At 71.5% G+C, this 57671-nt stretch carries 46 protein-coding genes and 1 pseudogene (2 of these 47 running past the window's edge); 12 read left to right on the plus strand and 35 right to left on the minus strand.

The genetic code is table 11. The features are described 5' to 3' along the window. Nucleotides 1-676: the 3' portion of a type I methionyl aminopeptidase gene (gene map, locus ACZ60Q_RS04965; protein WP_469628516.1), read on the plus strand. Its footprint begins 92 nt before the window's first position; the window shows 676 of its 768 coding nt (coding positions 93-768); its start codon lies off the left edge, out of view; the stop codon is at nt 674-676. Nucleotides 677-752: 76 nt separating this feature from the next. On the opposite strand, the gene ACZ60Q_RS04970 is transcribed toward map, so the two are convergent. Both ACZ60Q_RS04970 and ggt read right to left on the minus strand, forming a co-directional pair. Next, a complete protein-coding gene (locus ACZ60Q_RS04970; RefSeq protein ID WP_469628519.1) occupies nt 753-1487 on the minus strand; it encodes a glycoside hydrolase family 75 protein in 735 nt (244 codons plus the stop codon). A 172-nt stretch (nt 1488-1659) separates the two neighbouring features. Beyond that, nucleotides 1660-3477, minus strand: a complete 1818-nt coding sequence (gene ggt, locus ACZ60Q_RS04975; protein WP_469628521.1) for a gamma-glutamyltransferase — start codon at nt 3475-3477, stop codon at nt 1660-1662. Between the two features lie 106 nt (nt 3478-3583). Between ggt and ACZ60Q_RS04980 the strand changes: the two genes are divergently transcribed. Further along, nucleotides 3584-4327, plus strand: a complete 744-nt coding sequence (locus ACZ60Q_RS04980) for a hypothetical protein (RefSeq protein WP_469628523.1) — start codon at nt 3584-3586, stop codon at nt 4325-4327. A 4-nt stretch (nt 4328-4331) separates the two neighbouring features. Here ACZ60Q_RS04980 and ACZ60Q_RS04985 read toward each other — a convergent pair. Next, nucleotides 4332-4691 (minus strand): annotated as a pseudogene (locus ACZ60Q_RS04985) (lipid II flippase MurJ); the annotation flags it as partial. Nucleotides 4692-4837: 146 nt separating this feature from the next. Here ACZ60Q_RS04985 and ACZ60Q_RS04990 point away from each other — a divergent pair. Both ACZ60Q_RS04990 and ACZ60Q_RS04995 read left to right on the plus strand, forming a co-directional pair. Then, a complete protein-coding gene (locus tag ACZ60Q_RS04990; protein ID WP_469628526.1) occupies nt 4838-6046 on the plus strand; it encodes a L,D-transpeptidase in 1209 nt (402 codons plus the stop codon). A gap of 257 nt (nt 6047-6303) precedes the next feature. Further along, nucleotides 6304-7896, plus strand: a complete 1593-nt coding sequence (locus ACZ60Q_RS04995) for a CocE/NonD family hydrolase (RefSeq protein WP_469628529.1) — start codon at nt 6304-6306, stop codon at nt 7894-7896. A gap of 32 nt (nt 7897-7928) precedes the next feature. Here the strand turns inward: ACZ60Q_RS04995 and ACZ60Q_RS05000 are convergent, their stop codons facing one another. The 5 genes from ACZ60Q_RS05000 to ACZ60Q_RS05020 all read right to left on the minus strand — a co-directional run bounded on the left by ACZ60Q_RS05000 (nt 7929) and on the right by ACZ60Q_RS05020 (nt 11745). Beyond that, nucleotides 7929-8816, minus strand: coding sequence for an amino acid ABC transporter permease (locus ACZ60Q_RS05000; protein ID WP_469628532.1), 888 nt, complete (start codon nt 8814-8816; stop codon nt 7929-7931). Further along, complete coding sequence (locus ACZ60Q_RS05005) at nt 8813-9457, minus strand: amino acid ABC transporter permease (protein ID WP_469628535.1); 645 nt, start codon at nt 9455-9457, stop codon at nt 8813-8815. The genes ACZ60Q_RS05000 and ACZ60Q_RS05005 overlap by 4 nt, the downstream gene beginning before the upstream one ends. 16 nt (nt 9458-9473) lie before the next feature. Continuing rightward, the gene (locus ACZ60Q_RS05010) at nt 9474-10403 is read right to left on the minus strand and encodes a glutamate ABC transporter substrate-binding protein (protein ID WP_469628538.1); all 930 of its coding nucleotides are present in this window, start codon (nt 10401-10403) and stop codon (nt 9474-9476) included. A 12-nt stretch (nt 10404-10415) separates the two neighbouring features. Continuing rightward, nucleotides 10416-11159 carry an amino acid ABC transporter ATP-binding protein gene (locus ACZ60Q_RS05015; protein ID WP_469628541.1) on the minus strand — a complete coding sequence of 248 codons (744 nt, stop codon included), beginning with the start codon at nt 11157-11159 and terminating at the stop codon, nt 10416-10418. A gap of 145 nt (nt 11160-11304) precedes the next feature. Then, complete coding sequence (locus ACZ60Q_RS05020) at nt 11305-11745, minus strand: DUF6278 family protein (RefSeq protein ID WP_469628543.1); 441 nt, start codon at nt 11743-11745, stop codon at nt 11305-11307. Nucleotides 11746-11854: 109 nt separating this feature from the next. On the opposite strand from ACZ60Q_RS05020, the gene ACZ60Q_RS05025 reads away from it, so the two are divergent. Continuing rightward, nucleotides 11855-12634: an SDR family NAD(P)-dependent oxidoreductase gene (locus ACZ60Q_RS05025; RefSeq protein ID WP_469628546.1), complete on the plus strand. Its 780-nt coding sequence runs from the start codon at nt 11855-11857 to the stop codon at nt 12632-12634. Between the two features lie 30 nt (nt 12635-12664). On the opposite strand, the gene ACZ60Q_RS05030 is transcribed toward ACZ60Q_RS05025, so the two are convergent. From ACZ60Q_RS05030 to ACZ60Q_RS05050, 5 genes are all read right to left on the minus strand, one after another. Next, the gene (locus tag ACZ60Q_RS05030; RefSeq protein ID WP_469628549.1) at nt 12665-13411 is read right to left on the minus strand and encodes a Clp protease N-terminal domain-containing protein; all 747 of its coding nucleotides are present in this window, start codon (nt 13409-13411) and stop codon (nt 12665-12667) included. Between the two features lie 82 nt (nt 13412-13493). Continuing rightward, nucleotides 13494-14273 (minus strand): exodeoxyribonuclease III, encoded by a 780-nt coding sequence (locus ACZ60Q_RS05035; RefSeq protein ID WP_469628551.1) that lies wholly within the window; start codon nt 14271-14273, stop codon nt 13494-13496. Nucleotides 14274-14315: 42 nt separating this feature from the next. Beyond that, entirely contained in the window at nt 14316-14969 is a 654-nt protein-coding gene (locus tag ACZ60Q_RS05040; RefSeq protein ID WP_469628554.1) for an MBL fold metallo-hydrolase, read from the minus strand. Between the two features lie 12 nt (nt 14970-14981). Continuing rightward, nucleotides 14982-16247: a bifunctional 3-oxoadipate enol-lactonase/4-carboxymuconolactone decarboxylase PcaDC gene (gene pcaDC / locus ACZ60Q_RS05045; RefSeq protein WP_469629518.1), complete on the minus strand. Its 1266-nt coding sequence runs from the start codon at nt 16245-16247 to the stop codon at nt 14982-14984. A gap of 330 nt (nt 16248-16577) precedes the next feature. After that, nucleotides 16578-17282 (minus strand): site-specific integrase, encoded by a 705-nt coding sequence (locus ACZ60Q_RS05050; protein WP_469628556.1) that lies wholly within the window; start codon nt 17280-17282, stop codon nt 16578-16580. A 127-nt stretch (nt 17283-17409) separates the two neighbouring features. Between ACZ60Q_RS05050 and ACZ60Q_RS05055 the strand changes: the two genes are divergently transcribed. Next, complete coding sequence (locus tag ACZ60Q_RS05055) at nt 17410-17958, plus strand: NADPH-dependent FMN reductase (protein ID WP_469628559.1); 549 nt, start codon at nt 17410-17412, stop codon at nt 17956-17958. A gap of 60 nt (nt 17959-18018) precedes the next feature. On the opposite strand, the gene ACZ60Q_RS05060 is transcribed toward ACZ60Q_RS05055, so the two are convergent. From ACZ60Q_RS05060 to ACZ60Q_RS05095, 8 genes are all read right to left on the minus strand, one after another. Then, complete coding sequence (locus ACZ60Q_RS05060) at nt 18019-19263, minus strand: cytochrome P450 family protein (RefSeq protein ID WP_469628562.1); 1245 nt, start codon at nt 19261-19263, stop codon at nt 18019-18021. Nucleotides 19264-19385: 122 nt separating this feature from the next. Next, a complete protein-coding gene (locus tag ACZ60Q_RS05065) occupies nt 19386-19730 on the minus strand; it encodes an acyl carrier protein (RefSeq protein WP_469628565.1) in 345 nt (114 codons plus the stop codon). A 57-nt stretch (nt 19731-19787) separates the two neighbouring features. Continuing rightward, entirely contained in the window at nt 19788-21635 is a 1848-nt protein-coding gene (locus ACZ60Q_RS05070) for an acyl-CoA dehydrogenase (RefSeq protein ID WP_469628568.1), read from the minus strand. Continuing rightward, a complete protein-coding gene (locus ACZ60Q_RS05075; protein WP_469628571.1) occupies nt 21632-23404 on the minus strand; it encodes an acyl-CoA dehydrogenase in 1773 nt (590 codons plus the stop codon). The genes ACZ60Q_RS05070 and ACZ60Q_RS05075 overlap by 4 nt, the downstream gene beginning before the upstream one ends. After that, nucleotides 23401-25155 carry a fatty acyl-AMP ligase gene (locus ACZ60Q_RS05080; RefSeq protein ID WP_469628574.1) on the minus strand — a complete coding sequence of 585 codons (1755 nt, stop codon included), beginning with the start codon at nt 25153-25155 and terminating at the stop codon, nt 23401-23403. Before ACZ60Q_RS05080 ends, ACZ60Q_RS05075 begins: the two co-directional genes overlap by 4 nt. Further along, nucleotides 25152-26864, minus strand: coding sequence for a thioester reductase domain-containing protein (locus tag ACZ60Q_RS05085; RefSeq protein ID WP_469628577.1), 1713 nt, complete (start codon nt 26862-26864; stop codon nt 25152-25154). The genes ACZ60Q_RS05080 and ACZ60Q_RS05085 overlap by 4 nt, the downstream gene beginning before the upstream one ends. Then, nucleotides 26861-34090, minus strand: coding sequence for an amino acid adenylation domain-containing protein (locus tag ACZ60Q_RS05090; RefSeq protein ID WP_469628580.1), 7230 nt, complete (start codon nt 34088-34090; stop codon nt 26861-26863). Before ACZ60Q_RS05090 ends, ACZ60Q_RS05085 begins: the two co-directional genes overlap by 4 nt. Before the next feature lie 747 nt (nt 34091-34837). After that, nucleotides 34838-36067, minus strand: coding sequence for an MFS transporter (locus ACZ60Q_RS05095; protein WP_469628582.1), 1230 nt, complete (start codon nt 36065-36067; stop codon nt 34838-34840). Between the two features lie 447 nt (nt 36068-36514). Between ACZ60Q_RS05095 and ACZ60Q_RS05100 the strand changes: the two genes are divergently transcribed. Next, nucleotides 36515-37171: a TetR family transcriptional regulator gene (locus ACZ60Q_RS05100; protein WP_469628585.1), complete on the plus strand. Its 657-nt coding sequence runs from the start codon at nt 36515-36517 to the stop codon at nt 37169-37171. A 132-nt stretch (nt 37172-37303) separates the two neighbouring features. On the opposite strand, the gene ACZ60Q_RS05105 is transcribed toward ACZ60Q_RS05100, so the two are convergent. Next, a complete protein-coding gene (locus ACZ60Q_RS05105; RefSeq protein WP_469628588.1) occupies nt 37304-37849 on the minus strand; it encodes a nucleotidyltransferase domain-containing protein in 546 nt (181 codons plus the stop codon). Between the two features lie 423 nt (nt 37850-38272). On the opposite strand from ACZ60Q_RS05105, the gene ACZ60Q_RS05110 reads away from it, so the two are divergent. Together ACZ60Q_RS05110 and ACZ60Q_RS05115 are read left to right on the plus strand one after the other, a co-directional pair. Further along, on the plus strand, nt 38273-39925 hold the full coding sequence (locus tag ACZ60Q_RS05110) for a SpoIIE family protein phosphatase (protein WP_469628591.1): 1653 nt from the start codon (nt 38273-38275) through the stop codon (nt 39923-39925). Nucleotides 39926-40014: 89 nt separating this feature from the next. Next, nucleotides 40015-40824 carry an SAM-dependent methyltransferase gene (locus ACZ60Q_RS05115; RefSeq protein ID WP_469628594.1) on the plus strand — a complete coding sequence of 270 codons (810 nt, stop codon included), beginning with the start codon at nt 40015-40017 and terminating at the stop codon, nt 40822-40824. A 117-nt stretch (nt 40825-40941) separates the two neighbouring features. On the opposite strand, the gene ACZ60Q_RS05120 is transcribed toward ACZ60Q_RS05115, so the two are convergent. From ACZ60Q_RS05120 to ACZ60Q_RS05160, 9 genes are all read right to left on the minus strand, one after another. Beyond that, the gene (locus tag ACZ60Q_RS05120; protein ID WP_469628596.1) at nt 40942-41820 is read right to left on the minus strand and encodes a geranyl diphosphate 2-C-methyltransferase; all 879 of its coding nucleotides are present in this window, start codon (nt 41818-41820) and stop codon (nt 40942-40944) included. Nucleotides 41821-41853: 33 nt separating this feature from the next. Continuing rightward, nucleotides 41854-43167 carry a family 2 encapsulin nanocompartment cargo protein terpene cyclase gene (locus ACZ60Q_RS05125; protein ID WP_469628598.1) on the minus strand — a complete coding sequence of 438 codons (1314 nt, stop codon included), beginning with the start codon at nt 43165-43167 and terminating at the stop codon, nt 41854-41856. A gap of 80 nt (nt 43168-43247) precedes the next feature. Beyond that, nucleotides 43248-44660, minus strand: a complete 1413-nt coding sequence (locus ACZ60Q_RS05130) for a family 2B encapsulin nanocompartment shell protein (RefSeq protein ID WP_469628600.1) — start codon at nt 44658-44660, stop codon at nt 43248-43250. A 564-nt stretch (nt 44661-45224) separates the two neighbouring features. After that, nucleotides 45225-45821, minus strand: a complete 597-nt coding sequence (locus ACZ60Q_RS05135) for a hypothetical protein (RefSeq protein ID WP_469628603.1) — start codon at nt 45819-45821, stop codon at nt 45225-45227. Between the two features lie 71 nt (nt 45822-45892). After that, complete coding sequence (locus tag ACZ60Q_RS05140) at nt 45893-47059, minus strand: ROK family glucokinase (RefSeq protein WP_469628606.1); 1167 nt, start codon at nt 47057-47059, stop codon at nt 45893-45895. Nucleotides 47060-47192: 133 nt separating this feature from the next. Then, entirely contained in the window at nt 47193-48038 is an 846-nt protein-coding gene (locus tag ACZ60Q_RS05145) for an ATP-binding cassette domain-containing protein (protein WP_469628609.1), read from the minus strand. Continuing rightward, the gene (locus tag ACZ60Q_RS05150; protein ID WP_469628611.1) at nt 48035-49090 is read right to left on the minus strand and encodes an ABC transporter permease; all 1056 of its coding nucleotides are present in this window, start codon (nt 49088-49090) and stop codon (nt 48035-48037) included. Before ACZ60Q_RS05150 ends, ACZ60Q_RS05145 begins: the two co-directional genes overlap by 4 nt. Further along, on the minus strand, nt 49087-50097 hold the full coding sequence (locus ACZ60Q_RS05155; RefSeq protein WP_469628614.1) for a sugar ABC transporter substrate-binding protein: 1011 nt from the start codon (nt 50095-50097) through the stop codon (nt 49087-49089). Before ACZ60Q_RS05155 ends, ACZ60Q_RS05150 begins: the two co-directional genes overlap by 4 nt. Before the next feature lie 278 nt (nt 50098-50375). Continuing rightward, entirely contained in the window at nt 50376-51140 is a 765-nt protein-coding gene (locus ACZ60Q_RS05160; RefSeq protein ID WP_469628617.1) for a GntR family transcriptional regulator, read from the minus strand. Between the two features lie 148 nt (nt 51141-51288). Between ACZ60Q_RS05160 and ACZ60Q_RS05165 the strand changes: the two genes are divergently transcribed. Next, nucleotides 51289-52308 (plus strand): Gfo/Idh/MocA family protein, encoded by a 1020-nt coding sequence (locus ACZ60Q_RS05165; protein ID WP_469628619.1) that lies wholly within the window; start codon nt 51289-51291, stop codon nt 52306-52308. A gap of 30 nt (nt 52309-52338) precedes the next feature. On the opposite strand, the gene ACZ60Q_RS05170 is transcribed toward ACZ60Q_RS05165, so the two are convergent. From ACZ60Q_RS05170 to ACZ60Q_RS05185, 4 genes are all read right to left on the minus strand, one after another. After that, a complete protein-coding gene (locus ACZ60Q_RS05170) occupies nt 52339-53535 on the minus strand; it encodes a cytochrome P450 family protein (protein WP_469628621.1) in 1197 nt (398 codons plus the stop codon). Nucleotides 53536-53596: 61 nt separating this feature from the next. Further along, nucleotides 53597-54766, minus strand: a complete 1170-nt coding sequence (locus tag ACZ60Q_RS05175; protein ID WP_469628624.1) for a cytochrome P450 family protein — start codon at nt 54764-54766, stop codon at nt 53597-53599. A 36-nt stretch (nt 54767-54802) separates the two neighbouring features. After that, nucleotides 54803-55543: a response regulator transcription factor gene (locus ACZ60Q_RS05180; RefSeq protein ID WP_469628627.1), complete on the minus strand. Its 741-nt coding sequence runs from the start codon at nt 55541-55543 to the stop codon at nt 54803-54805. Between the two features lie 154 nt (nt 55544-55697). Beyond that, nucleotides 55698-56918, minus strand: a complete 1221-nt coding sequence (locus tag ACZ60Q_RS05185; protein WP_469628630.1) for a sensor histidine kinase — start codon at nt 56916-56918, stop codon at nt 55698-55700. 145 nt (nt 56919-57063) lie between these two features. Here ACZ60Q_RS05185 and ACZ60Q_RS05190 point away from each other — a divergent pair, with 145 nt between their 5' ends. Together ACZ60Q_RS05190 and ACZ60Q_RS05195 are read left to right on the plus strand one after the other, a co-directional pair. Further along, nucleotides 57064-57267 (plus strand): hypothetical protein, encoded by a 204-nt coding sequence (locus ACZ60Q_RS05190; protein ID WP_469628632.1) that lies wholly within the window; start codon nt 57064-57066, stop codon nt 57265-57267. Between the two features lie 300 nt (nt 57268-57567). Next, nucleotides 57568-57671, plus strand: the start of a protein-coding gene (locus ACZ60Q_RS05195) for a TetR/AcrR family transcriptional regulator (RefSeq protein WP_469628635.1). Its footprint extends 538 nt past the window's final position; 104 of the gene's 642 nt are visible here — the first part of the coding sequence; it begins with the start codon at nt 57568-57570; the stop codon falls past the right edge of the window.

The raw sequence follows: 57671 nt of genomic DNA on the forward strand, positions 1-57671 counted from the left end.
GGCGGTCGGCGTGACCCCCCGCCAACTGGACGCGGCGGCCCGCGAGGTGCTGAGCAAGGCCGGCGCCTCCTCGCCCTTCCTGAACTACCGGCCGCACTTCGCGCCCACCCCCTTCCCGGCCGTCATCTGCGTCTCGGTCAATGACGCGATCGTGCACGGCATCCCCTCGTCCGAGCCGCTGCGTGACGGGGACGTGGTCAGCGTGGACGCCGGGGCCCTCCTGGGCGGCTGGGCCGGTGACTCGGCGATCAGCTTCACCGTGGGCGAGGCCCGCCCCGCCGACACCCGGCTCATCGACACCGCGAGCGAGGCCCTGGCGGCCGGGATCGGCGCGGCCGTGGTCGGCAACCGGATCGGCGACATAGCCCACGCGATCGGCACGGTCTGCCGGAAGGCGGGCTACGGCATCCTGGAGGGCTACGGCGGCCACGGGATCGGCCGGACCATGCACGAGGACCCGTCCGTGCCGAACGAGGGACGCCCGGGGCGCGGCATGCCGCTGCGGCACGGCATGGTCCTGGCGATCGAGCCCATGCTGATCGGCGGTGGCGGCGACGAGTTCCGCCACGACGAGGACGGCTGGACGCTGCGGACGACCGACGGCAGCCGGGCCTCGCACGCCGAACACACGGTCGCCATCACGGACGACGGCCCACGCGTCCTCACCGCGCTGTAGGCGCCGTCCCCACCGCGCTCACCGCGCGGTGAGCGCCCGGACCGCCTTCCTGTTCCTCCTGTTCCTCCTGTTCCTCCTAGCGCCCGACGAACTCCCTGGCCAGCGCCGCTCCCCGGCTCCGCGCCCGCGCGCGGCTCTCGATCGGGGAGACGCGGGAGTTCTTGAACACGATGTAGGTGACGCCGGACGCGGCTCCTCCGGTCGACGGGTCGGGATCGATGCCCAGGGTCTTCGCCATGGCGTACGACGCCTCCCCGATGATGCTCGTGGGGCCGGTGTCACCGATCACGCCGTACCCCACCCGGTTCCGGTACACGACCGCCACGACGCTGCCGCCGGTGAGCCCCGCCTTCCGGTAGTCCCACACCTTGCCGGGGCCCGGTACGACCACATAGGGGAGCGCTGCCGAGTCCAGGGGTTCGCCGCGGGAGGTCTGGAACGCGGTCTCCGGCAGGAAGTGCGGGTCGGTCTTCCGGTTGCAGACCTTGGTCCTGCGGCCGTCGCAGTCGATGTCCATATCCGCCTTCCAGAAGACGGCGTCCTTGGTGCCGCAGACGGGAACTGTCGCCTTGGATCTGCCGCTGTCCGTGCGGTAGGCGCCTTTCGAGATCCGGGCGCAGGCGCGGACCTCGGCCAGCAGCTCGGCGGCGGTCGCGGCGGTCGCGTCCACTGCGGCGGCGTCCGCTTCGGCCGCTTCCGGCTCCAGGCCGGGACCGGTCCCGGGGCCGGTGGCGGAAGCGGGAAGCGCCGCCGCTCCGAGGAGCGCGGCGCCGCAGACGGCGGACGTCAGGGCGAGCGTGCGGGTACGCATCGTGCGGAGAGACCCTTCCCGTGGACGAGGGACCCATACGGGTCCCCTGGACGGCGCCCCCTCCCCGCCCGTGCGACTTTCGCCGGTCGGGCGCGCGCCAAGGCCTCGGGGCCGGCACCGCGCGTTGTGTCGCGTGATACCGGCCCCGGGGCCCCTGCTCCGTCCGGCCGGCTCAGTGACCGCCGCCCGGATGCACCACCATGGCCGAGCCGCCGCCCCGGCGCACCTTTTCCGCCGCCGCGAGCCAGCGGCCGTCGGGCAGCCGCTGGACCCCGGTGGCGGCCCCGATCTCCGGGTTCTGCTTGAAGGCGTGGCCGAGCTTCTCCAGCTCCGCGCGGATCGGGCTGTTCCACAGGTCCGGCTCGATGTCGGTCGTCGGCGCGTTGCGCTGGCTGGCGCGCGGCGCGGCGATCGCGTCGACCAGCGGGAGCCCCCGGTCCAGGTGTCCGGTGAGTGACTGGAGCACGGTCGTGATGATCGTGGCCCCGCCCGGCGAGCCGAGGGCGAGCACCGGCTTGCCGTGCTTCAGCACGATGGTCGGAGAGATCGACGAGCGCGGCCGCTTGCCCGGTCCCGGGAGATTCGGGTCGTGCACCGCCGGATTGGCGGGCGCGAAGGAGAAGTCGGTCAGTTCGTTGTTGAGCAGGAAGCCCCGGCCGGGCACGGTGATGGCGCTGCCCCCGGTGGACTCGATGGTCAGGGTGTAGGCGACGACGTTGCCCCACTTGTCGGCCGTCGTCAGGTGCGTGGTGTTCTCGCCCTCGAACGTGGTGGGCGCGGCCGTGCCGCTGCTGCCGCACCGCTCGGGGTCGCGCGGGTCGCCCGGCGCCAGCGGGCTGGTCAGCGCCTTGTCGTCCCGGATCAGGCACTCCCGTGCGTCGGCGAACCGCTGGCTCAGCAGTTCCTTCGTGGGGACGTCCTCGAACGCGGGGTCGCCGACCCAGCGCCCCCGGTCGGCGAACGCGATCCGGCTCGCCTCGATCAGGCGGTGCAGGTACTGCACCCGATCGGCGCGCGAAAGGTCGGTGGACTCCAGGATGTTGAGCGCCTCACCGACGCTGGTGCCGCCGGACGAGGAGGGGGCCATGCCGTAGACGTCCAGGCCCCGGTAGTTCACCTTCGTCGGGTCCTTGCGCAGGGTCCGGTAGGCGGCGAGGTCCTCGCGGGTCAGATCGCCGGGCCGCACCACCCGGGTGGCGTTCGGGTCGACGGGCGGCCTGCGCACCGTACGGACGATGTCGTCGGCCAACTCGCCGCGGTACAGCTCCCCAACGCCCTTGCGACCGAGCTTCTCGTAGGTACGGGCCAGATCGGGGTTCTTGAACACGGAGCCGACAGACGGGAGTTGACCGCCCGGAAGGAACAGCTCGGCGGAGGCCGGGAAGTCGGCGAACCAGGCCTGGTTGGAGGCCGTCTGCGAACGGAAGGTGCCGTCCACGACGAAGCCTTCCCGGGCCAGGCGTTCGGCCGGTTCCAGCAGCGTCCGAAGGGACTTGCTGCCCCACGCGTCCAGAGCCCGTTCCCAGGTGGCCGGGGTGCCGGGCGTGCCGACACCGAGGCCGCTGGTCATCCCCTCCTCGAAGGGGATCGGTTTGCCGTTCTCCAGGAAGAGGGAGGCGTCCGCGGTGCGCGGTGCGGTCTCGCGGCCGTCGATCGTCCGCACGGTGCGCTTCTTCGCGTCGTAGTGGACGAAGTAGCCACCACCGCCGATGCCCGCCGAGTACGGCTCGGTCACGCCGAGCGCTGCGGCTGTGGCCACCGCCGCGTCCACCGCGTTGCCGCCTTTGCGCAGCACCTCGATCCCGGCGGCCGACGCGTCCGGGTCGACGCTCGCCACCGCTCCCCCGTGACCCACCGCCACCGGGGACTTGGGTGGTGCGGGACGGGGGGCGGCGGACGGTGCCGAGGCCACCGGGGCGGCGGCTCCCACCGACGCGACCACGGCGAGGACGGCCAACAGCGACGTGTTCCGGCCGACGGAACGGCGCATACGTACCTCCAGTCAACGGATCTTCCGCCGCAGGGTAGCCCCGGGGGAGCCGGATCGTCACGACCGCCTCGAACGGCTACCCGCATGACCGATACCATGCGCGCCCATGACGGACGACGTGCGCAACATCGTGCTGGGCGTGATAGCCGCCGGGATCAGCGCTTCGCTGGGCTGGCTCGCCCGGACCTATCTCTGGCGGCGGGGACTCCGCCGCAAACAGACCTTCTTCGGGCTGCCGGCGAACTCCGAATGCCTGCTCGTCGTCAACCGCTACGCGGGCGCCGAAGGGTCGGTGCACCGCCACGACGCCTTCGCCCTGCTCGAACTCTCCGCGCTCATCAAGGACTGCGCGGCACACGCGCAGATCGTCACGCACGACTCGGCCCAGCAGGGGTTCGGGGAGCGTACGGAATTCTGCGTCGGCGGCCCGACGTCCAACCAGCGGATGGCCGCACATCTGCGGACCCTGCTGCCCGGGGTGCGGATCAACGTCGAGCGGGACCCGGGACCGGACCGGGTGGCGTTCCGGATCGGTTCGGAGCGCTACCGGTTGGAGCCGGGAACCTCCGAGTACGTCCTGCTCGCTCGCTTGACAGGCAGTCAGGAGGCCCGTCCCGTGTTCCTTTTCTGTGGACAGCGGGCCATCACCAACCAGGCGGCGACCCGCTACGCCGCGCGCAACCACGAGATGCTGCGCCGCAAGTACGGTGCCAAGTCGTTCTGCCTGCTGTTGCGGGTCGTCAACTCCGGTGCGTACGGCCCCGATGTGGTCGAGTTGGTCGGCGATGTGACGCGCGAGGCCCAGGCCCCCGTGCCCAGCACGCCCGCCTCCCACCGGGCCGGCGGCTGACCGGACCCACCGTCAGCGGCAAAGTCGCGCACGGTACGAGGAGGCCGACGGTGCACAGGGTTAAGCAGCCGGTCGGTGTACGCGGCTCCCCCGTCGGCGTGTTCCTTGGCCGCCCGGACCAGCTCGGGGACGAAGACCGCGTTGAGCGCGCCGCCGATGAGCAGGATGGAGGAGATGTTGGGCATGGTGTTGGCGACCCTGTAGCCGTCGGCGGTCAGGCTGGTGCCGAGTGCGACGACGACGGCCGAGCGGACGAAGCCGTGGCGCGCGAGACGATGGAGCCGGCCGCCATCACCGCCCCGCTGCGCAGCACCGATGCGGTCCGGGCCGGGGGGCCGGTGGTGCCATCGACGGTCGCGCTCACTGGTGGTCTCCCGTGCTCCGAGGTGCCGGCCGACGGTGGAGCGTACTCCGGACCGAGCAGTGAGGTTTCTCCGGGAAAAGGAAGGAACCCGACATGGGGGAAATGACTCTCCCCTGGTGAGCACCCCTGCCCTGGAGGTTTTTCCGTTGAGTTCCGCACGTCCGCGCATCCGTCGTTCCGCCCCGGCCGGCCGGAGGGCCCGGCTCGCCCTGACCGGGCCCGCGGCGCTGCTCGCCGCCGCGCTCACCGCATGCTCGGGCGGCCCCTCGGGCTCCGCCGAGATGGGCGGGGACGACAAGAGGCCCGACACCAGCGTCTCGGTGAACCTCAAGGGCAGGACGGCGGTCCCCGGCGGGCCGGTGAAGGTGACACTGGCTCACGGAAAGCTGAAGGCGGTGTCGGTGACGGCGGGCGAGGGCGGCGCGCTGGCCGGGAAGATATCAGCGGACGGCCGGACCTGGACCTCCGATCGGGTCTCCGCGCCGGGCACCGCGTACACGGTCGAGGCGAAGGACGCGGACGGTGGCAGCGACCGGGCCACGTTCGCCACCGCCGAGGCCGAGAAGGTCAACAAGCTTCTCCTCGCGCCGGGCAAGGGCACGACCGTGGGCATCGCACAGCCGCTGTCTGTCGTCTTCGACCACCCCGTGAAGGATAAGGCGGCCGTCGAGAAGGCCCTGAAGGTCTCCACGTCCAACGACACCGAGGGCTCCTGGGGCTGGCTCCAGGACCACTCGGGCAAGGACCGCGTCGACTGGCGCCCCAAGGAGTACTGGAAGCCCGGCACAAAGGTCACCCTGGACGCGCGGCTGAACGGGGTCGACACGGGTGCGGACGGCGGCTGGTTCGTCCGCGACTACACGACGACGTTCACGATCGGCGCGGCCCAGGTGGTCAAGGTCGACCTCAACCGGTCCCGTCTCGCCCTGCACCGGGACGGGAAGCAGGTGCTGGACATCCCGATGTCGGCAGGCACCCCGGGCGGCGAGAAGGCCTCCTGGCGGGGGACGGCGGTCCTGATGTCGAAGGAGGGCACGATCAACATGCGCTCCGAGACGGTGGGCCTCGGCGACGCCTACGACAAGATGGTCGACTACTCGATGCGGCTGACCTGGTCCGGGATGTACGTGCACGCGGCCCCGTGGAACGCGGGCTATTTCGGCCAGGCCAACCGGAGTTCGGGCTGCGTCGGGATGAGCGACGCGGACGCCGCTGCCCTGTACGGACAGGTGCGGGTGGGTGACCCGTTCGAGATGACCGGCTCACAGGCCAAGGGCACGGTCGCCGAGGGCAACGGCTACGGCGCGTGGAACCTCTCGTGGGAGGACTGGGCTGCGAAGAGTGCCCTGAAGTGACCCGGCAGCGCCTGTTCCGGGCCCGGAGCGCCACTGAAGCGTTCCGGGCCCGGAGCGCCACTGAAGCGTTCCGGGCCCGGAGCGCCACTGAAGCGTTCCGGGCCCGGAGCACTGCTGACGCGTTCCGGGCCCGGGGCACTGCTGACGCCACGTCCAACAATCGTTACCCTCACGCAACGCACCCGGTAGTTACCAGAGGTAAACAATCGGGGTTACCGTCGGGTCACTTTGTACTGGCACGCGTGAGGAGTGACCCCGTGGCACGTCCGGAACAGGCACTACGCACCACCGCTTCGATCACCACCGCTGTCGTCCTGCTCGCCGGGGCCGCACTCGCCGCCCCGGCCGCGACGGCAGCCCCCCGCACCGCACCCGCGGGCACGACCGCACAGGGCCTGACGTTCCACGACATCCCCGGCTCCGGGGGCATCACCCTGAAGGGCAACGTCTTCACGCCCGCCGGGGCGGCGGCCGGGGCGAGGCATCCGCTGATCGTCTTCCCCACGAGCTGGGCCATGCCGCAGATCGAGTATCTGGCCCAAGCTCAGAAGCTCGCCGACTCCGGTTACGTCGTGGTGAGTTACACCTCGCGCGGCTTCTGGCTGTCGGGCGGGAAGATCGAGGTGGCGGGACCGCCGGACATCGCGGACGCGTCCGCCGTCATCGACTGGGCGCTGGAGCACACCTCCGCCGACCCGGACCGCATCGGCATGGGCGGCGTCTCCTACGGGGCCGGCATCAGCCTGCTGGCGGCCGGGCACGACCCCCGCGTCAAGGCGGTGGCCGCGCTCAGCGGCTGGGCCGATCTGATCGACTCGATCTACAGCGGGCGCACCCAGCACCTCCAGGCCGCCGCCCTGCTCGGCGGAGCGGGCCTGGTCACCGGCCGCCCCGGTGACGAACTGACCCGGACCCTGAAGGACTTCCTCGGCTCCAACCTGGAGAAGGAGCCGGAGATGATCGCCTGGGGGAAGAAGCGCTCCCCCGCGACGTATCTCGACCGGATCAACACCAACGGCGCGGCGATCATGATGGGCAACGCCTGGGGCGACACCATCTTCCCGCCCAACCAGTACGCCTCGTTCTACGACAGGCTCACCGGCCCCAAGCGGCTGGAGTTCCGCCCCGGCGACCACGCCACCGCCGAGGCCACCGGCCTGCTCGGGCTGCCGAACGACACCTGGACGAGCACCCGCCGCTGGTTCGACCGCTATCTCCAGGGCGAGCGCAACGGCATCGACACCGAGCTTCCCGTCCAGCTCAAGTCCCGTACCGACAAGGGCTACGAGGGCTATCCGGACTGGAAGTCCGTGGGCGCGGTGAAGAACCGGATCCCGCTGGACGGCACCAAGAAGGTGTGGGCGGGCGTCGACTCGGGCGCCAACGGCGGCATCGCGATCCTGTCCAACGCGCTGGATCAGTTCCTGAAGCTGCCGCCGACGGTCTCCGTGCCCCTGCTGCCGCGCACTTTCGCGAGCGTGTGGCAGTCGGAGCGGTACGCCACCGCACAGCGGATCCGGGGCACGTCCGCGCTGCACACCACGGTCACGTCCACGAAGTCGAGCGGCACCCTCGTCGCGTATCTCTACGACGTGGGGCCGCTCGGCATCGGCAAACTGGTCAGCAACGCTCCGTACACCTTCCACGGGCAGACGCCGGGCCGGCCGTTCCCCGTCGACCTGGAGCTGTACTCCACGGCCTACGACGTCCCGGCCGGTCACCGGCTCGCCCTGGTGATCGACACCGTCGATCCGTTGTACATCGAGCACAACCCGACCGGCGCGCAGCTGACCTTCTCCTCGCCCTCCACGGACCCGAGTCATCTCTCGGTCCCGCTGCGCGAGAAGTGATCACCGACTGCTGCCGGGCGGGCAGGGCCCGGCTACTGCCCTCCCGGCAGCAGCGTCCCCGGTTCGGCCGGGGCCACCCCCACCGCCTCCGTCCTCGGATTGCGCCGCTGACGACGGGCCACCCAGGTGGCGAACCACGAGAGCAGCATGCACATCCCGATGTAGATCGGAGAGATCACCATCACGACGGGGATGAAGGGAAGATCGTAGTCGAGATTCGACGCGATCAGCTTTCCGGCGTGGAGGAATTCCTCGTAGGTGATCAGATAGCCCAGTGAGGTGTCCTTGAGCGCGACCACCAGCTGACTGATGATGGTCGGCAGCATCGCGCGTACGGCCTGGGGGGCCAGGACGAACGTGGTGACCTGCGTCTTGCGCATGCCGAGCGCGTACGCGGCCTCGCGCTGGCCCCGGTCCACGGAGTTGATCCCGGTGCGGAAGACCTCCGCGAGGACGGAGCCGTTGTAGAGCGTCAGCCCGGCGACCAGGGCGGGCAGCGGCTGGACCTTCAGCGCCACGAAGATGAAGAAGATCATCACCAGCACCGGCATGGCCCGGAAGAACTCGACGAGCAGGGTGGAGATCCAGCGCAGCACCCGGTGTTCGGAGAGCCGGCCGACCGCGAGGACCGCGCCCAGGACGAGCGAGAGGACCGCGGCGTACGCGAACGCCTTGAGGGTGTTGCCGAGTCCGCGCAGCAGCAGTTCCTGGATGCCCTTGTACTCGAAGGGCGCCCACTTCTCGGCGGTGAACTGGCCGGTGTCGAAGAGCAGATAGACGATCCAGCCGAACAGCGCGAGGATCACGACCGTCGAGGCGATCCCGTACATCAGGTGCCGTTTGCGGGTCACCGGGCCGGGGATGTCGTAGAGCGCGGTGGCCGAGGGCGGCGAGGGCCTGCGGGTGAGGGTCTTGGTCATCGTGCCACTCCCCAGCGCTTCTCCATCACGTTGAACACCGCGCTGATGGTCAGGGTGATGATCAGGTAGCCGACGGCGATCCAGACGAAGGACCAGATGATGCTGTAGCCCAGCTCGTTGAGCGTCTTGTAGGTGCCGAGGAGTTCGGTGACGCTGAACGCCCCGGCGATCGCCGAGTTCTTCGCCAGCGCGATCAGTGTCGAGCCGACCGGCGGGATCACCGACCGGAACGCCTGCGGCAGCACCACCGTGCTCAGGGTCTGGCCGAAGTTCATGCCGAGGCTGCGGGCGGCCTCGCCCTGCCCTCTGGGCACGGTGTTGATGCCGGAGCGCAGCACCTCGCAGATGAAGGCCGAGGTGTAGCAGCCGAGCGCCAGCACCGCGAAGACCTGGAAGGGCAGGACGAGCCCGAAGCGGGGCAGGCCGAGCAGGACCGCGAAGAACAGCAGCGTCAGCGGAGTGTTACGGAGCACGGTGACCCAGACCGTGCCCAGCACCCGGAAGGAGCCGACGGGCGCGACCCGGAAGGACGCCATCAGGAAGCCGAGGACGAGTGCCAGCGCGGAGGCGTAGACGGTCAGCTCGACGGTGCCGAGGAAGCCCTTGCCGTAGAGGGAGAAGTTCTCTGTCAGTACGTCCATGGGTGGGGCCGTCCCCTCAGTTCGCCGGGTAGCGGTCGATGGGCGGCGGGGTCGGCGCGGGCGCTCCGGAGAGCCCCAGCGTCGCTTCGTACGCCTTCTTCCAGTTGCCGTCCTTCTCGTTGGCCTCCAGTGCGTTGTTGAGCGCGTCGCGCAGCGCGTTGTCGTCCCGCGGCACTCCGATGCCGTAGGGCTCCTTGGAGAAGGGCTTGCCGACGACCTTCATCTCGTCGGGCGCCTTGGCCGCGAAGCCCAGCAGGATCGCGTCGTCGGTGGTGACGGCGTCGACCTGGAAGGTGAGGAGGTTGTCGACGCAGATCGAGTACGTGTCGTACGCGACGAGCGTCGCCTTCGGGTAGTCGGCGGCGATGCGCTGGTAGGGCGTGGAGCCGGCCGCCGAGCAGACGGTCCTGCCCGCCAGGTCCTGGGGCCCGTGGATGTCGTTCTCGTCGGTACGCACCAGCAGGCTCTGGCCCGCCATGTAGTACGGGCCGGCGAAGCCGACGAGCTTCTTGCGCATGTCGTTGATGGTGTAGGTGCCGACGTAGTAGTCGATCTGGCCGTTCTGCAGGGCCGTCTCGCGGTTGGCCGAGGCGATCGTGCGGAAGCGGATCGTCTTCGGTTCGAAGCCGAGCGAGGCCGCCATCATCCGGGCGATCTCGATGTCGAACCCGGAGTAGACCCCGCTCGCCGGGTCCTTCTCCCCCAGATACGGCTGGTCCTCCTTGGCGCCGACCACCAGATAGCCGCGCTTCTTCGCCTTGGTCCAGGTGCGGGAGTCGGGCAGTTCGAAGCCGGTGTCGACGTGGTACACCGGCAGCGCCTCGGCCTTGGGGCCCTTGACCGGCGGGCTGCCGTCCTTGCCGCAGCCCGCGGCGAGTGCGGCGAGCAGGAGACCGGCCACGAGGGCGGCGGCCCTGCCCGTAGGCGTGTTCCTCGTGCGCAACATGGAAGCCTCCCCTCAGTGCTTGAGGATCTTGGACAGGAAGTCCTTGGCGCGGTCGCTCGACGGGGACGTGAAGAAGTCCTCCGGGGTGCGGTCCTCGACGACACAGCCGTCGGACATGAACACCACGCGGTTGGCCGCGGAGCGGGCGAAGCCCATCTCGTGGGTGACCACGACCATGGTCATGCCGTCCCGGGCGAGCTGCTGCATGACCTCCAGAACCTCGTTGATCATCTCCGGGTCGAGCGCCGAGGTGGGCTCGTCGAAGAGGAGCGCCTTGGGATCCATGGCCAGGGCGCGGGCGATGGCCACGCGCTGCTGCTGGCCACCGGAGAGCTGGGCGGGGAACTTGTCGGCGTGGGCGGCCAGGCCGACCCGCTCCAGGAGTTCGCGGGAGCGCCGGTCGGCCTCCTCCTTCTTGCGCTTGCGGACCTTGAGCTGTGCCAGCGACACGTTGTCCAGCACGGTCTTGTGGGCGAAGAGGTTGAACGACTGGAAGACCATGCCGACTTCGGCGCGGAGCCGGGCCAGCCCCTTGCCCTCCTCGGGGAGGGGCATGCCGTCGATCCTGATGCTGCCGGACTCGATCGTCTCCAGCCGGTTGATCGCCCGGCACAGGGTGGATTTCCCTGAGCCGGAGGGGCCGATGACCACCACCACCTCCCCGCGGCCGACGGTGAGATTGATGTCCTGAAGTACGTGCAACTCTCCGAAGTGTTTGTTGACGTCCCTCAGTTCGATCAACGGATCGACGGCCATGCGCTGCCCTACCCACTTGTCGCTGTGTCGAGGTCAGCGCAAACTATCCATCGCGAAAAGGGACTTCGCACCCGACACGCGTAAATGGCACAAAAGGCTTTTTATCTAGATTAGGCGAGGCGAGCGGGTTCCGGTCGGCTCCCGATCAGTTCTCGGCGGACTCCGCGTACACCTGGGAGAGCTCCGGGCTACCCGCCATCGCCCAGTCGAGTCCGGCCGCGACGACGTCGATCTCCCGCCCGGACTCCAGCCGCACCACGGGCCGACCACCCGGCCAGACGTCCCACACCGCACCGGGGACGGTCCGCACGATCACGGTGCCGAGGTAGAGCCCGGCATCGTTGCCGAGCCAGGGAAGCTCCTCGGGGTCATCGCGCCAGCGGGGCGGCAACTGGTCGAGCGCGGCCAACGAGGCGGGTGTGTCGTCGAGTTCGAGTCCGTGGTGCCCCGCCCGGACGCGCAGCAGTTCGCATTCGGCGAGCAGTTCGGCCACACCGTCGGGGTCTGCCTCGACGGCGGCGGCGAGTGCGCCCACATGCGTACCACCCTGACGCTTACGCCAGTTGTCCAAGAAAGGGATGTTCATACCACTAGGGTCCCACCCCGGCCAGGTTCCGCACCACAGGGCGCGCGGCGTTCACCGATCTCCCACCCCGCCCCGGCCGGGGATCCGAGCAGATATCTAAAGTACGCACATGAGTGCACACACCTACCTTGCGGAACTGTTCTCCCTGGAGGGCCGGGTGGCGGTGGTCACCGGCGGCAGCTCCGGCATCGGCCGGGCGATCACCGGCGCGCTGGCCCGGGCCGGCGCGGGCGTCGTCGTGGTGGCCCGCCGGGAGGCCGAGCTGAGCGCGACCGTGGACGAGCTGATCGCCGAGGGCTGCCGGGCCGCCCGGGTGAGCGCCGATCTGAGCACCGCCGAGGGGGTGCGCGCGGGGGCGGATGAGGCCGTGCGGGCGTTCGGGGAGCCGGACATCCTGGTGAACTGCGCCGGGATCAATCTGCGCCCGCCGATGACCGAGCTCGGCGAGGACGTCTGGGACACCACGATGGCGGTCAACCTGAAGGCGCCGTTCCTGCTGGGGCAGCGCTTCGGACCCGGCATGGCCGAGCGCGGCTACGGACGTATCATCCACGTCACCTCGCAGCAGGCGCACCGGGCGTTCGTGAACAGCGGTGCGTACGGGGTGTCCAAGGGCGGCCTGGAGTCCCTGGCCCGCTCCCAGGCCGAGGCGTGGTCCCCGCGCGGCGTCACCGTGAACACCCTGGTGCCCGGGTTCGTGCTGACGCCGCTGAACGAGCGCCTCTCCTCGGACCCGGAGAAGGTGGCGTCGCTCGCCGCGCGGACCCTGGTCGGCCGCAACGGCCTCGCGGAGGACTTCGCGGGGGCCGCGGTGTTCCTGGCAGGGCGCTCATCGGCGTACGTCACCGGGCAGTCGGTGTTCGTGGACGGCGGGTTCTCGGTGCACTGAGAACCCGCCGCCCGCCCCCGGGGTGTCCGGTCAGGAGTTCTGCTGCCAGAGGGCTGCCGCCGCCTCGGTCACCGCGGCGTCCACGGCCGCCGAGGCGGCTTCCTTCTCCACGCCGACGCCGCTCAGCACACCGGAGCCGCCCTCGAACTCCAGCAGGGCCAGCAGGATGTGCTCGGTGCCGACGTAGTTGTGCCCGAGCCGGAGCGCCTCACGGAAGGTCAGTTCCAGGACCTTGCGGGAGTCCGCGTCGTACGGGATCAGCTCGGGCACCTCGTCGGCGGCGGCCGGCAGCGCGGCGGTCGCCGCCGCACGGACGGCCTCCGGGGTGACCTCCTGGCCGACGAGGACCCCGACCGCGATGGATTCGGGCTCGGCCAGCAGGCCGAGCACCAGGTGGGCCGGGAGGATCTCGGCGTGCCGGGCGGCCTGGGCCTCGTTGTTGGCGGCCATGACGACGTTGCGGGCGCGCTGGGTGAAGCGGCCGAAGCCCTGGCTCGGGTCCAGGTCGGAGGTTCCGTCGCCCTTCTTGGGGACAAAGCGCTTCTGGGCCGCCTGGCGGGTGACCCCCATGCTCCGGCCGATGTCCGTCCAGGAGGCGCCGGAGCGGCGCGCCTGGTCCACGAAGTGGCCGATCAGATGGTCGGCCACATCGCCGAGGTGGTCGGCGGCGATGACCGCGCCGGAGAGCTGCTCCAGGGCATCGGTGTTGGACTTCTTGATGGCCTCGATCAGGTCGTCGAGGCGCACGGACGGTGTGGCGGGAAGTGGCTGCGTCATGCGTCAACCCTAAGTTGACACCCGCATGGTGTCAACCTTGGGTTGTCAACACGGCGCGGCCTCCGCTCCCGTGCATCCCGGCTCAGAGATCGAGGTCGACGACCACCGGAGCATGGTCCGACGCCCCCTTGCCCTTGCGCTCCTCGCGGTCGACGTAGCTGTCCTTGACGGCGGCGGTGAACGGGGCGTTGCCGAAGGTGAGGTCGATCCGCATGCCCTTGTTCTTGGGGAACCTCAGCTCGCGGTAGTCCCAGAAGGTGTAAGCGCGGTCGTACTTGAGGGGGCGGGGCAGGACCTCGCTCAGGCCCTCCGCCTCCAGGGCCGCGAGGGCGGCGCGCTCGGCGGGCGTCACATGCGTGGCGCCGACGAATTGCGCCGGGTCCCAGACGTCCTCGTCGGTCGGGGCCACGTTGAAGTCGCCGAGGACCGCGAACGGCAGGGCCCCCGCGGCGTCCGCCGCCGCGGCCTCGCGCAGGGCCTCCAGCCAGCGCAGCTTGTACGCGTAGTGCTCGTGCTCGACCTCGCGACCGTTGGGCACATACACCGACCAGAGACGCAGCGGGCCGCAGGTCGCCGAGATCGCGCGGGGCTCCCGCACCCCGTCGTAGTCCGGGCCCTCGGGCAGCCCGGTGACGACGTCGGAGAGACCGACACGGGAAACCAGCGCGACCCCGTTCCACCGGCCGGTGGCGTTGACCGCGGACTCGTACCCCAGCTCGGCGAGGGCGGCGGTGGGGAACTGCTCGGCCGTGCACTTGGTCTCCTGGATGCACAGCACATCGGTGCCGCTGCTCTCCAGCCAGGCCAGGAGCCTCGGCAGCCGGGCGGTGATCGAATTGACGTTCCAGGTGGCGATGCGCATGGCAGCCAACCTAGCGGCTCCCACTGACAGCCGCCGGGGGGCTCACAGCTCGGTCACGCCGCCCGGGGCCAGCCGGCCGTGCTCCGCGCCACCCAGGGCCCCGATCTGGTTGTCGTAGATCGGCCGCGCCAGATCGGTCAGCAGGGCGTCGTGGACGTCGATGGCGCGCCGCGGCTTCACCTCGCGCACGTAGTCGATGACCTCGGAGATCTTGCTCCAGGGAGCCATCACCGGCAGCAGCAGCGTGTCCACGGGGCGCTCGGGAACGGTGAGCGCGTCACCGGGGTGGAAGACCGAACCGTCGACGAGGAAGCCGACGTTGGTGATCCTCGGGATGTCCGGGTGGATCACCGCGTGCAGCTCGCCGTGCACGGTGACGTCGAATCCGGCGACGGAGAACGCGTCCCCGTCGCCCACGGTGTGCACCCGCCCGGGGAAAGCGGCCGAGAGCTGCTCGGCCACGCTGCGCAGCGTCCAGATCTCGGCTGCCGGATTCGCCTCCAGGCCCGCCCGCAGCCTCGCCTCGTTGAAGTGGTCCGGGTGCTCGTGCGTCACCAGGACGACATCGGCGCCGAGCGCCGCGTCGTCCTCGGAGAAGCCCCCGGGATCGATGACCAGGACCCGCCCCTCCTTCTCGATGCGGACGCAGGAGTGGGTCTTCTTGGTGAGGGTGAGTGCCCGAGGCGATGCGTTCATGGCTCCATCCTGCTATGCGGGCGGCGTGGTTTCCTCCTGAATCACCGTCTGCGCGACGGCGAAGGCTGCTCCGGCGGCCGGGAGTCCGCAGTAGACGGCGGTCTGGAGCAGAACTTCCTTGATCTCGGCGGGCGTCAGGCCGTTGCGCAGGGCGGCACGGGTGTGCGCGGCCAGGCCCTCCAGATGGCCGGAGGCGACGAGCGCGGTGAGCGTGATGCAGCTGCGGGTACGGCGGTCGAGGCCGTCCCGGCTCCAGACCTCACCCCAGGCGTAACGGGTGACCAGCTCCTGGAACTCCTCGGTGAATCCGTCGGACGAGGCGTTCACCGCGTCGACATGGGCGTCTCCCAGCACCTCACGACGTACCTTCGTACCCTGCTCGTGCCGGTCGTCCGGCGTCGGCGCGGAGGCCTCGGGCATCGGGGCGGCCGGGGCGATCTCGGCCACCGGGGCGAACGACGCGGCGGGCTTCGCGGGCCCGGGGACGAGCGGCAGCACGGGGATCGCCGCCGAGGTGTCCTGCTGCCAGGCGGTGGAGAAGTGCATCAGCAGCAGGTCGCTGACGGCTGCCGGCTGCTCGACCGGCGCGAGGTGCGAGGCCCCGGGGACCAGAGCCAGGCGCGCGTCCGGTATCCCGGCGACCAGCGTGCGGGCCTCGGCAGGCCCGGTGACCTGGTCCTCCGCCCCGACCAGCACCAGGGTGGGAACACCGATCCGGCCGAGCGCGCCGCGGATGTCGAACGCCGCGAGCGCCTCGCAGGCGGCGATGTAACACCCGGGATCGGTGGTACGGACCATCTGCACGGCCCATTCGACGATGGCGGGCTGCGCGGCGGCGAAGCCGGGGGTGAACCAGCGCTCCGGCGCGGTGCGGGCCATCGGCTCCAGGCCGTTGGTGCGGACGATCACTCCGCGCTGGCGAAACTCGTCGGCCGTGCCGAACCGGGCCGAGGAGGCGACGAGCGCCAGCGAGGCCACCCGGTGCGGATATCTCAGTGCCAGGTCCGCGCCGATCGCCCCGCCGATCGAGCAGCCTGCGTAGCCGAAACGCTGAATGCCGAGCCCGTCCAGCGTCGCGAGCAACCGGTCGGCCAGATCGGCGACGGAGACGGCGGCGTGCGCGGGCGCGCCACCGTGGCCGGGCAGGTCGTAGCGGAAGACCCGCCAGTGCTGGGACAGCTCGGGTATCTGGCGGTCCCACATGTGCCATGTGGTACCGAGACTAGGACCGAGCACCAACCAAGGTGCGTCCTCTGGCCCATCCACCTGGTACTTCATCGCTTGCGGCTGCGTCTCACTCACGTCTCACACGCTCCCACATCTCACCATTTCTCACGTACCCCGCCCCCCGCCGTGACAAGACCACCCCAAGCCTGAGCGACCCCCGCAGGTCTTCAACGTCCGGCTTCACGTACCAACGGCTTGGTGGTCTTGACGTTAGTGTGTCCGGCTCACCCAGCCAGGATGTGATCAAGCACACCGCTGTTGGCGAGACAGATAGAGCACGATGCACGGGCGTCATAGAGACGCACCCTACGCAGGACCGCAATCGTCATGAGCAGATGCGCCCGCGTCCTGAGTTGCCTGGTCGTGGTAACTTCCCCGACTTCATTCACGGCCATACAGCCGGAATCCACGTAGTCCGCACCCGGCGCCGGCCTTCCCGGCCGCCTGAATCACCTTGAACCTTCGCAGAGCGATCGTCACCATTACCGGCAAGGGAAGGCCCCTTTCGCTCGCCATTGACTTGGTGTCCTTTTCGACCACGGTCTTGTTGCCCATCGTGGTTCGAGTGATCGCGATCTCAAGGGTTTCGCTCTCAAGGTCGATATTCTCCCATCGCGTTCCGCAGGCCTCCGCCGGACGGAGACCCAGGAGCGGGAGAAGGAGCGGAGCGACGAGCCGGTCAGACCGCATCGTCTGAACGAACTCTTCGTCGACGCCTTCGCCGACGACATCCTCGCGACTTGGGCTGAGCGGTGTCGCCTGACGGCCCTGGCCGAGAAGGACAAGGCCACGCCCGCCAGTCCGACCGCGCTCAGGGAGGTCCTCCTGCCCATGGCACGATCCGGCGACCCGCTGCCCAGCACCTGGAATCAGGGACAGCCGGTGATGGCCCGCACCTACGTCGCCGCCGTCACCGGGGCGAGCCTGGATCAGGTCGACCGCCTCACCCGGCACCACCAGCTCACCGCCCGGATAGCCGAGCGCACTGGGCCCGGCCCCCTTCACACGCCGATCACCGGCCGGATCGACGGGAAGCTCTGGCGCGAAGACGTGGACTTCGACGAGGCCGCCGAGCTCATGCGGCATCTCGGCACCGCCACGGCGTCACCTGTTTGTAATTGACCGGCATGCGCCCCCAGGAGGTGCAGGGCCTGCGGTCCGGCTGCTGCCCCGACCCCACGGTGATGATCAACCGCTGCGGTACGGTGTGGTAATGAAGTTCCTTGCTCTGTGCGGAAGTTTACGTGCCGAATCGTTCAACGGCGCGGTGATCAGAGCGGCGGCGGAGCTGTGCCCGCCGGCCGCGCGTCTGGACATCGGGGCGGACTTGGGGCAACTGCCCTTCTTCAACCAGGATGTGGAGCTACGGGCGGTGCCGCCCGAGGTGCGGGAACTGCGTGAGCGGTGCGCCGAGGCGGACGGACTGTTCATCGCGAGTCCCGAATACGCGCGTGGCACCTCCGGCGTACTGAAGAACGCGCTGGAGTGGCTCGTGGGCAGCGGGAAGCAGGTCGGCAAGCCGGTCGCGCTGGTGACCGCGTCGACTTCGTCCCAGGGGGGCGACCGCGCACAGGCGTGGCTCGCGGAGACCCTGACGATGATGGGGACCACCGTGCTCCCCGACGGGCTGCGGATCGGGCTCGCCGCCGCGAAGATCACCGACGGCCGGCTGGTCCACGAGGCGACACGTGAGGAGTTGCGTGCGCTCCTGTCGGAGCTGGCCCAGGCGGCGCGCGAGGCCCGGGAGAGCAAGGTCGGCTGACGGGGCGGGCGGCGCGTGGCGGGCGCGGTACCGGCGGGGACCGCGCTACGCTCCCCCGCGTCAGCCGGTGTCCGGCCCCGGGCCGAAGGCGACGGGGAGCGAGGACAGCGCCCGGGACACCGTCGAGGACCGGTACACCGGCTCCCCGTCCAGGCGCAGCGCGGGCAGCGACGCGAAGACCATCGGTACGGCGATCCTCGCCTCCAGCCTGGCCAGCGGCGCCCCCACGCAGTGGTGGATGCCGTGGCCGAAGGCGAGATGGCCCCGGTCGCCCCGGGCGCTGTCGAAGGTGTCGGCGCGGGGGAAGCGCGCGGGGTCGCGGTCGGCGGAGGCGACACCGAGGGCGATCGCCTCACCCGCCGGAATGGTGACGTCCCCGACGGCGACCGGTACCCGGGTGAACCGCCAGATCGCGTTCTGGATCGGGCCCTCCCAGCGCAGCACCTCCTCGATGGCGTCGGGCCAGCCGTCGGGCTCCTCGCTCAGCCCGGCCAGCTGGCGCGGGTGGCGGAGCAGGGCGAGCACGCTGCTGCCGAGGAGATTGACGGTGGTCTCGTGTCCGGCGGCGAGCAGGATCCCGAGCATCGCGACGAGTTCCTCCTCGCTCAGCCGGTCGCCCTCGTCGCGGACGTCGATGAGGGCGGTGGTCAGATCGTCGCCGCCGTCCCGGCGTTTGCGGCGGACGTGGTCGCCGAGGAAGGCGTGGAAGTCCTGGAACGACCGCAGGGCGGTGTCGCGGCTGTTCTCGTCGTTGCTCATGACCGACTCGGTCGCGCGCCGCAGCCAGTCGCCCTCCCGCGCGGGCACACCGAGGAGTTCGCAGATCACCTCCATGGGGAGCAGTGCGGCGAACTCGGTGGTCAGATCGGCGTGTCCGGCGCGTGGGCCCTCACGCGCGGTGAGTGTGCGCAGGAGGCGCGCGGTGGACCTGCCGATGCCGGGGGCGAGGGATTCGATGCGCCGGGGGGAGAAGGCCTTGGACACCAGGGAGCGCAGCCGGGTGTGCCGGGGCCGGTCGGAGACGAGCATGGAATCACCCATGCCGATCACCACGTCACCGGTGACGGGGACCCGTTGTTCCCGGTACGCGGTCCAGGTGCCGGCCATGTCCTTGGAGAAGGACGTGTTGTCGAGGAAGATCCGCCGGCAGTCCTCGTAGCGGGTGACGAGCCATGCCTCGACGCCGCCGGGCAGGGTGACCCGGTGGGCCGGGCCGCTTCGGCGCAACTCCCGGTAGAAGGGGTGCGGGTCGGCGACGAAGCCGTCGGTGAAGAGCTGTGCGTGGGGGTCCGGCTGGTGTTCCATGCCTGGGGCTGCTCCGTTCGGCAGGTGAGGTGGCGGGCGCGGTGGCGGGTGAGGTGGCGGGCCGCGGTGACGGGCGCGAGGCACCGGCGGCCGGTGAACCGCCGTGGTGCCACCGGCTCTCGTCACCGGCCGTCGTCACCGGCTGCGGGGAGGGCGGTCACGGCACGGCACTCGGTGACGGAGGCCATCAGGGCGTCGGCGAGGGCGGCGATGGTCGGGTGGTCCCACATGAGGGTCGGCTCGGTCTCGATGCCGAGGTGGTCCTCGAGGTCGCCGCACATGGCCAGGGCGTAGACGGAGTCCAGACCGTAGTCGGCGAACGGGACCTCGTGGCTGATCTCGCCGTCGTATCGCGCGTAGTCGGCGACGCGCTGGGCGAGCCAGGCGCGCAGGGCTTCGGCGGTCGGGACCTCGGTGGGTCCGGTGGGAGTCTCGGTGGGGCCGGTGGTGGTGTCGGGCTGGGACATGGGTCCTCCGGTCGGTGCCGCGCTGGGGGCGGGTACACGGGTGGGGCGGTGCGGGCTTCAGGCGCCGGTCGGCCGGCGGCCGAGGTCGAAGGTGTGGCCCTCGGTCTCGCGGCGGACGAGTTCGGCGTACAGGGGCTCGGCGAGGTGCGCGGGCAGGTGGTCGCGGTGGCGTCCCTGGTGGGCGTCGAGCCGGTGCAGGGCGGCGAGCACCCAGACGGGGTCGGCGAGCGGGCCGCCGGGGTTCTGGTGGCGCCACAGGCCCAGACAGGCGGAGGCGGCGAGTACGCCCGTCCACTGCTCGGCGAGGGCGAAGCTGTGGGCGGGGGCGGTGGGGGCGAGGTGTTCCGGGCGCAGGTTCCGGCAGTGTGCGGCGAGTTCGGCCAGTTCGGCGGTACGGGAGCGGACCGCCGCGCCGATGTCTCCTTCCGGTGTGCCGCCGGGGGCGTGGAGGCCGGGTCCGGCGGTGAGGGCGCGGGCGAGCGGGTCACGGCCGGAGGAGGTCACGGCGAGGGCGTCGAAGCGCAGGGGCGGCAGCGGATCGGTGAGCCGGAAAGTGCTGACGGGGAGGGGTTCGGCGGCGGGGCTGGTCCAGGTGCGGCGGGCGGCGAGCGGCAGCTGGGGCAGCAGCCCGGCCAGGCAGGAGGCGCGGGAGGCGTGCCCGAACGCCGAGGGCAGGCCATCGCGGAGCAGCTTCTGGAAGAGCGCGTGCGGTCCGGTGCGCAGATAGAACTGGGATCCCATGAGGTGTGACAGCCGGTGGACGGCCGACATGAGGATCCGTGGCACCAGTGATTTCACGGCGGAGGCGTAGATCCCGGACGGTGCCGGTGCGGTGTGCACGGCGCGTGCGGCGACGGTGAGGAACGCGTCGGCGAGCAACAGGTCGGCGAAGGCCTCGGCGAGCAGGGTCCGCGACAGCGGCAGGTCGGCCGCCGTCCTGCCGTAGAGGGCGCGGCCGGTGGCGCAGCGCAGGGCGGTGCGGATCGCGGTGTCCAGGAGTCCGGCCGTCATGCCGGGCAGAGCGATCCGGGTGAGCTGGAAGGAGCGCAGCGCGGTTTCCAGGCCGAGGCCGGGGGCGCCGATGACGCTGTCGGCGGGCACCGGGCAGTCGGTGAAGTCGATTCCGCCGAGTGGCACTCCGCGCATGCCCGCAGTGGGGAAGCGGTCCAGGTGCCGATGGTGGCCGGCGGGCAGGGCGGCGGTGTCCAGAAGGAGCTGGGAGTGGCTTCGGCCGCCGGACGCCCGGTCGGTGCGGGCGAACAGGACCATGGCGTCGGCCCGCCGCAGGTTGGCGATGACCTCTTTGCGGCCGTTGAGCAGCAGGGCGGTGCCCGGCGGCGGGGCGGGCAGGGCGGTCATCTCCGCGCGGCCGAGGTCGTTTCCGTGGGCGAGTTCGTGGTAGGCGCAGGCGGCCTTGCCGCCGGAGAGCAGCAGTTGGGCCAGGTGGGTGCGCTGTTCGGGGCGGCCGGTGGTCCAGACATTGACGGCGGCCATGAAGGAACCGGCGCCGTGCCCGAGGCCGAGGGCGGGGTCCCGGCGGTAGACGGCCCGCATCACGTCGATGAGGTGATCGAGCCGGGTGAACCGGCCGCCGAGCTCCTGGGGGACGAGGTGGGCGCCCAGGCCGTAGTTGTCGAGCAGGTGTTCCCCGGCGGTGAGCATCTCCTGCCGCTCGTCGGCGGCGAGGACGGCCGTATGGCCGGTGGGGTTGCCGGGGTCGGTGGCGGTGCCGAAGAGCTGTTCCAGCTCGGCGACGGCGGCGGCCACGGCGAAGCCGGACGCGGAACCGGGAACAGAACCGGGCGCGGGACCGGAACCGGAGGTGGAAGCCTGGCCGGGCGTGGAAGCCGGGTCCGGGGGTGTGGGGTGATCCGGGGCTGTGGGGCGGTCCGCGGTGGTGCTCATGTGGTCCCGGTCTCCTCTTCCGTTTCCGTTCCGGTCGCGCCCAGGGCGCCGAGCAGCTCCTCGTGGAGGCCGGCCGGTGCGGGCTCGCCGCCGGGGGTGAGCAGGTCCACCGCGCGGGCCAGGGCCGCTTCCAGGCGGAGGGAGTCCGGTGTACCCGGCGCGGGGGCGGTGGCGAGCCACAGATGCAGGGCGGCGGCGCCCGCGAAGCACGTCTCGTAGTCGCGGGCGATGGCGAACGCCTCGGCCGGCAGATCCCGGGCCGAGGGGCGTATCGCGGCCACCCGTGCCATGGTGGCGTCGGTCAGGGTCCGCAGCCGCCGGGCCAGTGCCACGGTCCGGGCCGGGGCGGTGCGGCTTCCGTCGAGCCGGGCGGTGGCGGCGGCCAGTGCCTGGACGACACTGCATCCCGTCCGGCTCACCAGGCGCAGCCGGGTGGTGTCGAGGCCAGGCAGGGGCGCACCCGGATCGGTGGCGGCGGCGAGTGCCGCCGTGTCGTGGCGGCCGGTCCGGTGGGCGCGGACCAGGACGGGGAACTGGTTGATCAGGGCGTTGCGGTTCACCGCCGTACTGCCGTCGAAGAGGGACACGATCCGGTGGTCGCGCTCCAGCTTCTGGAACATGCCGTGGGCGTGAAGGCCGGTGAGGAAGCCCCGGGCGCCGAGGATTTCGGCGCAGTCGTCGATCACCGACTGCACCAGCTCCGGTACGGCGGCCTTGGCGATCGCCGAGACCACGCTCTGCTCGCCGGGCAGGGCATGTGCGCAGCGGGCGGCCACCGTGGTGGCGGCCTCGGCGAGACACAGGGTGGCCGCCGCGGTCCCCAGGGCGCTCCGGGTGCGGGGCAGCCGCAGCAGTGAGGTGCCGTACAGGGCGCGGTTCCCGGCGAAGTCCAGCGCGAGGCGCAGGGCGTGCTCACCGGCGCCCAGGGAGAGCGAGCAGCAGACGGTGCGGGTCAGCTGGAGGGCGCGGAGCACGGTCTCCGCGCCCTCGCCGACGGCGCCGACGACGGCCTCGGCGCCGACCTCGGCCCGATGGAAGGCGATGCCGCTGATGTCGGCACCCCGGATGCCGTGCGTGGGTTCCTTGGGCAGGGGACGCTGCTGCCCGGGGGCCAAGGCGTCCTTGTCGACGAGGAAGAGGGTGAAGCCCCGGGGGCCGCCCCGGGCATCGGTGCGGGCGAGCACGGTGCAGAACCGGCCCCGGGTGGCATTGTTGACAGGCCATTTCGCACCGTCGAGTATCCAGGTGCCGTCGTCGGTGGCGGTGGCGGTCAGCTCACCGGCGAGGAGGTCGCTGCCCCGGCCGGGTTCGGTCAGTCCCCAGGAGACGACCGCGCCGGCGAGGACGCGACGGGCGAGGTCGCGGGCCTGCCGGGGGCTGCCGGACAGCCATACGGGCACGGCGCCGAGGAAGGTCTTGCCGTGGGCGACGGCCGCCGTGAGGTCGTGGCGGGCGACGGTGCGCAGTGTCTCGACCAGTTCTGGCAGGCCGCCCCCGGCGCCGCCGAGGGCGGGCGGCACATAGGCGCCCGGCACTCCGCAGGCGTCGAGGAACGCGCACTCCAGGTCCGGGAACTCCTCCCGTTCGTCCAGCCGGGCCGAGCGGGCCGGTGCGAGCGGCGCCGCGTCGCCGTGCGCGGCGAGCCGGGCGGCGATGGCCGCTTCCAGGGCCGCGGGCAGGGTCAGGCGGCCCGCCATCGCCTGCCGGCGGCCCGGACCCGGGGCCACGGGTGTTCCGCCGGCGGGCACGGGGGCGGGCGCGGTCGTCATGAGCGCTCCGGACCCGGCAGTTCGCGCAGTGCCGGGTCGAGGTCCTGGTGGACCGGGTCGAGGGCGCCGTCGAGGAACAGCTGTCGCATCCGGGAGCGCTGTACCTTGCCGCTGGTGGTCCGCTGGACGCTGCCGGGCCGCAGCAGCAGCACTCCGGCGGCGCGTACGCCGAACTCCCGCAGCACGGTCCGGCGCATGTCCTGGGTGGTCGCGGCGAGGTCGTCCGGGGAGAGGCGGCCCCGGATCTCGTGCAGGACCACGACCTCCTCCTGCGGGGCGGGGACACTGAAGACCGCTCCGGCGAGGGTGGCGAGCCGGGGGTGGTGCAGCCGCAGTTCGTGCTCCAGATCGTGCGGGTAGAGATTGCGCCCGTGGATGATCAGGAGGTCCTTGATGCGCCCGGTGACGAACAGTTCGCCGTCGCGCAGCGCGCCGAGGTCGCCGGTGCGCAGATACGGTCCCTCCCCGTCCGCGGTGCGGGCGGCGAAGGTTTTCGCGGATGCCTCCTCGCGTCCCCAGTAGCCGGCGCCGACGCTGGTGCCGCGCACCCAGATCTCGCCGGTGGTGCCGTCCGGCAGCACCCGGGAGGTCGCCGGGTCGACGACGCGCACATCGAAGTCGGGTGCGTCGGCGCAGCCGACGAGTTCGCGCGCGGGGCCGTCCGGTGCGGCGGGGCGTATCTCGTGCTTCTCCAGCGCGCCGGGGTCGACGCGTTCGACGACCGGGGGCCGCCCGGCGCGGCCGGAGATGAACACGGTCGCCTCTGCCATCCCGTAGCAGGGCGCCAGTGCCTCGGGCCGGAAGCCGGAGACGGCGAAGTGTCCGGCGAAGGCGCGCAGGGTGGAGGCCTGGATGGGTTCCGAGCCGTTGGCCGCGAAGCGCCAGCGCGACAGGTCGAGGGCGGCGGCCCGCTCTTCCGTCACCTTGCGTACGCACAGCTCGTAGGCGAAGTTCGGTGCGGCCGAGTACCCGATGCCGTACCGGTCGATCATGGAGAGCCACTGGTGGGGGCGTTTGAGGAAGGCCATCGGGGACATCAGCACACAGCTGCTGCCCAGGAACAGTCCGGGCAGTAACTGCCCCATCAGGCCCATGTCGTGGTACAGGGGGATCCAGCCACCGAAGCGAGTGTGCTCGTCGAGGCCCAGGGAGCGGCGCAGGCTGTCCGCGTTGTGCAGCAGATTGCCGTGGCCGATCATCACCCCTTTGGGGTCCCCGGTGGAGCCGGAGGTGTACTGGAGGAGGACGAGGTCGCGGGCGGACGCGGGTGGCTGCCGCCAGGCGGCGGCATCGCCGAAGCCGGGGGCGTCGCTGGCCGCGGCCCGGAGCTCCGGTCCCCGTCCGGTGATCCAGCGCTCGACCTCGGGGAGCTGGCCGGTGTCGGTGAGGGCGAACCGTGCTCCCGCGTCGGCCGCCATACCCGTGATCCGGCGCTGCTGGTACGAGAACTGGCCGGGCATCGGTGAGGGAACGGCGACCACCCCGGCGTAGAGACAACCGAGGAACGCGGTGACGAACGGCAGGCCCGGCGGGTGCAGCAGCAGCACCCGGTCACCCGGCGCGCACCGTTCCTGGAGCCAGGAGGCGACCCTGGCTGCCTCGGCGTCGAGCTGTGCGTAGGTGAGGGTCCGCTGCCCTGTGGCGCTGTCGTGGTCATGGACGAAGGTCACGGCCTCCTGGCCGGGGCGCTCGGCCGCGTGGCGGCGGAGCAGGTGCAGGGCGGTGGGGTCGCGGAACAGGGAGCCGGTCACGGGGCGGTCCTTCGCGGTGCGGGCAGATATCCGGTGGAGACGAAGTGGGTGAGATAGCGGTCGATCAGCTCACGGTCGGGCGGCAGACAGGAGATGCCGGAACCCTCCAGCGCGGCGCGCAGGTTCGTGGTGGCGAACTCGGGCTCGCTGCCCCGGTAGCCGAGATCCTCGGACGGCATGTCCTCGCCGAACAGAGGCAGGAAGGGGGCGAGTTCGTTCTCCTCGCCGCGCTCGACGGCCCCGGTCAGTTCGCGGTACCAGTCGCGGTACGGGAGTCTGCGCAGCGGGTAACCGCAGTCGCCGAGCAGGTCGACGAGCCGGTGCCAGGTGAGGGTATGGGCGGCGGGCACATTGAAGGCGGTGCCGTGCCACCGGCCGCCGAGTGCCACATGGGCCATGGCGTCGGCGAAGAAGTCGACCGGGGTCAGCTCCAGGGTGACGTCGAACTCCAGGGCGGAGCCCAGTTGGACACAGCCCTTGAGGGTGGCGTTGAGGAAGGTGTCGGTCGAGCATGCCCCGGTGTCCTGTGCGCCGCTGACCTGGCCGGGGCGGTAGACGCAGGTGGGGATGCCCCTGCGGTGGGCCTGCGCCATCATCCGATCGCCGACCCACTTGGTCTGCCGGTATCCGCCGACCACGCCCTCCGGGGCGGTGGCCTCGTCCTCTGCCCAGTGGTGGCGGCCGGGATGGCCCGGGTAGACGGCGAGGGAGGAGGTGTAATGGACCGGCTTGACGCGGTGCCGGGCCGCGAGGGCGAGGACTTCCCGGGTGCCCAGCACATTGACGGGTTTGAGGCGCCGGTAGGGCAGGGCGTAGCTGGACCAGGCCCCGTTGTGGACGATCATCTCGATGTCGCGGGCGAGCCGCAGGTAGGTGTCCCGGTCCAGTCCGAGGTAGGGGCGGGCCAGATCGCCGGGTACGCCGGTGAGGCGTGCGTCGTCGCCGTCGCGCCACACCCCGTACCGCTCCATGACCGCACGTACCCGGGCGACGGCCACAGCGGGGTTCGCGGCCCGGACCAGGACATGGATGTGGGCGGCGGAGCGGTCCAGCAGCGCGCGCAGCAGGAAGGCTCCGGTGTAGCCGGTGCCTCCGGTGAGCAGCACGCTCCGATACGGTCCGGTGGCCGGCGGGGCCGCGCCGGGCTCCGGCGCGATGCCGGCGGGGAGTTCGGCGTCGGCGGCGAGGTCGGCGGCGGCGATGCTGCGCGGGTGGTGGCGGCCGGTCTCCGGGGTGCGCCCGCCTCCGCCCAGCAGGACGACGAGGTGTTCCACGGTCGGGTTCTCGAAGAGCCGACGCAGATTGACCCGGACGCCGGTCTCTGCCCGCAGCCGGGCGGCCATCTGCGCCGCCGCGAGGGAGTCTCCGCCCAGTTCGAAGAAGTTGTCGCGCAGGCCGACCCTGGGAGCGTCCAGGACATCGGCCCACAGGGCGGTGAGCCGGATCTCCTCCGGGGTCTCGGGCGGGAGGTAGGCGCTGTCCGGGGCGGCCTCCGCAGGGTCCTCCGCGAGGCGACCCCGGTCGATCTTGCCGTTGGGGAGCTTCGGCAGGGCGGGGAGAACCACGAAGCGGGCGGGGACCATCGCGTCGGGGAGCCGGGCCGCCGTGAAGGCCCTGATGTCGGCCCGGAACCGGGCCCAGGCGGCGGCGGAGAGCGGGTCGTTGGCGGTCCGTGAGGCGGGGGCAGTCGGTGCGGCGGATGCGCTCACCGTCGTGGCTCCTTCGGGTCCGGGTGGGCGGAGGCACCTGCGGGTGCGGGCGGGCGGGCCGGTCCGAAGAGCGCGTCGAACTCACCCGGGTGCCCGGACCGGGCGGGCTCCAGGCGTACGGCGCGGCCGTGCCGCTCCGCGAGGCGCGCGACGGTCTCGGGGTGTACGGTGCCGGGCCCGCCGGCGTCCCATACGGTGCGCTCCAGGTCCCAGGCGGTGCTGTTCGCGGGATGTTCGCCGCGCAGTAGGGACAGCGCCTTCAGCGGGCGGTCGAGCCGCCGGTCGGGCAGTCCGGTCAGGGTCAGGGCGCGGTCGGCGGGGGTACGGGCGAGCAGTGCGTCCAGCGCGTCGGCTCCGGCTCCTGCGGTGTCGTACGGGCGGGCCGCCTCCCGCCAGCCGACGGTGTCGGTCCCGGTGGCCGGGGCCGCGGTGGCGGCACGGCCGGCGCCCAGGAGGGTGACATCCCAGCGGAAGCGGGTGAGTTCGTTGTCGCCGCGCCCCCGCTTGAGGTCGATCCGTACGGTGCCGGGCGCCTGCGCCGTGGTGAGCAGTTCCCGGAAGAAGCCGGGGGCGAGGCAGAGTTCGCGTTCGTCGGCGAGGGCGCGGGAGGCGGCCGCGGCGACGGCGCGGGCCGGTGTCAGCGGCGGCGATCGCCGCAGCTGTACATCGGCGTGGAAGGCGTCGAGCAGCGTCAGGTCCCGTACGTCGCCGATGAACACGGCCCCCGAGGGCCCGGCCACCCGGACGGCCTCTGCCAGCGCCTGCCGCAGATAGCCGGGGCCGGGGAAGTACTGCACCACGGAGTTGAACAGCACCAGGTCTGCGCTGTCGGAGGGCAGGTCCGCGAGGGCGAGTGCGTCACCGCGGCGCAGCGTGACATGGCCGGGGAGCGGGCCGGGCCCGGACAGGGCGCGGGCCGCAGTGCGCAGGGCGGCCTCAGAGAGGTCCAGGCCCAGGTAGGAGTCGGCGTGCGGGGCGAGTTCCCGCAGATACAGGCCGACGCCGACACCGACGTCGACGATCCGGCGGGCGTCCAGCGCGGCCACCCGGTCCAGGGTGCCGGTCAGCCACTCCCGCATCTCGTCCGCCGGGATGGGCTCGCCGGTGTAGCTGCTCAGCCAGCCGGCGAAGTCGGCTACGGTGCCGTCGGCTCCGGAGCCGTCCTCGCCCGGGGCGGAGGGGTCGCTGTAGGTGTCCTCCCACACCTCGCGCCAGTGGTCGAGGTGGGCCGTGTGCGCGTCGTCGGCGTCGAGTGCGGAGGTGGGGGCGATGTAGGCGACGAGTTCGGTGTGTCCGCTCGCGCGGGGCACAGCGACGACAGCGGCGGCGGCGACCCCGGGGTGGGTGGAGAGGACGCTTTCCACTTCGTCGGGCTCGACCCGGTGGCCACGGATCTTGACCTGACGGTCGATGCGGCCGAGGAACTCCAGGTCTCCGTCGGTGCGGCGGCGCACCCGGTCGCCGGTGCGGTAGTAGCGCCGCCCGTCGGCGGGTCCGGTGACGAAGCGGTCCGCCGTCAGTTCCGGGCGGCCCAGATAGCCTTCGGCGAGGCCGTCGCCGCCGATCCACAGCTCGCCCTCGGCCCCGATGGGCACTTCGCCGCCGCCCGGTGCGCAGACGCGCAGCACGGCGTTGGCGACCGGGCGGCCGATGGGCGGCGCGGCACCGGGGTCCCGGTGCCGGTCGAGTTCATGGACCACGGAGTAGATGGTGGTCTCCGTGGGCCCGTATCCGTTGAGGACGCGGGTGCCGGGCAGGGCGGTGAGCAGCCGCTGGGCGAGCCCGGAGGGGAATGCCTCGCCGCCGGCCATCAGGGTGCGTACGGACTCCAGCGCCCGCAGCGCCTCGGGTTCGGCGGCGACGGCGGAGAGGAAGGACGGCGTCGCCTGGACCAGTGCGGGGCGGTGGCGCTCGCACAGTTCGGTGAAGGAGTCCTCTTCGGCCCCGGCTGGTCCCCCGGGGCCGGGGACCAGCCGGTCGATGATGCGCTCGCCGCCGATGGCGACGGCCGCGCCGCGGGTCAGTGGCCACAGCAGTTCGAGTATCGAGATGTCGAAGGACATGCTGGTGAGGGCAAGGACGGTGTCCCCGGGGCCGGTGCCGATCAGCCGGTCCATGCCGGCGAAGAAGTTGTTGAGGTTGCGGTGCAGCAGCACCGTTCCCTTGGGGCGGCCGGTGGAGCCGGAGGTGTAGATCACGTAGACCGGGTCGCCGGGGCCGGCGGGGCAGTCGAAGGGCGCGGGCGAGCGGGCTGCGATCAGCGCCGCCTCGTCCTGGAGGCGGATGACGGGCCGGGACCCGAAGTCCATGGCCTCGGTGCCGGGTTCGGGTCCGACGAGCACACAGTCCAGGCCGGCGTCCTGAGCGATGTGGCCGAGGCGCTCCGCGGGGAAGTCCGGGTCCATCGGGACATAGGCGGCGCCGGCCCGGATGACCGCGAGCAGGGCGGTGACGAGGTCGGCGCCGCGGCGGACGCTGACGCCGACGCGGGCGCCGACGGTCGCGCCCCGGGAGCGAAGGTGGCGGGCGAGACGGTTGGCGCGGGCGTCGAGGGCGGCGTAGTCGAGGGTGGTGCCGCGGTCCAGGACAGCGACGGCGTGCGGTGTGGCGGCGGCCTGTTCCGCGATCACCCGGTGGGCGTGGGCCGTGGTGTCGTAGGCGAGGGTGGTGTCGTTCCACCGGCGCAGCAGCGCGCGTTCCGTGTCGTCGCGCAGGTCGGCCGAGCCGGCGTGCGCGGTGGGGTCCGCCGCGAACGCGATCAGCGCCCGTTCGTAGTATCCGGCGAGCCGGGTGCAGAACGCGGGGTCGAGGACAGCGGTGTCGCAGTCGAGCCACAGCCCGAGCCGGCCGCCGAGGGGGTCGACGAGGAAGTTGGCGGCGAGCGGGAAGTCGGTGTCGGCGATCCCGAAGCCGCCGAGTACCGCCGAGTCCGCTCCCCACTGCCGGTGGAAGTCCATGAAGTTGACGTACGAGTCGACGGCGGCGCCGGGGTGGTCGCGCAGTACCCGGGCGTAGGGGTAGCGGCGGTGCGGGGCGGTGCGGCGCTCATGGCTGTGGACCCGGTGGGCCAGGTCCTGCCAGGAGGTGCCCGGCACGGACAGCCGCATCGGGAGGGTGTTGACGAAGACGCCGATCACCTCGTCGCCGCCGTCCTCGTCGAGGCGTCCGTGGGCCACGACTCCGGTGAGGACATCGGTGCCCGGGGCGAGGCTGTGCAGGACGGCGGCGTGGGCGGCGGCCAGGAGGGACTTCAGGGGGAGACCGGCGGCGCGGGCCGCTTCGGCCAGGCGGGCGGCGGTGTCCGCGCCGACCGGGACGTCGTACCGGCGGTGCTCTGCCGGGCCAGGCGGGCCTGCGGCGGCGGTGCGGGGCAGGGGGGTGGCTTCGGCGCCGGCCAGCTCCGCCTCCCAGAAGGCCCGGTGTTCTTCGCTCCGTGCCGCCGTGCGTTCTGCGGCCACGAACGCGCGGTAGGTGGAGGGAATTTCGGGCAGCCACAGGTCCTCGCCCGCGATACCGGCCCGGTAGCGGGCGGCGATCTCGTCCAGCATCGAGGCGTCGCTGAATCCATCGAGGACCGCGTGGTGCTCCACCACCCCCAGCTGAAACGATTCTTCTCCGAGCGGATGAGCGGTGAACGCCATCAGCGGTGCGGCGGTCAGGTCGAACGAGCGGCGCTTGACGCCCTCGGCCCACTCGCGCAGCCCCACGTCCCGGGTGTCCGGCCCGGCTCCGTACAGCGTCCGGGACACCTCCAGCTCCACGGCGGCCTCGTCGTGCACGAGCTGGAGGGGCTCGCTGAAACCGGTCAGATGGAAGGAGCTGCGCAGGGCGGGATGGCGGCGCACCGTGGCGTCCAGGGCCCGCCGCAGTACGGCACCGTCGAACGGCAGCCCGACGCGGATACTGGTGACGACCCGGTAGACGGAGGTCCCGTCCTCGTACCCGGCGTGGAAGAGCATGCCGGTCTGCATACTGCCCAGCGGGTACGCGTCGCTGAGCCCGGCGGGCAGCGAGCCCCGGTCGGCCGGGGCGACCAGCGAGAACGGCCCGGCGCGGCCGGCCGCCGGTCCGCAGGGGCGGGTGCGGCGGGCGAGGGCCCGGACCGTGGGCGCGTCGAAGAGGTCGGCGACGGGGAAGGTGAGTCCGCGCCGTTCCAGCGCGGTCCGCATCCGGATGCTGAGGATCGAGTCCCCGCCGAGCGAGAAGAACGAGCGGTCGAGGTCCACCGTGCCGGGGCCCAGGACCTCCCGCCATGCCGCCAGGACCAGGCGTTCGGCCTCGTCTGCGGGCTCGGCGGCGGGACCGTCCGTGGCCGGCCGCGTATCGTCCGGCGGCGGCAGGGCGCCCCGGTCCACCTTGCCGCTGGGCAGCAGCGGCAGCTCGCGGAGGACGACGATCCTCGACGGGACGAGCGGGGCGGGCAGCTGCTCGCGGAGCGCGGCGGTCAGCGGGGCCTCGGACACGGCAGCACCGGACGCCGTCGGCGCGGGCACCACATGAGCCAGCAACTGCCGCTGCCCGCCGGGCAGCCGGGGCGCGGTCACCACGCTCTGTCCGACTCCGGGCAGGGCGAGGAGCGCCGCCTCGACCTCGCCGGGTTCGATGCGCTGTCCCCGTATCTTCAGCTGCTGGTCGACCCGGCCGTGGTATTCGACGACCCCGTCGGGCCGCAGCGCGGCGAGGTCCCCCGTCCGGTAGAGACGGCCGAGAAGCCGGTGGGTGATGAAGCTCCGCGCGGTCTCCTCCGGGCGGTTCAGATAGCCGGAGGCGAGCTGGACGCCGCCGATGTGCAGTTCGCCCACGGCACCGAAGGGCACCGGCTCGCCGCCCGCGTCGAGCACATACAGAGCGGTGTTGGCGACGGCCCGGCCGATCGGGACCGGTCCCTCGGCGCTCTGCGGTGTGCACGGCCAGTGGGTGACGTCGATGGACGCCTCCGTGGGGCCGTAGAGGTTGTACAGCCGCGGGCCGTCCGGCCCGCCGTACACGGTGAAGAACTGCCGCACGGTTCCCGGGCCCAGGGCCTCGCCGCTGCAGATCACGCGCCGCAGGGCGGGCAGCCCCTCCGCGGCGGGATCCGCCAGGAACAGGTCGAGCATCGGCGGGACGAAGTGCACCGTGGTGATCCCGTGACGCCGGACGGTCTCGGCCAGGGCGCGGGGGTCCCGGTGCTCCCCCGGCTCGGCGAGGTGCAGTGCCGCCCCGGTGAGCAGCGGCCAGAAGAACTCCCACACCGATACGTCGAAAGTGAACGGCGTCTTCTGCAGGACCCGGTCGTCCGGGCCGAGACCGTACTCGTCCTGCATCCACAACAGCCGGTTCACCACCCCCCGGTGCGGCACCGCGACGCCCTTGGGCGCTCCGGTGGAACCAGAGGTGTAGAGGACGTACGCCGGGTCGGCGGGGACCGCGAGGGCGGGCAGCGGCCCGCGCTCCGGCAGTGCGGGCATCACCTTGTCCACGGCGATGACCTCGACGCCGGTCCCGTCCCGCAGGCGCAACCGCCCGGCGAGGTCCGCGCTGGTGAGCACGGTGCGTACGGCGGCGTCGTCGATCTGGAAGGCGATCCGGGCGGCGGGGAGCCCGGGGTCCAGCGGCAGATAGGCGGCGCCGGACATCAGCACCGCCAGCAGGTCCACGACCAGGCCGAGGGAGCGCTCCTCGTGGACGCCGACGACCGTGCCGGGGCCCGCCCCGCGTTCGCGCAGATGGGCCGCGAGGCGCCGGGCCGCGGCGGTCAGCTCACGGTAGGTCAGGGACTCGCCGGCGGCCCGGACGGCTGTCGCGTCCGGGGTGCGCGCGGCCTGCTCCTCCACCAGCTCGTGCAGACAGCGCCCCGCGCCGGACGCGGTCGTGGGGCCCTTGCCCGCGTTCAGTACGGCGTCGCGCTCGGCACCGTCCATGAGGTCGAGCCGGTCGACGGGCCGCTCCGGGTCGCGCAGCGCGTGGCGCAGCAGGGTCAGCAGGCGCCGGGTGTGGCCGGCGAGGGCCCCGGCGGCGTGTCTGGCCGGGTCGGCGTCGGTGACCAGCCGGACCCGGCTGGTGCGGGCGTCGGTGAAGAAGTCGAACTGGAGGTCGTGGACCGGTCCCGAGGACAGGTGGCGCGCGGTGCCCGGCAGCCCGGCGAAGGAGAGGCCGGTGTCGAAGGTGACCACATTGACGGTCGTGCCGGCGAGCCGCTCGGCGCTGCCGGACATCCCGAGGTCGCGGCGGAGTTCCTCGCCGCGGAACCGCTGATGCTTGAGGAGCCCGCCCAGTGCCCGGGCCGTCTGTGCGACGAGGCCGGCGAAAGATGTGCCGGGCGGCACGGTGAACCGCAGAGGCAGTTCGTTGGCGAGCATGGCTGGCGTGGCGCGCGCCGCCGGGGTCTGCCGGGCCGTGACCGGAAGGTTCAGTACGGTCTCCTCCCGGCCCGTGACCCGGCACTGGTAAGCGGCCACCGCGGCGATCAGCAGCGCGGAGGGCCGGACGCGCAGCCGGTGCGCGACCTCCCGGAGCAGAGTCAGGTCCGGCTCGCCGAGGTCGGCGGCGTGCCGCAGCAGGCTGCGGGCGGTGCCGGTCCGCTGCCCGCCCAGACTCGCCGGTTCGGGCCGTTCGACGTACTGGCCGAGCCAGAAGGCACGGTCCCGGGTGTGCGCGGCGGATGTCTCGTACGCGGCGGCCTCTGCGACGGTGTCGCGCAGGGGCACGGCCGACGGCGGCGGTATCTCGGTGCCCGCGGCGAGCCCGGTGCAGATCTCGGCGATCCTGCGCAGATGGAGTGTCTGGCCGAAACCGTCCATGACGATGTGGTGGTAGCGCAGAAACAGCAGCCGGGTGCCGGGGGCGACCGTGATGAGGACGTGGCGCACCAGCGGCCCATCGGTGAGCGCGGTGGCCTGGGCCAGGTCCGCGCGCATCCATGCCTCGGCGGCGGATCTCGGATCGGCGGCGGTGACGGTGGTGTCAAGGGTTTCCAGGGGATCGGCGGGGACGGGGTGGACCGTCTGTACCGGGGTGGTGCCCCGGGGGCCGTCACGCTCGTGGAACCGCACCCGCAGCGCTTCGGCCTCGCCGAGCGCCTGTCGTACCGCCCGGCGCATCAGCTCCGGGTCGAAGTCCCCAGGGATTTCGAGGTAGCTGCCGCAGTTGTAGCGCGGGCTGCCGGGGTCGAGCTGCTGTGCGGTCCACACCCCCAGCTGAGCGGCGGATAACGCCAGAAACGTTTCATCGGCACTGCTGGGCATTGCTTCATCACTCCCCCGTAGGCGGAACGTTCGCGCTGCTGCAATGGTTCGGTGCGGACCGGATCGACGGCTGTGCCGCGACCTGTGCCGCCGGACCGGACGTGATCCTTCCTAATAGGTGCATGTGGAACAGGTCAAGGGCGTTACAGCACTCTGGCGACCGGAGCACGCCACGGGGCTTGATCCGGACCATGCGGGGCCGAAGGGACATCGGTCGGCCGCGGGTCCACGACAACTCGGCCGGCCACCAGGGCGTCCAGGACCTGCCCGGCCTGCGGGCTGCCGCCCAGCCCCGGGCCGACCAACCAGACCACGCGGCCGTGCGCACCCGAGGTCACCAGGCGCTTCATCATCTGTGCCGATGCGCAGGCCACCGCCCGGACCACCGCGGCATCCAGCTCCGGTCCAGCCACCTCAACCAGGCGCGCCTCCGGCGCTGTCTGCCGCACGGCCGGTAGAAACCTGCGGCGCTGCGATCCGTACGCCGTGCACCCCCGTTCGTCGCGCCGCCGGCCCGGCCGGATAAGGCGGGCTCGCGTACGCCTGCGAGCCGCCGATCACGATCACCGGCCCGCCGTGCGTAACGCATCGGCCCCGGAACGCCTCGTTCCTACTCGCCCTGGACACGAACGAGGCGTTCCGCGTCGGCCTCGGTTCCGGCACCCGGATCATCAGAGGTCGCTCCCCTCCAGCTTCCAACGGTCCGGACCGACCGCGACCGGGGCCGACAGCCCACCGGCCGCGGGATCATGGTGCGGCGGCCTTCTCCGGTGTGGTGTCGGCTTCGGGCGCGCGGCGCGTAGCGGGGTAGCGGCGCACGGACAGCGCCATCACCATGATGGTGATCACGCCGACGAAAGAAGCGACCGCCAGGACACCGGTGCCGCCGGAGGCGTCGACCGCGCCGCCGCCGATGGCTCCCGCCAGCGCGATGCCCGCGTAGAGACCGCTGGTGTTCAACGCGACCGCCTCGGTGGCGGCGTCGCCGCCCATGTGCATGGCGCGCGCGTTCATCGGGGGGTTGTTGGCCCACCCGGGCACCCCCCACAGCACCAGTCCGATACCGACCAGCCAGACCGGCACCGCCCCTTGCCCGATGGTGCCGATGACCAGCAGCACCGCGGCAGCGGCGGCCACACCGCCGAACGCGGCCAGCAGTGTGCGGTCCACGCCCCACTGGTCGGTCAACCGTCCGCCCAGCACGGTGCCCACCGCTCCCGAGACACCCACGATCGCGATGAAGACGCCCACATACTGGCTGCCGATACCGGTGAGATCGTGGGTGACGGGGGCCAGGTAGATATAGGGCATCAGCCCGCCGGTGGCCGCGAGCATCGTGCCGAGCACGCACAGCAGCACCGGAGGCCGGCGCAGCAGGCGCAGCCGTTCGGCCACTCCGACCACCCGGGTCCGCGGAATCCGTGGCAGCGTCAGCGCGGTGATCGCGACCGCCAGGCACGTGAACACCCCCACCGCGACGAAGGTGGCTTCCCACCCCCACACCCCGCTGACCCACGAACCGAAGGGCACACCGATCACCAGCGAGAGGGTCAGCCCCGCAGCCACGGTGCCGATCGCCCTGCCGGTGCGCTCCGGTGAGGCCAGCCGGCCTGCCACCGCGAAAGCCGCGGGCGAGAGCGACGCAGCCACCAGCGCCGCCACCACCCGAAGGGCCATCAGCATCCCGAAGGAGGACGCGAACGCCGTGGCGAAGTTGATCACCGCGAATGCCGCGAGTCCGCCCACGATCAGCGTCTTGCGCGGCACCCGCCCCGTGGCCACGGCGAGGATCGGGCAGGCAACCGCGTAGGTGATCGAGAACACCGTCACCAATTGGCCCGCGGCACCCACGCTCACCTCCAAGTCGGCCGAGATCGCCGGAAGGACCCCGGCGATGATGAAGTCATCAGTCCCGATGACGAACGTCGTCAGCAGCAGACCGACGATCCACCCCGAACCGCGCGGAGTGGACGTCACTACCTTCTCGGAGACCACTGAAATACCTCACTTGCCTCACCATCAGCTGCCTGTCCATCTGAAGACACCAACCCGACGCGTCGCTTCGGCCCAGCGCCGATACCCGGAGCATCAGCCGAATCCGATCCGGTTGACGGCATTCATGCAGGTGCAACTGTTCGATCTGATGTCCGCCCGGCGAAGGGTCACCACGACCCCGGAGTGGCCCAAAGCACCCTGAACGAAGGCGTTCACAGCCCGCCACCTCGAAACCATGCGGTTCGCCTGACAACCGGAAGGGCCAACAAGTCAGGCTCACGCGGTCGTTGCACCTCCCGGCGCGACGCCCGCGCTCGCCTCCGCTGCCGCTCCGGCCGCAATAGTGCCGCCGAGTGGCATTAGCCGTCAAGGGGCATTAGCCTTCGGGCTACACTTCTGACCATGATGGACCGCCGGGGTGGAGCTGCCGTGACCCGCGATGACCTGACCGGTGATCAACTGCCGCTGCGGGAGCGCAAGAAGCTGCGTACGCGCCAGGCGCTCGTCGACACAGCGCTGGAGCTGTTCACGGAGCGCGGCTTCGACGGCGTCACGCTGAACGAGCTCTGCGACGCCGTCGACGTCTCGAAGCGCACGTTCTTCCGCACCTTCGGCAGCAAGGAAGACGTGGTGCTGGCCCCCGTCCACGACCTCTGGGCAACCTTCATGGAAGAGCTGGAGACCGTGGAGCCCACGAGCGGCCCGGTGTTCGTCCTGCTGGGGGACGTGTTGATCACGGCGCTCGGCCGTATGAGCACGGACGGCTGGGCCGGGCGCATGCGGCTCAGCCGCGGGCTGACAGCACGGACACCGTCGATGGAGGCGCACGGCCTGGCCTTCTGCCACCGGACCGGTGCGGCCGTTGTCGCCGTCATGCGGCGCAGGTTCGACATGCATGTGCGACCGGATCCGTACGGCCTGCGGCCACAACTGGCCGTGGACCTGCTGATGGCGGCCTTCCAACGGGCCACGGAACGCTGGATCGCCGATCCTTCGAAGCCGGGCCCCGAGGGGCTCGCCGACGCGCTGCGGGACACCTGCGCCGCCATACCTGAGAGCCTCGCACTGCCCGCGCGCCCGCGCTGACCGGCCGCCGCCCGGCCTCGTGGCCTTCCGCGGGGCGGGGCGCTCCCGTGGAATCCGACCGGCCGAGGGCGCGTCGGCCATGAGCAGCACCGGGCATCCGACGCGGAGCACCGCCCGCGCCGACGTGCGGCGTCAGCAATCCACGTTTTCCTCAAGCGGCTCGAAACCCTCGGGCAGGGGGATGCCGAACTGCTCGCACAGCAAGGGGACATCGTGGCGATCGACATCACGAGCCGGGTATCCCGTATGCCAGCGCACCGCCCACTCGGCCGACTCGCAACGCACCGCGGTCCCGGCGATCGATCCGTGCCCGGCGAGCGCTTCCGCCGGAAAAGCATCGCCATCCACCACGGATCCGTAGTGCAGCGTTCCGCCCCCAAGCCGCTCGTACAGGTGCAAGTCGACCCGCAATCGAACGCCGTCGTGCAGGACGAAGTTCCACAGCCTGTCACCAGGCCACGGGAAAATTCGATCGACGCCGGCTTCCGCGAACGCAGCGAACAACGGGTCAAGATGCGCGGCCGGCACCCATACATCAAGGTCGGAATGTTCTCTCGTCTGCTTCCCGAGCAGCGCATCCACGCTCCACCCGCCGCCCACACACGCATCTACGCCGTGGGCGCGGAGGCGCTCCAGAAGCGCGAGTGCGTCCTTGGCCGACATCGAGTACTGGCTCACCGTATGAAGGTAGGGGCCGGCCCGACCTTGTATCCAGCGATTATTGCGGCTTCACCGGATCGGGATGAAGCCATCGGCGTTGACCACGCCGAGCACGGGCGTTCCTTCCCGACCGACGGTTCGCGGTGTCGGCCTGCTCAGTGCCCTTCAACCGATCATTCGGAAAGGTATGCCCTTCGCGAACGCTCCCCGAGCCCCGATCCACAGGTCATGAGCATGGCTCACGGGAGGCTCGGTGGCCGCGCGGGCGCCAGGGTGTGCTGATGTCCTGGATGCGGGGGATCATCAGAGTATGAGTGGTGATGATCCACTGGCGCCGGCTGGAGAGCTGAACGGGCAAAGGCGGGCAGGGACGGCGACGGGAGGTGCCGTCCCTGCGGCCTGGCCCTCGGGCTGGTCGGCCCGGCGGCGAAGGGGACGGCCGTGAACGATGAACGTCTCCTCAGGCGGTACCAGGCGCTCATGGGCGCCGTGCCGCAGTCGGTGTGGGTGATGTCGCCCGACGGTGTCGTCACCGTGTTGTCCGAAGGCGGGATCGCGGAGAAGCTGTGGCACCCCGGCGCCGGCGCCTCGTGGATGGACGCCGTGCATCCCAAGGACCGGGACTGGTTTCGGCGGGCATGGCGTGGGGCCACTCGGCGGCGGTCCCCCTTGGACACGATCGTCAGAGTGCGGCTCGACGGCACCCTCGACCGCTTCCGCCACATCAAGATCATCGCTGCGCCCGTCGTTGACGAAGAGGGTGAGGTGGAGATTGTCGGGACTGCCACCGATGCTGAGGAGCACTGGCGCACCCGTATGCGGGAGAAGCTGTTGGCGCGCATGGCAGCGGTGCCCGCGGCCCACGATCTCTCGGAGGCCTTTCTGACGACGGCCGCGGCCGTCGTGCCCGAGCTCGCCGATGCCGTGGCCATCTTCCGCGTACTGGACGGTGTCGAGGCCGGTGCGCGGCCTTCCGAGAACGTATGGGCCGCGGCGTTGCCGGAGCGGGTGGGGCTCGCCCCCGGGCTGCCTTCCCTGCCTCCGCTGGACGCCGACTTCCGGCTGGGGCCGGCCGCCCGGCGAGCCATCGAGAGCCAGGAGGCGCGGCTGCTGGTCTTCCCGCCGGGCGGGCCTCCCGGAGGGGGACTCTCGGACGTTTCCGTGCGGTGGCTGCGGGAAGCCGGGGCGACCGGCGTGGCTCTGCTGCCCGTGGTGGTGGACGGCCGGACCGTCGCGCTGGCGACCATCGCGACCTGCCGGGGCAACCCGCCCCCGGACGAGGCCGACCTCTCCCTGTTGCAGGACGTCTTCCAGCAGATGAGCGGTCCGCTGCGCCGGACCATGGAACTGCAGAACATCCGCGGCAAGGCCCTCGCACTGCAGCAGTCGTTCCTCGCGGCCCCGCCGCCCATCGAAGGCCTCACCATCACCGCGCTCTACCACCCGGCCGACTCGGCGGCGGAGATCGGCGGGGACTGGTACGACGCCGTCCGGCTCTCCGCCGACGCCCTCGCCCTGTCCATCGGCGACATCGCCGGCCACGACCTCGACGCGGCCACCCAGATGGGCCGTGTCAACAGCATCCTGAGAGGGCTCGCCTACGACAGCGGTCCGGCCGCCAGCCCGGCGGCCACTCTGCGCCGGCTCGACCGTATCGTGCAGGCGCTCGACAGCCCGTCGATGGTCACAGCGGTGCACGCGATCCTGTCCCGGCGGACGCACGGCAGCTGGCGCATCGCCCTGTCCAACGCCGGCCACCCGCCGCCCCTGCTGATCCCGGCCGACGCGCCGGCGCGGTACCTGCACGGGCTCACGGCCCCGGACCCGCCCCTGTGCGTCGCCGACTCCCTCACCCGCACCACCCTCCACGCTCTCCTGTGCGACGGCGACGCCCTGGTGCTCTACACCGACGGGCTGGTGGAGACGCCGGACACGGACATCGGCGACAACCTCCGGCGGCTACGCGAACGCACCGACGCCCTGGCCCGCAAGGGCCTGCCGCTGCCCGCTCTGATCCGCGGCCTTCTGCCGCCTCTTCACCACCGCCGGGACGACATCGCCGTCATCGCCCTGCAAGCACGGCCCCACTCGTGACCGCCCCCATCCAGGGCCTCATCCGTTTGCGCCCGGAACAGTGCCTCTATACCGTCGAGAAAGCCGTCCTCGGACGAAAGAGGGTCTGCATGAACACGCCGAACGACCGTCGGAGCGGACTGGTGACCACACGCGCCCACTCCGCCCGGGTGTACGACTACATCCTGGGTGGCAAGGACCACTACCCCGCGGACGTCGAAGCGGGCGACGCCATGTGCCGGCACTGGCCGGCCCTGCCCGTCCATATGCTGGAGAACCGCCGGTTCATGCACCGCGCCGCCCGCTTCCTCGCCAAGGAACGAGGCATCCGCCAGTTCCTCGACATCGGAACCGGTCTGCCGACCTCACCGAACCTGCACGAGATCGTGCAGCACGTGGCACCAGAATCGCATGTGGTCTACGTCGACAACGACCCCATCGTCCTCGCTCACGCCCGCGCCCTGTTGCAGAGTTCACCCGAGGGCGCCACCGCCTATGTGGACGCGAACATGCACGACCCCGACACCATCCTGGACAGCCCCGAGTTCCGCGAGCTCATCGACCTGAACCGGCCCGTCGGCCTCATGGTGATCGGCATCATGCACTTCATCCAGCCCCCGGACGACCGGCGCCTGGTCCAGCGGCTGCTGGACCCGCTGCCATCCGGCAGCTATCTGGCGATGACCATCGGCACCGCGGACTTCGCGCCCGAGGAGGTCAATAGGGTGGCCGAGGAGTACCGGCAGCAGAACATGCCCATGATTCTGCGCGATCTCCCCACCGCCACCTCGTTCTTCGACGGACTGGAACTGCAGGAACCGGGGATCACCCAGGTGCACAGCTGGCGGCCCGGCCCGGAACAGGACGGTATCGACGGCCACGACATCGCCATGTACGGGGCGGTCGCCAGGAAACCCTGAAGGCGGGCGGTGATCGGGGCCGGGCGGTGTCCCTGACCGACCCGCGACCTCGTCGCCTCATGCCGGGCCGGCCGGCACCGGGGTTCCCGGTGCCGGCCGGCCGTGGGCCGGGCGGCGTCAGACGCGGTCGGCCGCGATGAGGAGGTACTGGAAGGACCCGTCCCGGTAGGAGTTGATGAACGCGTCCTCGATCCCCGTGACCAGCGAGGACGTGGCCCGCAGCTCCCAGTAGGGCAGGGTGTCGGGGGTGAGGTCGATGACGGCCTGCGGCACGAGGCGGTTGGCGGCCATGGCGCGCAGGTACTCCCGGCGCGAGTGGATGTTGCACTCGAAGTGCGCGTTGATCTGCGAGACCCACTTCGAGGGCTGGCCGTAGCGCGGGTTCCAGCAGCCGGTGATGGTCACATAGCGACCGCCGACCTTCAGGACGCGGGAGTGCTCGGCGAAGAGGTCGTCCAGATCCACGTACATGCTCGACTCGTTGTTCCACGACGCCGCGGCGGAACCGGTCGCGAAGGGCGTGGAGAGCATGTTGCAGACGCGGGCGCGGACGTGGTCACTGATCCCCAGTTCCGCGGCGCGCCCATTGGCGAAGTCGGCCTGCTTGGCCGACAGGGTCACGCCTTCGACCGAACAGCCGAAGCGCTGGTGCGCCATCACCATCGAGCCGCCCCGGCCGCAGCCCGCGTCCACCAGTATGTCGGCGCGCCCGATGTCACCGAGGTGCCCCAGAAGGAACTCGGCCTGCGCCGACTCCAGCCGGTGCAGCTCGGTGATCAGCTTCTTCTCGCTCTCGCTGTCCTCGGGGTTGCCGAGCGAGGCGGTGTCGACCTCACCGATGCCGTAGTGGTGGTGGTAGAGGCCGTCGACATCGCCGAGGCGCAGGTTCACGGGCCGGGCCTCTCCGTCCCAGTAGCGGGCGATGTCTCCCTGGTAGGGCGTCGCGGGGCCGGGGATACGCAGGGTGGGGGCGGTGGTGAGTTCAGCGTTGGTCACAGGTGATTCCCATCTCTTGCCGGAAGCCGGGACCTACCAGAAGTCGGGCAGGCTGTAGCGGTAGGTGTTCGATTGGTGCCAGTGGTGATTGCCGTCGACCCAGGCGGCTACGCCCCGCAGAAAACGCTGCACGTTCGGGACGGGACAGGCGACGGCCAGCGCCGCGGCCTCGGTCTCGAAGTCGTGCATCAGCTCGTTGTGGATCTCGACCGATGTGAGGTAGGCGTCCTGGTCGGACAGCCCCTCGCGCTCGGCGATCACCACGGGCAGGTTCAGATGCCGACCCGGAGCCTTGAGCTCCTTGGTGTACGAGTAGAGGTCGTTCACGATCGTCGTGGCGTTGGAGGCCAGGGCGATGACCTTCTGCATGTCGGGCCGGGCGTGCAGGTCCGCCGGGAGTTCGTAGCCGCCGACGGTGTCGGTGATGGTGGGGCAGGGCCGGAAGTTGTTGAACTGGCGCATCGCCAGGTACTCCCAGACCTCCGGGACCTGGTTCTGCTGGGCCCAGGACGCTTCGGCGAGATAGCCCAGGTGCAGTCGTGCCATGTCGTGGCGGAGCCGGTCCGCCTGGGAGGGGCCGGCCGCGCGGACGAAGTAGTCCATGGCGGAGCGGTAGGCGCGCCGGGGAGCGTCCGCGTGGAGCGATGCCGCCCACTCCGGCTGGTACTCCCGCACGGTGTACAGGGGGTCGAGTGCGGTGTGCGCGAGCAGAAGACGCCCGCCGAGGCCGATGGGGGACCCGCCGTGGTCCTCGCAGTAGCAGTCGTCCACCGCGTTCTCGGCGACCATCAGACGGGTGGCGAGCATCAGGTGGTCGACGGTGGGGGCGTCCGGATGGCATCCGACCATGTAGCGGCCCACGGAGAAGCCGTCGAACTGTTCCTCCCATTCCTCGGGGTACAGGGAGACCTCGTCCAGTGCCCAGGTCTTGATCCTCCGGCTGACCTCGTCGACGCGCCCCTTATCGGGCTCGGGGACCGGGTGGTGGTACAGCCCCGGGATCGGCCGGCCCTCCTGGGTGGCCGCCGGTACGGGAAGCTCCACCCGGGGCGTCAGCCGCAGGCCGGCCGTGCCCAGGCCGTGGGGCCCGCGCAGCAACCGCTCCAGCCCCGCGCCCGGCCCCGGCGCTTCGGTCGGTGATACGGCTGTCGGCGCTACGACGGCCGGCGGCGGGCCGAAGGAGAGCCCGGCGGGCGGGGCCGGCAGGGGGCGCCCCCCGTAGGGTCCGCCGACGGCGGCGTCGGTCTCATGGGCGCGAGCCGCGACCGCGCCGAGTACGGTCGCCCCGAAGCGGGTGACGGCCTCCGGCAGGCTTGACCGCGGAGGTGGCAGCTCGGGCACGGACATGCGTGGCTCCTTGATGAGGTGGGCGGGTGTTCGACGGCGTCCGGTCACGCGGTCCGCTTCGCGGGGCTGGGCCGCGACCGCTACCTGGGCCGGTGGGCGATCTGTACGTTCTCCAGCACGCCGACCGCGTCGGGCACGAGGATGGCGGCGGAGTAGTAGGTGCTGACGAGGTAGGAGATGATCGCCTTCTCGTCGATGCCCATGAAGCGGACCGAGAGGCCCGGTTCGTACTCGTCCGGCAGGCCGGTCTGCCGCAGACCGATGACGCCCTGGTTCTCCTCGCCGGTACGCATGGCGAGGATCGAGCTGGTCTTCTCCGGAGTGATGGGGATCTTGCCGCAGGGCAGGATCGGCACACCGCGCCAGGAGGGAACCTGCTGGCCACCGAGGTCGGTGTGGTCCGGGTAGAGGCCGCGCGCGTTGAACTCTCGGCCCATAGCCGCGATCGTCCGGGGGTGCGCGAGGAGGAACTTGGTGCCCCGGCGGCGGCAGAGCAGCTCGTCCAGATCGTCCGGGGTCGGCGGGCCGGAGTGCGTCTGGATGCGCTGCTTGAAGTCGGCGTTGTGGAGCAGGCCGAACTCCCGGTTGTTGATCAGCTCGTGCTCCTGGCGCTCCCGCAGCGCCTCGATGGTGAGCCTGAGCTGCTCCTCGGTCTGGTTCATCGGGCCGTTGTAGAGGTCGGCGACCCTGGTGTGGATGCGCAGAATGGTCTGGGCGACGGAGAGTTCGTACTCGCGCGGCTTCAGTTCGTAGTCGGCGAACGCTCCGGGCAGCTCGTGCTCGCCGACGTGGCCGGCCGACATCGCGATCTCCGCCTCACCGCGGTGGTTCTGCCGCTGCTGGGAGCGCGCGGTGAACTCGGCGAGGTGGGATCGGAGTTCCGACGAGTTCGACACGATGGCCGCGAAGTCGGCGCGGGACAGGGTGAGCAGCGTGCCCGAGGTCTCGGCGGTGGCGGTCTGCGCCCACCGGGCGTCATCGTCCAGCAGGGCGTGCTCCCCGAAGCGGTCCCCGTCCGCCAGGACGTCCAGGGTGACCTCGTCGCCGTAGTTGCCGGCGGAGGTCTGGCCGATCCGGCCGTGTGCGATCAGGTGGAGCTGGTCCGCGGCCGCGCCCCGCTCGACCAGCGTCTCCCCCGCCCGGAAGTCACGCTGGACGCACCGGTCGGCGATGGCGGCCAGCACCTCGACGTCGTCGAAGTCCCGCAGCAGGGCCAGTTCACACAACTCCTGGGGGATGACCCGGACCGCGGCCCCGTCCTGGACGAACTCCACCCGTCCGTCGCCCACCGTGAAGGACAGCCGCCGGTTGACCCGGTAGGCGCCGCCCTTGGTCTCGACCCAGGGAAGCATCCGCAGCAGCCAGCGGGAGGTGATCTCCTGCATCTGCGGAGCGGACTTCGTCGTGCTGGCGAGGTTGCGGGCTGCGGCCGTCCCCAGGCTGGACTGCCGGGGCACTTCCAGCCGCGCTTCCGAACTCGAGTCAACAGTCATCGGGCAGGCTCTCCTTGGTCGGGACGCGCATGAGCGGACGCGATCGTTCGAAAGAATGAAAAAAGGGAGGGAAAGGAGTGATCTGAAGGGGAACCCCCGCAGATCCAGGGGAACACTAAGGGCCCCTTCGCCTTCAGGACCAAGGAAATCCGGTGACATTAGCTCGATAAGATGATCATGCCAGCGCGATGTTTGCCCCCGCGCCGACGGATTTCAGCCGTGATGGGGGCAGGGGGGCCAGCGGCTTTCCGGGCCCACAGGGCCCAGATCCGCGGAAGCGCGACGAATTCCGGCCTATCGGGGCAGGCCGCCGACGGCGGTGACGCGCGGGACACGGTAAAGCGCCCGCGAACGGGACAGCGGGACAACGCGGCACGGCGGAGCACTCGCGAACAGGCCGGCGGCACCCGGTGGAGCGCCCACGGGGGAGGCCGGCGGCACGCGTGCGCGCGTAGGCCCCGACGGTGGCTCACCGCCGGGGCCTACGCGCGACGCCGCCGGTCGATGTGCTCGGCGGCGGTGCGGCGTACCCGGTGCCGGGTCGACGTACTCAGAGGTTCACGGTCAGGGGGTCGCCGCCGAGACGACGTACACGACCGGGCTGGCCGGGTCGGTCATGTTGACCGTGATGTTCTGGGTCGGGCGCGGCTTCTTGTTCGTGTGGGTGGTGCCGGCCCAGCGCTCACCCGGGGCGAAGGACCAGCCGGTGATCTTGACGTCCCGGGGGCTGATGTTGATCGTGCCGGGCTCCAGCGCCGCACGTCCGGTGCCCACCCCGGTCAGGAAGCGGTCGAGACCGGCGGAGGTCGTCCGGAACTTCGCGTACATCCGGCTGGCTTTCCAGTTGTTCGTCTCGTAGTACTGAACGCCCTGCCCGTTGCCGGGGATCGGGATCTCGAAGATCCGGCGCTGCATCTTGGAGGGCCAGCCCTCGCGGAGGCCCACGGCGGCCGCCTCGGCCTCCTTGTCCTGGCCCGAGCGGCGGCTCTGACCGGCCGAGATCAGCAGGTAGCCGGCCGGGATGCCGATCAGCAGCACGATGATCGTCGCGGTGATGAAACGCCGCTTGAACACATGCCGCCGGTCCTCGGGCGGCTTGCCCCCGCCGTCGCCCGGAGACTCCGGCTGGTGCGGCACCACGGGGTGCTCGGCTGCGATCATGATCAGGTGGTCCTCTGGGTGCTGCGGTGACGGCTTACTGAAGGGTGGACGCCGGATAGGGCGGCTGCGGTTCAGTCAGCGGTACGGGTGGACCGCGTGTTGCGGATGGTGCTCGCCGCCTGGTCGTAGATCTGGGCGTACCGCTCGTACCGCTCGACGCGCCGCCGGTTGGCCCGGCGGAATCGGCGGGCGACCAGCCGGGCCAGGTCCGCGGCGCCGACCATACCCGCCTCGGGGCCGAGCTGCGCCTTCGCGATCCGGGCCTCGGGGCGGTAGCCGCGGCCGGTGAGATGACGTTTGAAGGCGTCCCTGGCGGGGTTGATCAGAAGATCGTCGGCGGCGCTGACGCCGCCTCCGATGACGAAGCAGGAGGGGTCGAGCGCCGCGGCCAGGTTGGCGATGCCGATGCCGAGCCACTGACCGATGTCCTGGAGCAGCTCGATGCACATCGCATCGCCCTCGCGGGCCAGTTCGGTGATGAGCGGGCCGGTGATGTCGGGGATCTGGCCCTTCACCCGGTCGAGCAGGTAGTGCGCCACCGGGGAGTCGGCGGCGGCCAGTTCCCTGGCCTCGCGGACCAGGGCGTTGCCGGAGCTGTACTGCTCCCAGCAGCCCCGGTTGCCGCAGGGGCAGCGGTGGCCCGAGGGCACGACCTGCATGTGGCCGAACTCACCGGCCACCCCGTACTTGCCGCGCTTGACCTGGCCGTCCTGAAGGATCGCGCCGCCGATGCCCGTACCGAGGGTGATCATGACGAGGTGGTCCTCGCCACGGCCCGCCCCGAAGCGCCATTCCGCCCAGGCGGCGGTGTTGGCGTCGTTGTCGACCATGACGGGGACGACGAGGCGGGAGGCGATGGCGTCGCGCAGGGGTTCGTCGCGCCAGGCGAGGTGCGGGGCGAACAGGACCCTGGAGCGGTCGGCGTCCACCCAGCCCGCCGCGCCGATGCCCACCGCGTGGACGTCGTGCCGGTCGGAGAGGTCCAGGACCAGCTCGACGATGGTGTCCTCGACGACCCTGGGGCTCTTGGACTTGTCGGGCGTCTCGGTGCGCAGCTGTTCCAGGATGTTGCCGTCGGCGTCGACGACGCCCGCCATCACCTTCGTGCCGCCGATGTCGATCCCGACCGTGGGGACGCGGGGGGCGGTGAGGTGGGAGCGGCGTTCCTTGGTGCCGACGGTCTTGAGGACGGTGGCGCGGGCGGAGCCGCGGTGTGCGAAGTCGCGGTACGTGCTCATCGTCCCTGCGGGGTCTGGGGGGCCGGGCCGCTGTTGCGGCCGGCGGCGGACGGCGCCCGCCGGGCTCGATTCTGCCACTGCCCGGCCCCGGGGGGCCGGTGGGCGGGGTCGGCCGCGCCGGGGCGGTCGCCGCTCAGGGAGTCCCGCCCTTCGTGCCGTGGGCGCCCGGGAGGGTGGGGGCCGGGGTGCGTTCCAGTGCGTGGCTGAGCTCCTCCAGCTCGCTGCCGCCCGCCATCTGCCGGGTCAGCTCGTCCAGCGTGACGTCGTCCTTGGTGTGGCTGCCGGACATCACGCCGCGCTTGAGGAGGACGAAGCGGTCCCCGACGAGGTGGGCGTGGTGCGGGTTGTGCGTGATGAGGACCACGCCGAGGCCCGCGTCGCGGGCGGCCGCCACGTACTTGAGGACCACACCGGACTGCTTGACGCCGAGGGCGGCGGTCGGCTCGTCCAGGACCAGGACCTTCGCGCCGAAGTAGACGGCGCGGGCGATGGCCACGCACTGGCGCTCCCCGCCCGACAGGGTGCCGATGGGCTGGTCGACGTCGCGCAGGTCGATGCCCATGCGCAGCAGTTCGGTACGGGTCGTCTCCCGCATCCTCCGGACGTCGAGGCGCTTGAAGGGGCCGAAGCCGACGGTGGGCTCGGAGCCGAGGAAGAAGTTCCGCCAGACCGGCATCAGCGGGACGACGGCGAGGTCCTGGTAGACGGTGGCGATGCCCCGGTCCAGGGCGTCGCGCGGGTTGGCGAGGGTGGTCTCCTCCCCCTCGATCAGGAAGCGTCCGGCGTCATGCCGGTGCAGCCCCGCGATGATCTTGATGAGGGTGGACTTGCCGGCGCCGTTGTCCCCGAGGACGCAGGTGATCCCACCCGCGTGAACCTCCAGCGAGACATGCTCCAGGGCCTTGATGTTCCCGTAGAACTTGGACACGTCGTCCAGCTCGACCAGGGGGGCCGCACTCTCCTCGGAAGTGGCCGTCATGCCGTCGCCTCCGCGCGCTTGCGCACCCACGCGTTGAGCAGGGTGGCCAGGAGCAGCATCGCTCCCAGGAAGAATTTGAACCAGTCGGGGTTCCACTCGGCGTACACGATGCCCTTGCTGGTCATGCCGAAGATGAGGGCGCCGACGGCCGAGCCGATCGCGGAGCCGTAGCCGCCGGTGATCAGGCAGCCGCCGATGACGGCGGCGATGATGTACGTCAGCTCGTTGCCGACGCCCTCGCCGGACTGGACGACGTCGTAGCTGAACAGCAGGTGCTGGCCGGAGACCCAGGCGGCGAAGGCGACGCCCAGGTAGAGTCCGATCTTGGTGCGGATGACCGGGACGCCGACGGCGCGGGCCGCGTCGGCCTCGCCGCCGACGGCGAAGATCCAGTTGCCGAAGCGGGTGCGGAGGAGGATCCAGGTGGCGACGCCGACGAGCGCGGCCCACCACAGGATCGTCACCTTGAACTCGACACCGCCGAGGGTCAGCGTCGAGGCGAACAGCGCGCGGGCCGAGTCGAAGCCCTCCATGTCGCCGATGGCCTTGGTGGAGACGGTGCCGCTGATGAGCTTGGTGAAGCCGAGGTTCAGGCCGGTCAGCATCAGGAACGTGCCGAGCGTGATGATGAAGCTCGGCAGTTTGGTGCGGGTCAGCATGAAGCCGTTGAACGCGCCGATGGCGAGCGTGACCAGCAGGGACACCAGGACGCCGACCCAGACGTTGGCTGTCATCTGGTAGCTGAACATCGAGGAGATCAGCGCGGAGCTGGTCACCATGACGCCGGCGGAGAGGTCGAACTCGCCGCCGATCATCAGCAGCGCGACGGGGGCGGCCATGATGCCGAGGACCGAGGCCGCGTACAGCACGGTGCCGAGGCTGGAGGCCTGGAGGAAGCTGTCGGCGGCGATCGCGAAGAACAGGAAGACGGCCGCGGCGCCGACGACCGAACCGAGTTCGGGGCGGCCGAGCAGCTTGCGCAGCGGTGAGGTGCGCACCAGCCGCTCGTCCAGCTGCTCCGGCTTCTCCGGCGCGGTTGTGGAGCCGCTCATCGCGTGCCCCGCTTGGTGAAGTCGACCAGGGCGTCGGCGTCGTCCTTGGTGATGATCTGCGGGCCGGTCAGGACGGGCAGGCCGCCGCCGAGGACGTTGCGGTTGTAGCGGTAGAGCCAGAGCAGGTCGACGGCCTCGTATCCCTGGAGGTAGGGCTGCTGGTCGACGGCGAAGCCGAGCTTGTCGGTCTGGAGGCCGGCGGCGACCTTCGCGTTGAGGTCGAAGGTGTCGATCTCGGCCTTGCTGCCCGCCGTCTGCTTGGCCTGGACGGCCGCGTCGGCGAAGGGGGCACCGAGGGTGATGACCGCGTCGATGCTCTTGTCGGACTGGAGCTTGGCCTCGATGGAGGCCGTGACGTCGGGCATGTTGGTGCCGTCGACGTACAGGTTCTGCATCGTGCCGTCGAAGGTTTTCTTCGCCCCGGCACAGCGCTGCTCGTGACCCACGTTGCCCTGCTCGTGCAGGACGCACAGGGCCTTCTTGCGGTCCCGGCCGTTCAGCTCGTCTCCGACGGCCTCGCCGGCGATCGACTCGTCCTGGCCGATGTGGGTCAGGGCGCCGAACTCCTTGGACTCGGCGGATCCCGAGTTCACCGTGATGACCGGAATGCCCGCCTTGACGGCCTTGGCGACGACGGCCTTCATGGCGTCCGGCTTGGCCAGCGAGACGATCAGCCCGTCGACCTTCTTGTCGATCGCGGTCTGGACGAGCTGGGCCTGCTGGTTGGCCTCGTCGTTGTGCGAGTAGAGGAAGTTGATGTTGTCCTTGACGGCCGCCTGCTCGGCGCCCTTCTGGACGATGTCCCAGAAGGTGTCGCCGTCGCCCGAGTGGGTGACCATGGCAAAGGTCCAGCGCGGCGTGTTCACCGCGGCCCGCCCCTCGGCCGCGGCGGCCGCGCGCTCCTCGGCGCGCTTGCCGCCGGTGCTGCTGCATCCCGCGAGGGAGGCGCCCAGCACCACTGCCAGCACGGCGCCCATCGCGCGTACCCCTGTCCGAACCCTTGCCACGACGCCGTGCCCTTCTACCGCTGCTCACTGTGCTGCTTGACGGGGCCGGGGAGTGTACGGTCCCGGCCCGGCTGCCCAAGTATCCCCGAGCCCCGCCCGCTCCCGCCCGGCAGGGCCGGTGGGGGCGCGTCCTTCGGTGCAGCGATGTGTAGTCGAACTGCATGCCCACGTCAACCATCGGCCCGAACACGCTTACGTGACGGTTACGGCGGGCGAACATACCTACGCGGCGGTTCCGGCGACGCCCGCCCATCGGTCCGGGCCGGTGTTCGCGCGACTCAGGCGCGCACCAACAGCTGGAACTCGAAGGCGTACCGCTCCGCCCGGTAGACGTGCGAGCCGAACTCGACCACCCGGCCGGTGTCGTCGTACGTGGTGCGCTCCATCGTGAGCAGCGGCGCGCCCACGGGCTCCGACAGCACCCGCGCCTGCCGGTCGTCCGCGGCGCGCGCGCCGACGGTCTGGCGGGCGCTGTGCAGGGTGACGCCACAGGCCCGCATCAGCCGGTAGAGGCCGGTGGCCTCCAGTTCCTCGGTGAGCAGGGGCAGCAGGCCCGGGGGCAGGTGGTTGCGCAGGAGAGCAATCGGTTCGCCGTGGGCGCTGCGCAGCCGCTCCACGAGATGGACCTCGCTGCCCTCGGCGACGCCGAGCGCGGCGGCGACCTCGGCGGTGGCCGGTTCCGTGGTGTTGCGCAGGACGCTGGTGGCGGGCCGCTGACCGGCCGCCTCCAGGTCGTCGTAGAGCGAGCTGAGCTCCAGCGGGCGGCGGACCTTGCTGTGGACGACCTGGGTGCCGACTCCCCGGCGGCGGACCATCAGGCCCTTGTCGACGAGGGACTGGATGGCCTGGCGGACGGTCGGCCGGGACAGGCCGAGGCGGGCGGCGAGGTCTATCTCGTTCCCGAGCAGGGCGCCGGGGGCCAGCCGGCCCTGCTCCACGGCGGCCTCCAGCTGCTGCGCCAGCTGGAAGTAGAGCGGCACCGGGCTGGTGCGGTCCACGCTCAGCGGCAGCGGCAGCGGCCGATCGGTTCCATGTGCGGTCACGGGGCGAGCGTAGTTCGCTTGTCCGGACAAAGCCATGGCGTAACAAAAGCCATGGCGTACTGGGGCGGGGAACCATCGATCGACTCGGCCGCCATTTGTCAGGACAAACGCTTGACATGATGACCGGGCGAACGCCACCTTGGGGCCCATGCGCATCGGATTGATCGGAACAGGACGGATCGGCACCTTTCATGCGGAGGTGCTGAGCCGTCACCCTGCCGTGGACGCACTGCTGCTGGCGGACGCGGACCCGGAGCGGGCGGCGGCAGCCGCGGCACGGACCGGGGCGACGGCCGTCCCGGTGGACGGCTTGTTCACCGGGGAGGGCGAGGCCGGGGGTCTGCCCGACGCCGTGGTGATCTGTTCGGCCACCTCGGCCCATGCCGGGCTCATCTCGCGGGCCGCCCGCGCCGGGCTGCCCGTCTTCTGCGAGAAGCCGATCGCCCTGGACCTGCCGGGCACGCTCGCCGCGCTCGCGGAGGTCGAGGCGGCTGACAGCGTGCTCCAGCTCGGCTTCATGCGGCGCTTCGACGCCGGATACGGCGAGGCCAGGGCCGCCGTGCGGGAGGGCAGGCTCGGCAGGCTGCACACCGTGCGCGCGGTCACCTCCGACCCGGCCCCGCCGCCCGCCGCCTACCTCCCGCTCTCCGGCGGGCTGTACCGCGACTGCCTGGTCCACGACTTCGACATCCTGCGCTGGGTGACGGGCCGCGAGGTGAGCGAGGTGTACGCCACCGGCTCGGACGCCGGACCCGCGATGTTCCGGGAGGCCGGGGATGTGGACACGGCCGCCGCTCTGCTCACCCTCGACGACGGGACGCTCGCCACCGCCACCGCGACCCGGTGCAACGGCGCCGGGTACGACGTACGGATGGAGCTGGCCGGCGAACGGGACCAGATCGCCGTCGGCCTGGATGACCGTACGCCGCTGACCTCGGCCGAGCCCGGGAGCCCCGGCGCCCCGGCGAAGCCCTGGCCGGGGTTCCTGGAACGGTTCGCCCCGGCGTACGAGGCGGAACTGGACGCGTTCTTGCGCGTGGCCCGCGGCGAACTGGCCAATCCGTGCGACGGTCGGGAGGCCCTGCACGCCCTGCGGATCGCCGAGGCGTGCGAGGTCTCCCGCCGCGAACGCCGGCCGGTGGCGATGGCCGGGATCCCCGGTGGCTGAACGACGGCCCCGGACCTGCCGGGCGGGCCGCTACCAGGCGACCGGGAGGCTCAGCGGCCCCCGCATCAGCACTCCGGTGCGCCAGGCGAGCGTCGCCGGGTCGGCGGTGAGCTTCAGGTCCGGGCAGCGCTCCAGCAACGACCGGATGGCGATCCTGGCCTCGATGCGGGCCAGCGGCGCGCCCAGGCAGTAGTGGATGCCATGCCCGAAGGCGATGTGGCCCCGGGCGTCGCGGGTGATGTCGAAGCGGGACCCGTCGGGGTAACGGTCCGGGTCCCGGTTGGCGTCCGACATCGCGACGAGGACCAGTTCACCGCCGCCGGGGATCACCGTTCCGCCGACCTCGATCGGATCGGTCGTGAAACGGTAGGTGGGGGTCTCCACCGGCCCCTCGAAGCGCAGGATCTCCTCGACCGCATGGTCGATCAGGGTGAAGTCGGCTCGCAGGGCGGCCAGTTGCTCGGGGTGGGCGAGGAGGTTGTGCACGCCGTTGGTGATGAGGTTGACGGTGGTCTCGTGTCCGGCGACCAGCAGCAGCCAGGCCATGCCGATCAGTTCGTCGCCGGACAGCCGGTCGCCGTCCTCGTCGGAGGTGTGGATCAGCGCGCTCAGCAGGTCCTCGCCCGGCTTATCGCGCTTGTCGGCGAGCAGCCGGGCGATGTAGTCGGTCATCGCCCGGGTGGAGGAGGCGCGCAGGGACGGGTCGATGGAGGAGACCGCCTGGCCGGACCAGGTGCGGAAGGCCTCGCGGTCCAGGGACGGGACGCCGAGCAGCTCGCAGATCACCGACATGGGCAGCGGGAAGGACAGCGCCTCGACCAGGTCCGCCGCACGGTCCGGGGCCGCGAGCATCGAGTCCAGCAGCCCGTCGGTCATCTCCTGCACACGCGGCGCCAGCTGCTCCATACGGCGCGGGGTGAACTCACGGGCGACCAGCTTGCGCATCCGGGTGTGGTCGGGGGCGTCGGAGCCGAGCATCGAGGAGCCGGCGGACACCTTGCTGACGCCGAGCGACGGCGAGGCACGGCTCCAGTGCTTGGAGAGCCGCTGGTCGGCGAGGAGGGCGCGGCCCGTCTCGTATCCGACGACGAGCCAGGCGTCCGCGCCCTCGGGGATCCGCACCCGGTGGACCGGGCCCTTCGCGCGCAGGGCGGCGTAGGCGGGGTAGGGATCACGGGTGAACTGCTCGCCGAGCGCGGCGAGATCGACCAGGGGTTCGGTGGTCAACACGGTTCCCTTCAAGGAGATTCGCTGTGCGGAAGGAGGGGGGTGGGGTGCGGGCCGGGCCTCACCAGCGCACCGGCAGCCCCCGTGCTCCGCGCATCAGCAGACCGGGCAGCCAGTCCAGCTCGCCGCCGGACGGGTCGCGGGCGAGGTCGGGAAAGCGTTCCAGCAGGGCGCCGATCGCTATGCGGGCCTCCATCCGGGCGAGCGGCGCGCCCAGGCAGTAGTGCGCGCCGTGGCCGAAGCCCAGGTGTCCCTGAGGCTCGCGGCGGATGTCGAAGGCGTCCGGGTCAAGGAAGCGGGCGGGGTCGCGGTCGGCGGAGGCCAGGGCGACGAGGACCGGCTCGTCGACGGGAATCACGGTGTCGCCGATCGTCACCGGCTCCCGGGTGAAGCGGAAGGTGGCGGTCTCCACCGGTCCGTCGTAGCGCAGCATCTCCTCGACCGCGTTGTCGAGCAGCCCGGGGTCGGCGCGCAGCAGGGCGAGCTGGTCGGGGTGGTCGAGCAGGGCGCGGACTCCGTTGGCGATCAGGTTGACGGTGGTCTCGTGACCGGCGACCAGCAACAGGAAGGCCATCCCCACCAGTTCGTCGGAGGAGAGGCCCTCGCCGTCCGCCTCCCCCGTCCGGATCAGCCCGCTCAGCAGGTCGTCGCCGGGCGAACGGCGTCTGTCCTCGATGAGTTCGACGAGGTAGGCGCCCATCGCACCGGCCGGGTCGGCGTCCCGCTGCTCCGGAGTGGGAGTGACGATGCCGCTGGAGAGCGTCCGGAATGCGTCCCGGTCGATGTCCGGAACGCCGAGGAGTTCGCAGATCACGGTCATCGGCAGCGGGAAGGCCAGCGCGTCCACCAGGTCCGCGGAGCCCCGGGACGCCATGGCGTCGAGCAGGTCGCCGGTGATCTCGGTGACGCGCGGGCGCAGCGCCTCGATGCGCCGGGCGGTGAACTCACGGATGACGAGACGACGCAGCCGGGTGTGGTGCGGGGCGTCCAGCTCCAGCATGTTGGCGCTGAGCGCGGCCTCGGATGCGGTCAGGCGTCCGGTCCGCCAGTCCTTGCCGAGCCGCTGGTCGGCGAGTGCGGCGCGGGCCTCCTCGTATCCGACGACCAGCCAGATCCGCTCCATGTCCTCGGTGCGCACGGTGTGCACCGGCCCCTCGGCGCGCAGCTTCGTGTAGTACGGATAGGGGTTCGCGGTGAAGTCCGGCAGGTCGCGCAGATCGAGCACAGCCATGATGGTCAGCCCCTCTTCCGTTCCGGTCCGTTCCGGTCAGCGTAGGCCGCCCCCGTCGTCCCCATCCGTGTCGAGGAGTCCCGCGTCATGGACCAACAGCGCGATCTGGACACGGTTGTTCAGTTCGAGTTTGGCGAGGATCCGTGAGACGTGGGTCTTGACGGTCGCGACGCTGAGGTAGAGGGAGCCCGCGATCTCCGCGTTGGAGCCGCCACGTCCGACGGCGACGGCGACGGCCTTCTCCCGCTCGGCGAGTTGATCGAAACGCCTGCGTGCGCGGTCGGTGCGGCCGGCCCGGTCCTCGTCTCCGCCGCCCGCGGCGCGGGCCATCAACTGGCGGGTGACGGCGGGTGAGAGCACCGGGTCACCGGCGGCGACCCGGCGGACCGAATCGACGATCCGGGCCGGCGGGGTGTCTTTCAGGACGAATCCGGCCGCCCCGGCCCGGATGGCCCGGAGCACCTGTTCGTCCGCGTGGAACGTGGTGAGGACGACGACTTCGGGAGCCCCGGGCCGGCTGCGCAGTCGCTCCGTCGCGGTGAGTCCGTCCATGACCGGCATCCGGATGTCCATCAGGACGACGTCCGGGCGCAGTCGTTCGACCAGTTCCTCGACCTGGTCGCCGTCCGCACCCTCCCCCACGATGTCGATGCCCTGGTCGCCGCCGAGCATCAGGGTCAGTCCGGCCCGGACCAGCGGGTCGTCGTCGACGATCAGCAGCCGGACGGGCGGGGGCGTGGGTGAGACCGGGGGTGTCGGGGACGCCGGGGTGTTCATGACGGCCACCGTAGCCAGCCGGTGAGCGGTCCCCGTACGGCGGGCGTCCGGGCAGGCGTCGCGGTCCCGGTCCGTCGGCCGGGCGTCGCGGCCACGGTCCTCCGGGCAGGCCTCGCGGTCCCGGCCCTCCGGCGGGGCGCCGCGCCCGGGGGCGTCACGCGGCGGGCCACGGCAGTCGGGCCCGGACCATGAAGCCGCCGTCCTTCGTCGGGCCGTGTTCCAGCCCGCCTGCGGCGAGCGTGGCGCGTTCGGTGAGGCCGATGAGCCCCTGGCCCGAGCCGGGGACCCGCTCGAAGGGTTCGGTGGGGGCGGGGTTCGCCACCTCGATGGTGAGCCCCTCGCCCGGGCCGCCCGTCACGGTGAGGGAGACCTCGGTGCCGGGCGCGTGCTTGCGGGCGTTGGTCAGACACTCCTGGGCGATCCGGTAGACCGTACGGCCGGTGGCGGCGGGGGCGTCCTGGGGTTCGGCGACCCGGTTGTCGACGACGACCTCCATGCCCGCGAGCCGGGACTCGGCGATGAGGGCGTCCAGGGTGGCGAGGGTAGGCTGCGGCCGGTCGCCCTCGTCGGTGTCGCCGGGCCCGCGCAGGACTCCGATGATCTCGCGGAGGTCCTGGAGGGCCTCGTGGGCACTGTCCCGGATGACTCCTGCGGCCCGGCCGACCTCGGCGGCGGGGGCGTCCGGCCGGAATTCGAGGGCCCCGGCGTGCACGCTGAGCAAGGTCAGCCGGTGGGCCAGGACGTCGTGCATCTCTCGGGCGATGGCCTCCCGGGCCAGGCGCTGGGCCTGTTCGGCTCGCAGCGCCGCCTCGGCCTCGGCGCGGCGGGCCCGTTCGCGGAGGGTGAGGACGAGCTGCCGTCGGGAGCGTACGACCATCCCCCAGCTGAGGACCAGCAGGACCAGCAGGATCCCGATGACGACGGAGGCGACGAAGCTCGTCGCGGGGTCGGGGCGCAGGAGCGGCTGGAGGGGAGCCACGATCAGCGCGCCCGCGCCGACGATCGCCACCGGTCTGAACGGGCGGTGCACCGCCAGGCTGAAGAGGGCCACCAACAGCGCGCCCGCGGCCACGGGTTCGACGACGCAGACGATGGTCAGCGCGGCGGCGAGCCCCACCGGCCACCGTCTCCGGAGCCAGAGCGCGCAGCAGGCCGCGGCCCCGAGCACCGAGTCGACGAGGACGAAGACGTCGGCCGTGGTCTCGTCGGCGTCGATGGCGGCGAGGGCCAGCAGGCCGATGCCCGCGGCGCAGAGGAAGGCCGTGATGTCGACGGCCCAGTCCCGCACGGTTCGCCGTGTACGGGCCCGGTCGCCGGGCAGCTCGGGATCGGCCATCGCCGAGGGGAGCAGCCAGCGGTACTCGGTGCGCGTCATAGCGACAAAGTTACGCAGCCGGGTGGCCCGGAGGGGCCCTGCGCGGCGAGGGGGCGACCAAAGTCGCAGGATCGGCTACTTTCGGCGCGGCGGACGGGACCGGTGGCCGACGCGGCGGGTGCGGGGCGGGCGGGAGGCTCGGCCCATGAAGAAAATCGTCGAAACGATCGGGTTCCTCGTCTTCGCCCAGGGCGCGGGCGGGCTGCTGTACGAGTGGACGGGCTGGTTCCGGCTGTGGACGGTGGTGCGGCGGATCGACTTCCTCAGCGACCGCGGACTGTTCGTCAACATCGTGCTGATCGTGGCGGGGGTGGCGATCATGATCGCTCCGGACGCGATCAGGAGATGAGGCCGTCCCGCCGCCGGCTCACGCCCCGGCCCGCTCCCGGTCCGTGCCGCGACGGACTTCTGGATCTCCTGGATCCCCGCGGAACGTGTTGTGGAGACCTCACCGGCTCGCACGCGGAGCGATCACGCTATCCGCCGGGCTCCTGGAAAAGGAACACCTGTCTCAACGGTCGGGTCGTACCGGGGCATCGCCCGTGGTCAGAGGCGGTCGGGCCGTTCGGCCGGACGGCGGAGGGTCCATCGGCCGCGCTACCGCTCCCTAGACTGACGCCTCGATAACTCTGAGGCACGGAGTGGTCACATGACGTCGTTGAGAGCGGACGGGCGGGTCGAGCGAGGGAACCAGACCCGGCAGTTGATCCTGGGGCGGGCGGTGCAAATCGCCTCCGTCGAAGGGCTGGAGGG

This window comes from Streptomyces sp. NPDC104313 (assembly GCF_055583985.1).

Coding starts and splice junctions, on each gene's coding strand:
- ACZ60Q_RS05000 (WP_469628532.1), bottom strand. CDS start 8,816: ATGACCAAGACCCTCACCCGCAGGCCCTCGCCGCCCTCGGCCACCGCG.
- ACZ60Q_RS05140 (WP_469628606.1), bottom strand. CDS start 47,059: ATGAGCACGTACCGCGACTTCGCACACCGCGGCTCCGCCCGCGCCACC.
- ACZ60Q_RS05175 (WP_469628624.1), bottom strand. CDS start 54,766: ATGGCTGTGCTCGATCTGCGCGACCTGCCGGACTTCACCGCGAACCCC.
- ACZ60Q_RS05145 (WP_469628609.1), bottom strand. CDS start 48,038: ATGACGGCCACTTCCGAGGAGAGTGCGGCCCCCCTGGTCGAGCTGGAC.
- ACZ60Q_RS05035 (WP_469628551.1), bottom strand. CDS start 14,273: ATGCGCATCGCCACCTGGAACGTCAATTCGATCACCGCCCGGCTGCCG.
- ACZ60Q_RS05090 (WP_469628580.1), bottom strand. CDS start 34,090: ATGCCCAGCAGTGCCGATGAAACGTTTCTGGCGTTATCCGCCGCTCAG.
- ACZ60Q_RS05040 (WP_469628554.1), bottom strand. CDS start 14,969: ATGAACGCATCGCCTCGGGCACTCACCCTCACCAAGAAGACCCACTCC.
- ACZ60Q_RS05125 (WP_469628598.1), bottom strand. CDS start 43,167: ATGTCCGTGCCCGAGCTGCCACCTCCGCGGTCAAGCCTGCCGGAGGCC.
- ACZ60Q_RS05055 (WP_469628559.1), top strand. CDS start 17,410: ATGAAGTTCCTTGCTCTGTGCGGAAGTTTACGTGCCGAATCGTTCAAC.
- ACZ60Q_RS05030 (WP_469628549.1), bottom strand. CDS start 13,411: ATGACGCAGCCACTTCCCGCCACACCGTCCGTGCGCCTCGACGACCTG.
- ACZ60Q_RS05070 (WP_469628568.1), bottom strand. CDS start 21,635: ATGAGCACCACCGCGGACCGCCCCACAGCCCCGGATCACCCCACACCC.
- ACZ60Q_RS05015 (WP_469628541.1), bottom strand. CDS start 11,159: ATGGCCGTCGATCCGTTGATCGAACTGAGGGACGTCAACAAACACTTC.
- ACZ60Q_RS05060 (WP_469628562.1), bottom strand. CDS start 19,263: ATGGAACACCAGCCGGACCCCCACGCACAGCTCTTCACCGACGGCTTC.
- ACZ60Q_RS05190 (WP_469628632.1), top strand. CDS start 57,064: ATGAAGAAAATCGTCGAAACGATCGGGTTCCTCGTCTTCGCCCAGGGC.
- ggt (WP_469628521.1), bottom strand. CDS start 3,477: ATGCGCCGTTCCGTCGGCCGGAACACGTCGCTGTTGGCCGTCCTCGCC.
- ACZ60Q_RS05050 (WP_469628556.1), bottom strand. CDS start 17,282: ATGCCGCATGAGCTCGGCGGCCTCGTCGAAGTCCACGTCTTCGCGCCA.
- ACZ60Q_RS04970 (WP_469628519.1), bottom strand. CDS start 1,487: ATGCGTACCCGCACGCTCGCCCTGACGTCCGCCGTCTGCGGCGCCGCG.
- ACZ60Q_RS05115 (WP_469628594.1), top strand. CDS start 40,015: ATGAACACGCCGAACGACCGTCGGAGCGGACTGGTGACCACACGCGCC.
- ACZ60Q_RS05165 (WP_469628619.1), top strand. CDS start 51,289: ATGCGCATCGGATTGATCGGAACAGGACGGATCGGCACCTTTCATGCG.
- ACZ60Q_RS05150 (WP_469628611.1), bottom strand. CDS start 49,090: ATGAGCGGCTCCACAACCGCGCCGGAGAAGCCGGAGCAGCTGGACGAG.
- ACZ60Q_RS05135 (WP_469628603.1), bottom strand. CDS start 45,821: ATGATCGCAGCCGAGCACCCCGTGGTGCCGCACCAGCCGGAGTCTCCG.
- ACZ60Q_RS05010 (WP_469628538.1), bottom strand. CDS start 10,403: ATGTTGCGCACGAGGAACACGCCTACGGGCAGGGCCGCCGCCCTCGTG.
- ACZ60Q_RS05180 (WP_469628627.1), bottom strand. CDS start 55,543: ATGAACACCCCGGCGTCCCCGACACCCCCGGTCTCACCCACGCCCCCG.
- ACZ60Q_RS05005 (WP_469628535.1), bottom strand. CDS start 9,457: ATGGACGTACTGACAGAGAACTTCTCCCTCTACGGCAAGGGCTTCCTC.
- ACZ60Q_RS04980 (WP_469628523.1), top strand. CDS start 3,584: ATGACGGACGACGTGCGCAACATCGTGCTGGGCGTGATAGCCGCCGGG.
- pcaDC (WP_469629518.1), bottom strand. CDS start 16,247: ATGAAGTACCAGGTGGATGGGCCAGAGGACGCACCTTGGTTGGTGCTC.
- ACZ60Q_RS05020 (WP_469628543.1), bottom strand. CDS start 11,745: ATGAACATCCCTTTCTTGGACAACTGGCGTAAGCGTCAGGGTGGTACG.
- ACZ60Q_RS05130 (WP_469628600.1), bottom strand. CDS start 44,660: ATGACTGTTGACTCGAGTTCGGAAGCGCGGCTGGAAGTGCCCCGGCAG.
- ACZ60Q_RS05185 (WP_469628630.1), bottom strand. CDS start 56,918: ATGACGCGCACCGAGTACCGCTGGCTGCTCCCCTCGGCGATGGCCGAT.
- ACZ60Q_RS05065 (WP_469628565.1), bottom strand. CDS start 19,730: ATGTCCCAGCCCGACACCACCACCGGCCCCACCGAGACTCCCACCGGA.
- ACZ60Q_RS05075 (WP_469628571.1), bottom strand. CDS start 23,404: ATGACGACCGCGCCCGCCCCCGTGCCCGCCGGCGGAACACCCGTGGCC.
- ACZ60Q_RS05025 (WP_469628546.1), top strand. CDS start 11,855: ATGAGTGCACACACCTACCTTGCGGAACTGTTCTCCCTGGAGGGCCGG.